The sequence below is a fragment of the Janthinobacterium sp. TND4EL3 genome (assembly GCF_900156175.1).
Classification (GTDB): Bacteria; Pseudomonadota; Gammaproteobacteria; order Burkholderiales; family Burkholderiaceae_D; genus Janthinobacterium.
This window is the reverse complement of sequence record NZ_FTMV01000017.1, coordinates 56,270-111,922: the sequence shown is the minus strand read 5'-3', so window position 1 is coordinate 111,922 and position 55,653 is coordinate 56,270. Positions and strand designations below refer to the sequence as shown.

The 55,653-nt window shown below is 65.6% G+C and carries 55 protein-coding genes and 2 pseudogenes (2 of these 57 only partly in view); 35 read left to right on the top strand and 22 right to left on the bottom strand.

Going from position 1 to position 55,653, the window contains the following annotated elements:
* On the top strand, positions 1–1,181 hold the 3' portion of the coding sequence (locus BXA07_RS23475; RefSeq protein WP_139335717.1) for a hypothetical protein. 445 nt of this gene lie to the left of the window's left edge; only the last 1,181 of its 1,626 coding nucleotides appear in the window; its start codon lies beyond the left edge, outside the window; the stop codon is at positions 1,179–1,181.
* Between the two features lie 91 nt (positions 1,182–1,272).
* On the opposite strand, the gene BXA07_RS23470 is transcribed toward BXA07_RS23475, so the two are convergent.
* Positions 1,273–2,637 (bottom strand): amino acid permease, encoded by a 1,365-nt coding sequence (locus BXA07_RS23470; protein WP_076571371.1) that lies wholly within the window; start codon positions 2,635–2,637, stop codon positions 1,273–1,275.
* 189 nt (positions 2,638–2,826) lie between these two features.
* On the opposite strand from BXA07_RS23470, the gene BXA07_RS23465 reads away from it, so the two are divergent.
* Positions 2,827–3,510, top strand: coding sequence for a YoaK family protein (locus BXA07_RS23465; RefSeq protein WP_076571369.1), 684 nt, complete (start codon positions 2,827–2,829; stop codon positions 3,508–3,510).
* A gap of 3 nt (positions 3,511–3,513) precedes the next feature.
* Here the strand turns inward: BXA07_RS23465 and BXA07_RS23460 are convergent, their stop codons facing one another.
* The gene (locus tag BXA07_RS23460; protein WP_212592356.1) at positions 3,514–3,957 is read right to left on the bottom strand and encodes an acyl-CoA thioesterase; all 444 of its coding nucleotides are present in this window, start codon (positions 3,955–3,957) and stop codon (positions 3,514–3,516) included.
* Positions 3,958–4,092: 135 nt separating this feature from the next.
* On the opposite strand from BXA07_RS23460, the gene BXA07_RS23455 reads away from it, so the two are divergent.
* Genes BXA07_RS23455 through BXA07_RS23445 form a run of 3 tightly spaced genes read left to right on the top strand, consistent with a single transcriptional unit; the run spans position 4,093 to position 6,290 of the window.
* A complete protein-coding gene (locus BXA07_RS23455) occupies positions 4,093–4,821 on the top strand; it encodes a GntR family transcriptional regulator (RefSeq protein WP_076571367.1) in 729 nt (242 codons plus the stop codon).
* A gap of 7 nt (positions 4,822–4,828) precedes the next feature.
* Positions 4,829–5,563, top strand: coding sequence for an SDR family NAD(P)-dependent oxidoreductase (locus tag BXA07_RS23450; protein ID WP_139335716.1), 735 nt, complete (start codon positions 4,829–4,831; stop codon positions 5,561–5,563).
* Positions 5,564–5,597: 34 nt separating this feature from the next.
* Complete coding sequence (locus tag BXA07_RS23445) at positions 5,598–6,290, top strand: aspartate/glutamate racemase family protein (RefSeq protein WP_076571363.1); 693 nt, start codon at positions 5,598–5,600, stop codon at positions 6,288–6,290.
* On the opposite strand, the gene BXA07_RS23440 is transcribed toward BXA07_RS23445, so the two are convergent.
* Positions 6,287–6,757, bottom strand: a complete 471-nt coding sequence (locus BXA07_RS23440) for a heme-degrading domain-containing protein (RefSeq protein ID WP_076571361.1) — start codon at positions 6,755–6,757, stop codon at positions 6,287–6,289. The two genes, BXA07_RS23445 and BXA07_RS23440, sit on opposite strands and share 4 nt — an antisense overlap.
* Before the next feature lie 92 nt (positions 6,758–6,849).
* Between BXA07_RS23440 and alkB the strand changes: the two genes are divergently transcribed.
* From alkB to BXA07_RS23420, 5 genes are all read left to right on the top strand, one after another.
* Positions 6,850–7,512, top strand: a complete 663-nt coding sequence (alkB, locus tag BXA07_RS23435) for a DNA oxidative demethylase AlkB (RefSeq protein ID WP_076571359.1) — start codon at positions 6,850–6,852, stop codon at positions 7,510–7,512.
* An 85-nt stretch (positions 7,513–7,597) separates the two neighbouring features.
* Positions 7,598–8,515: a GTP cyclohydrolase FolE2 gene (folE2, locus tag BXA07_RS23430; RefSeq protein WP_139335715.1), complete on the top strand. Its 918-nt coding sequence runs from the start codon at positions 7,598–7,600 to the stop codon at positions 8,513–8,515.
* A gap of 36 nt (positions 8,516–8,551) precedes the next feature.
* Positions 8,552–8,728: a hypothetical protein gene (locus tag BXA07_RS30900; protein WP_170909725.1), complete on the top strand. Its 177-nt coding sequence runs from the start codon at positions 8,552–8,554 to the stop codon at positions 8,726–8,728.
* Between the two features lie 90 nt (positions 8,729–8,818).
* The gene (blaOXA, locus tag BXA07_RS23425; protein WP_076571357.1) at positions 8,819–9,640 is read left to right on the top strand and encodes a class D beta-lactamase; all 822 of its coding nucleotides are present in this window, start codon (positions 8,819–8,821) and stop codon (positions 9,638–9,640) included.
* Positions 9,637–10,032, top strand: a complete 396-nt coding sequence (locus tag BXA07_RS23420) for a hypothetical protein (RefSeq protein WP_083708486.1) — start codon at positions 9,637–9,639, stop codon at positions 10,030–10,032. The genes blaOXA and BXA07_RS23420 overlap by 4 nt, the downstream gene beginning before the upstream one ends.
* Here BXA07_RS23420 and BXA07_RS31695 read toward each other — a convergent pair.
* Positions 10,029–10,154 (bottom strand): hypothetical protein, encoded by a 126-nt coding sequence (locus BXA07_RS31695; protein ID WP_280175074.1) that lies wholly within the window; start codon positions 10,152–10,154, stop codon positions 10,029–10,031. The genes BXA07_RS23420 and BXA07_RS31695 overlap by 4 nt on opposite strands.
* Before the next feature lie 175 nt (positions 10,155–10,329).
* Here BXA07_RS31695 and BXA07_RS23415 point away from each other — a divergent pair, with 175 nt between their 5' ends.
* From BXA07_RS23415 to BXA07_RS23405, 3 genes are read left to right on the top strand one after another with little or no spacing between them, the layout of a single operon-like run.
* A complete protein-coding gene (locus tag BXA07_RS23415) occupies positions 10,330–12,780 on the top strand; it encodes a penicillin-binding protein 1A (protein ID WP_076571354.1) in 2,451 nt (816 codons plus the stop codon).
* Positions 12,781–12,808: 28 nt separating this feature from the next.
* Positions 12,809–14,350, top strand: a complete 1,542-nt coding sequence (locus BXA07_RS23410) for a cryptochrome/photolyase family protein (protein WP_076571352.1) — start codon at positions 12,809–12,811, stop codon at positions 14,348–14,350.
* Positions 14,351–14,361: 11 nt separating this feature from the next.
* Entirely contained in the window at positions 14,362–15,171 is an 810-nt protein-coding gene (locus tag BXA07_RS23405) for a hypothetical protein (RefSeq protein ID WP_076571350.1), read from the top strand.
* A 30-nt stretch (positions 15,172–15,201) separates the two neighbouring features.
* Here the strand turns inward: BXA07_RS23405 and BXA07_RS23400 are convergent, their stop codons facing one another.
* The 4 genes from BXA07_RS23400 to BXA07_RS23385 all read right to left on the bottom strand — a co-directional run bounded on the left by BXA07_RS23400 (position 15,202) and on the right by BXA07_RS23385 (position 17,944).
* Positions 15,202–15,942, bottom strand: coding sequence for a hypothetical protein (locus tag BXA07_RS23400; RefSeq protein ID WP_076571348.1), 741 nt, complete (start codon positions 15,940–15,942; stop codon positions 15,202–15,204).
* Positions 15,943–15,955: 13 nt separating this feature from the next.
* Positions 15,956–16,522 (bottom strand): hypothetical protein, encoded by a 567-nt coding sequence (locus BXA07_RS23395; protein ID WP_076571447.1) that lies wholly within the window; start codon positions 16,520–16,522, stop codon positions 15,956–15,958.
* A gap of 79 nt (positions 16,523–16,601) precedes the next feature.
* Positions 16,602–16,889, bottom strand: a complete 288-nt coding sequence (locus tag BXA07_RS23390; RefSeq protein WP_076571346.1) for a putative quinol monooxygenase — start codon at positions 16,887–16,889, stop codon at positions 16,602–16,604.
* A gap of 134 nt (positions 16,890–17,023) precedes the next feature.
* Entirely contained in the window at positions 17,024–17,944 is a 921-nt protein-coding gene (locus BXA07_RS23385) for a LysR family transcriptional regulator (protein WP_076571344.1), read from the bottom strand.
* A gap of 147 nt (positions 17,945–18,091) precedes the next feature.
* Here BXA07_RS23385 and BXA07_RS23380 point away from each other — a divergent pair, with 147 nt between their 5' ends.
* The 6 genes from BXA07_RS23380 (at position 18,092) to BXA07_RS23355 (ending at position 24,272) form a co-directional block, all read left to right on the top strand.
* Positions 18,092–19,306: a 3-hydroxybenzoate 6-monooxygenase gene (locus BXA07_RS23380; protein WP_076571342.1), complete on the top strand. Its 1,215-nt coding sequence runs from the start codon at positions 18,092–18,094 to the stop codon at positions 19,304–19,306.
* The gene (gene gtdA / locus BXA07_RS23375; RefSeq protein ID WP_076571339.1) at positions 19,303–20,355 is read left to right on the top strand and encodes a gentisate 1,2-dioxygenase; all 1,053 of its coding nucleotides are present in this window, start codon (positions 19,303–19,305) and stop codon (positions 20,353–20,355) included. The genes BXA07_RS23380 and gtdA overlap by 4 nt, the downstream gene beginning before the upstream one ends.
* Positions 20,356–20,375: 20 nt before the next feature.
* A complete protein-coding gene (locus BXA07_RS23370; RefSeq protein WP_076571445.1) occupies positions 20,376–21,083 on the top strand; it encodes a fumarylacetoacetate hydrolase family protein in 708 nt (235 codons plus the stop codon).
* A 66-nt stretch (positions 21,084–21,149) separates the two neighbouring features.
* Positions 21,150–22,505 (top strand): MFS transporter, encoded by a 1,356-nt coding sequence (locus BXA07_RS23365; protein WP_076571336.1) that lies wholly within the window; start codon positions 21,150–21,152, stop codon positions 22,503–22,505.
* Positions 22,502–23,146, top strand: coding sequence for a maleylacetoacetate isomerase (gene maiA / locus BXA07_RS23360; RefSeq protein ID WP_076571334.1), 645 nt, complete (start codon positions 22,502–22,504; stop codon positions 23,144–23,146). Before BXA07_RS23365 ends, maiA begins: the two co-directional genes overlap by 4 nt.
* Positions 23,147–23,171: 25 nt before the next feature.
* Positions 23,172–24,272 (top strand): porin, encoded by a 1,101-nt coding sequence (locus tag BXA07_RS23355; protein ID WP_076571331.1) that lies wholly within the window; start codon positions 23,172–23,174, stop codon positions 24,270–24,272.
* Here the strand turns inward: BXA07_RS23355 and BXA07_RS23350 are convergent.
* Positions 24,269–25,306, bottom strand: coding sequence for a helix-turn-helix transcriptional regulator (locus tag BXA07_RS23350; RefSeq protein WP_139335714.1), 1,038 nt, complete (start codon positions 25,304–25,306; stop codon positions 24,269–24,271). The genes BXA07_RS23355 and BXA07_RS23350 overlap by 4 nt on opposite strands.
* A gap of 208 nt (positions 25,307–25,514) precedes the next feature.
* Here BXA07_RS23350 and BXA07_RS23345 point away from each other — a divergent pair, with 208 nt between their 5' ends.
* Positions 25,515–27,524: a glycoside hydrolase family 3 protein gene (locus BXA07_RS23345; protein ID WP_139335713.1), complete on the top strand. Its 2,010-nt coding sequence runs from the start codon at positions 25,515–25,517 to the stop codon at positions 27,522–27,524.
* A 133-nt stretch (positions 27,525–27,657) separates the two neighbouring features.
* Here the strand turns inward: BXA07_RS23345 and BXA07_RS23340 are convergent, their stop codons facing one another.
* Positions 27,658–28,776, bottom strand: a complete 1,119-nt coding sequence (locus BXA07_RS23340; protein ID WP_076571324.1) for a Gfo/Idh/MocA family protein — start codon at positions 28,774–28,776, stop codon at positions 27,658–27,660.
* Positions 28,777–28,809: 33 nt separating this feature from the next.
* Positions 28,810–30,003, bottom strand: a complete 1,194-nt coding sequence (locus BXA07_RS23335; RefSeq protein WP_076571322.1) for a phytanoyl-CoA dioxygenase family protein — start codon at positions 30,001–30,003, stop codon at positions 28,810–28,812.
* A 107-nt stretch (positions 30,004–30,110) separates the two neighbouring features.
* On the opposite strand from BXA07_RS23335, the gene BXA07_RS23330 reads away from it, so the two are divergent.
* The 7 genes from BXA07_RS23330 to BXA07_RS23300 all read left to right on the top strand — a co-directional run bounded on the left by BXA07_RS23330 (position 30,111) and on the right by BXA07_RS23300 (position 37,847).
* Positions 30,111–31,142, top strand: coding sequence for a LacI family DNA-binding transcriptional regulator (locus BXA07_RS23330; RefSeq protein WP_076571319.1), 1,032 nt, complete (start codon positions 30,111–30,113; stop codon positions 31,140–31,142).
* Between the two features lie 86 nt (positions 31,143–31,228).
* Positions 31,229–32,173 (top strand): DMT family transporter, encoded by a 945-nt coding sequence (locus tag BXA07_RS23325; protein ID WP_076571317.1) that lies wholly within the window; start codon positions 31,229–31,231, stop codon positions 32,171–32,173.
* A 113-nt stretch (positions 32,174–32,286) separates the two neighbouring features.
* A complete protein-coding gene (gene hpaR, locus BXA07_RS23320) occupies positions 32,287–32,742 on the top strand; it encodes a homoprotocatechuate degradation operon regulator HpaR (RefSeq protein WP_244556381.1) in 456 nt (151 codons plus the stop codon).
* A 356-nt stretch (positions 32,743–33,098) separates the two neighbouring features.
* Complete coding sequence (locus tag BXA07_RS23315; protein WP_076571312.1) at positions 33,099–34,265, top strand: porin; 1,167 nt, start codon at positions 33,099–33,101, stop codon at positions 34,263–34,265.
* A gap of 28 nt (positions 34,266–34,293) precedes the next feature.
* Positions 34,294–34,818, top strand: a complete 525-nt coding sequence (locus tag BXA07_RS23310; RefSeq protein WP_244556380.1) for a sorbitol dehydrogenase family protein — start codon at positions 34,294–34,296, stop codon at positions 34,816–34,818.
* 9 nt (positions 34,819–34,827) lie between these two features.
* Positions 34,828–36,438, top strand: a complete 1,611-nt coding sequence (locus BXA07_RS23305) for a GMC family oxidoreductase (protein ID WP_076571308.1) — start codon at positions 34,828–34,830, stop codon at positions 36,436–36,438.
* Positions 36,435–37,847 carry a c-type cytochrome gene (locus tag BXA07_RS23300; protein WP_076571305.1) on the top strand — a complete coding sequence of 471 codons (1,413 nt, stop codon included), beginning with the start codon at positions 36,435–36,437 and terminating at the stop codon, positions 37,845–37,847. The genes BXA07_RS23305 and BXA07_RS23300 overlap by 4 nt, the downstream gene beginning before the upstream one ends.
* A 52-nt stretch (positions 37,848–37,899) precedes the next feature.
* Here the strand turns inward: BXA07_RS23300 and BXA07_RS23295 are convergent, their stop codons facing one another.
* A complete protein-coding gene (locus BXA07_RS23295) occupies positions 37,900–38,664 on the bottom strand; it encodes an SDR family oxidoreductase (RefSeq protein ID WP_076571303.1) in 765 nt (254 codons plus the stop codon).
* Between the two features lie 124 nt (positions 38,665–38,788).
* Between BXA07_RS23295 and BXA07_RS23290 the strand changes: the two genes are divergently transcribed.
* Positions 38,789–39,712, top strand: coding sequence for a LysR family transcriptional regulator (locus BXA07_RS23290; RefSeq protein ID WP_076571300.1), 924 nt, complete (start codon positions 38,789–38,791; stop codon positions 39,710–39,712).
* 16 nt (positions 39,713–39,728) lie between these two features.
* Positions 39,729–40,481, top strand: a complete 753-nt coding sequence (locus BXA07_RS23285) for a DUF4303 domain-containing protein (protein WP_083708485.1) — start codon at positions 39,729–39,731, stop codon at positions 40,479–40,481.
* A gap of 3 nt (positions 40,482–40,484) precedes the next feature.
* On the opposite strand, the gene BXA07_RS23280 is transcribed toward BXA07_RS23285, so the two are convergent.
* The 9 genes and pseudogenes from BXA07_RS23280 to BXA07_RS23245 all read right to left on the bottom strand — a co-directional run bounded on the left by BXA07_RS23280 (position 40,485) and on the right by BXA07_RS23245 (position 47,858).
* On the bottom strand, positions 40,485–41,606 hold the full coding sequence (locus BXA07_RS23280; RefSeq protein ID WP_076571298.1) for a metallophosphoesterase: 1,122 nt from the start codon (positions 41,604–41,606) through the stop codon (positions 40,485–40,487).
* 144 nt (positions 41,607–41,750) lie between these two features.
* Complete coding sequence (locus BXA07_RS23275; RefSeq protein WP_076571441.1) at positions 41,751–43,265, bottom strand: ATP-binding response regulator; 1,515 nt, start codon at positions 43,263–43,265, stop codon at positions 41,751–41,753.
* The gene (locus BXA07_RS31435) at positions 43,252–43,758 is read right to left on the bottom strand and encodes a response regulator transcription factor (protein ID WP_244556384.1); all 507 of its coding nucleotides are present in this window, start codon (positions 43,756–43,758) and stop codon (positions 43,252–43,254) included. Before BXA07_RS31435 ends, BXA07_RS23275 begins: the two co-directional genes overlap by 14 nt.
* 45 nt (positions 43,759–43,803) lie before the next feature.
* A pseudogene (locus BXA07_RS31430) lies at positions 43,804–43,917 on the bottom strand (hypothetical protein); the annotation flags it as partial.
* A 358-nt stretch (positions 43,918–44,275) separates the two neighbouring features.
* Positions 44,276–45,082 (bottom strand): annotated as a pseudogene (locus tag BXA07_RS31425) (ATP-binding protein); the annotation flags it as partial.
* A complete protein-coding gene (locus BXA07_RS23260) occupies positions 45,079–46,164 on the bottom strand; it encodes an ATP-binding SpoIIE family protein phosphatase (protein WP_244556379.1) in 1,086 nt (361 codons plus the stop codon). The pseudogene BXA07_RS31425 and the gene BXA07_RS23260, both read right to left, overlap by 4 nt.
* On the bottom strand, positions 46,161–46,601 hold the full coding sequence (locus BXA07_RS23255) for an anti-sigma regulatory factor (RefSeq protein WP_076571438.1): 441 nt from the start codon (positions 46,599–46,601) through the stop codon (positions 46,161–46,163). The genes BXA07_RS23260 and BXA07_RS23255 overlap by 4 nt, the downstream gene beginning before the upstream one ends.
* Positions 46,598–46,960, bottom strand: coding sequence for an STAS domain-containing protein (locus BXA07_RS23250; RefSeq protein ID WP_076571290.1), 363 nt, complete (start codon positions 46,958–46,960; stop codon positions 46,598–46,600). The genes BXA07_RS23255 and BXA07_RS23250 overlap by 4 nt, the downstream gene beginning before the upstream one ends.
* A 7-nt stretch (positions 46,961–46,967) precedes the next feature.
* The gene (locus BXA07_RS23245) at positions 46,968–47,858 is read right to left on the bottom strand and encodes an STAS domain-containing protein (RefSeq protein WP_076571435.1); all 891 of its coding nucleotides are present in this window, start codon (positions 47,856–47,858) and stop codon (positions 46,968–46,970) included.
* A 246-nt stretch (positions 47,859–48,104) separates the two neighbouring features.
* On the opposite strand from BXA07_RS23245, the gene BXA07_RS23240 reads away from it, so the two are divergent.
* The 4 genes from BXA07_RS23240 to BXA07_RS23225 all read left to right on the top strand — a co-directional run bounded on the left by BXA07_RS23240 (position 48,105) and on the right by BXA07_RS23225 (position 51,870).
* On the top strand, positions 48,105–48,518 hold the full coding sequence (locus BXA07_RS23240) for a hemerythrin domain-containing protein (protein WP_076571288.1): 414 nt from the start codon (positions 48,105–48,107) through the stop codon (positions 48,516–48,518).
* Positions 48,519–48,552: 34 nt separating this feature from the next.
* The gene (gene hmpA, locus BXA07_RS23235; protein ID WP_076571286.1) at positions 48,553–49,749 is read left to right on the top strand and encodes an NO-inducible flavohemoprotein; all 1,197 of its coding nucleotides are present in this window, start codon (positions 48,553–48,555) and stop codon (positions 49,747–49,749) included.
* A 130-nt stretch (positions 49,750–49,879) separates the two neighbouring features.
* Positions 49,880–50,188, top strand: a complete 309-nt coding sequence (locus tag BXA07_RS23230; RefSeq protein WP_070291452.1) for a DUF485 domain-containing protein — start codon at positions 49,880–49,882, stop codon at positions 50,186–50,188.
* Positions 50,185–51,870, top strand: coding sequence for a cation acetate symporter (locus BXA07_RS23225; RefSeq protein ID WP_076571284.1), 1,686 nt, complete (start codon positions 50,185–50,187; stop codon positions 51,868–51,870). The genes BXA07_RS23230 and BXA07_RS23225 overlap by 4 nt, the downstream gene beginning before the upstream one ends.
* 64 nt (positions 51,871–51,934) lie before the next feature.
* Here the strand turns inward: BXA07_RS23225 and BXA07_RS23220 are convergent, their stop codons facing one another.
* Positions 51,935–52,390: an RrF2 family transcriptional regulator gene (locus BXA07_RS23220; protein ID WP_076571282.1), complete on the bottom strand. Its 456-nt coding sequence runs from the start codon at positions 52,388–52,390 to the stop codon at positions 51,935–51,937.
* 340 nt (positions 52,391–52,730) lie between these two features.
* On the opposite strand from BXA07_RS23220, the gene ppc reads away from it, so the two are divergent.
* A complete protein-coding gene (gene ppc / locus BXA07_RS23215; RefSeq protein ID WP_212592355.1) occupies positions 52,731–55,484 on the top strand; it encodes a phosphoenolpyruvate carboxylase in 2,754 nt (917 codons plus the stop codon).
* Positions 55,485–55,516: 32 nt separating this feature from the next.
* A protein-coding gene (gene gap / locus BXA07_RS23210; protein ID WP_076571280.1) for a type I glyceraldehyde-3-phosphate dehydrogenase crosses the window boundary here: on the top strand, positions 55,517–55,653 show its 5' portion. Its footprint extends 874 nt past the window's final position; the window shows 137 of its 1,011 coding nt (coding positions 1–137); its start codon is at positions 55,517–55,519; the stop codon falls past the right edge of the window.

Here is a 55,653-nt window from a genome sequence, read left to right as displayed (position 1 = left end):
GCGTCGAGGTCAAGCTGTCGCTCGACAGCCAGGATGACGGCCTGGCCGTGCGCATGACCACCAGCGGCGAACTCAGCGATGCAGAGGTGAAGGCCCTGGGCGACCTGTCCGTAGCGTTCCAGGAGGCCATCGACGGCATGGCGCAGGGCACGCCGAAGGTCAAACTGGCCGGCCTGATGCAGTTCGACCAGGAAGTGCTGACGTCGGTGAACCTGCACGCGGAAGTGCTGGTGCGTGGCGAGCAGAAAAGCACGCAAACCCTGGATTTCCAGGCCGACAGCACGCAACGCAAGGTCAGCTTCACGGGCGTGGCCGGCTCGCTGGACGTGAAAGTCGACGCCAGCCAGCTGCACGCGCTGGGCAGCAAGGAGCGGCAGGCGAAAGCCCTGGCCAACTATACGAAGCAGATCGACCAGGCAGCCTCGCGCGGCCATGGCGACGCCGGGCTGATGGCCATGTTCAAGGATACGTTGACGGCCTTGCACAGCAATGTGCCCGTGCCGCCAGCCAATACCGGCTTGCCGGAAGACAGCAAGTGGCGGCTGGTCGCCGAAGACCGGGCCATGCTGACGGGCTTGTCCGACTTCAGTGCGTCCGTGTCGCAAACGGTGAAGTTCAGCAATCCCATGCGTGCATCGGAAAGGGATGGCTTCCATTACGAGCTGTCGCAAAAGACCAGCGTGAGCGGCACCAGCCACGATGACCGCTCGCTGCGCCAGCAGCAGCAATCGAAGCTGAGCGCCAGTTTCCACCAGTCGCTGGTGCCCGGCGTGCCCCTGCGGCTGACCGACATGGTGGAGTCGCAAAACTACACGTATCACCAGATCGAGGATACGGCCAGCAGCGATGCGCAAATGGCTTACAAGGATGGCAAACTGGTCAAGGCCAGCCTGCGGCAGGAAGCGAGCCAGTCGACGCACATCATGAAGTATGTGCTGGCCAAGGTGGAATCGGACGTCACCACGCCGACCAGCCATACGCTGATGCGCGACCTCGTCGCCGAGCTGGGGCCGTACAAGACGGGCGAGCTGGGCATGACGCCCGAGAAAAAGGCGGAGCAGCGCCAGCAGTTGCTGCAGACGCTGGGCGACGAGGTGCTGCTGCAATCGTATCCGGGCCAGACCATCAGCCTGTGGCAAGCCGACGTGCTGCCCGAGGAGGGCGGGGCCGCCGCCGCGTAGACACGGCCGCGCCGCATGCAAAAAGCCCGTCTGCGAAGACGGGCTTTTTGTTTGTTTTTACTTGTTTATTGCTTATTTCGGCGCAAGCAGCCTATGCTCCGGCCTTGCTTTGCTTGATCCAGTAGCCGATGCCCAGCGCACACAGCCACACGGGAATCAGGTAGACGGAGATGCGCAGGCCAGGCGTCAGGTACATGATCACGAGGATGCCGGCCAGGAAGACCAGGCACAGGTAGTTGGTGAGCGGGTAGCCCAGGCTCTGGAACAGCGTGGTCTTGCCCTCGGCCTTCTTCTGCGCGCGGAAGCGCAAATGGATCCAGCTGATCATGGCCCAGTTGATGATCAGCGCCGAGACGACGAGGCCCATCAGCACCTCGAACGCTTCGCCCGGCATGAAGTAATTGACCACCACGCAGGCGCCCGTGGCCAGTGCGGACACGCCCAGGGCCACGAGCGGCACGCCGCGGCGGTTCAGCTGCAGCAGCGCGCGCGGCGCATTGCCCTGCTTGGCCAGGCCAAACAGCATGCGCGTGTTGCAGTACACGCCGCTGTTGTAGACGGACAGTGCGGCCGTCAGCACCACCACGTTCAGGGCCGTGGCCACCAGGTTGCTGTCGAGCGCATGGAAGATCAGGACGAACGGGCTGCCGCCGGTGACGACGTTTTGCCACGGGTACAGCGACAGCAGAATGCCCAGCGCGCCGATGTAAAAGATCAGGATGCGGTAGATGGCCTGGTTGGTGGCGCGCGGAATCGTCGTGCTCGGGTCATCCGCCTCGGCTGCCGTGATGCCCACCAGTTCCAGGCCGCCGAACGAGAACATGATGACGGCCATGGCCATCACCAGGCCCTGCCAGCCGTTCGGGAAGAAGCCGCCGTGCTGCCACAGGTTGGCGATGGACGCCTGCGGCCCCGCGTCGCCGGAAGCGAGCAGGTAGGCGCCGAAGACGATCATGCCGATGATGGCGACCACCTTGATGATGGCGAACCAGAACTCCATTTCGCCGAACGCCTTGACATTGAGCAAGCTGATGGCGTTAATCACGCAAAAGAAGATCAGCGCCGAGACCCAGGTGGGCACGCCGGGCCACCAGTACTGCACGTAGATGCCGACGGCCGTCAGTTCGGCCATGCTGACGAGCACGTACAGCACCCAGTAGTTCCAGCCCGACAAAAAGCCGGGCAGGTGGCCGCAGTATTTGTCGGCAAAGTAGCTGAAGGAACCGGCCACCGGTTCGTCGACCACCATCTCGCCCAGTTGGCGCATGATCAGGAAGGCGATGACGCCGGCGATGCCATAGCCGAGCAGCACGGAAGGGCCGGCCATCTTGATGGTTTGCGCGATGCCCAGAAACAGGCCGGTGCCGATGGCGCCGCCCAGGGCGATGAGCTGGATGTGGCGGCTTTTCAGGCCGCGCTTGAGCTCTTGTGGTTCGGTATTCCCGACTGCCGTCATATGTTTTATCCTGTTTTTACGGGGCTGAGGTCGCTGATTCTAAAGCATGAATGGGCAAATCAGGAGCGAAATGCATGTTGCACTGCGCAGGCGCAGGAAAAGCCCCGCAACTTCGCCGAACGGCGCGCAAAACCGCCGCCGTGCGCGATGGCGGCACGGTATCATGATGGCCCATTTCAAGGAGTGTGTATGAATCTTGCGCAGCGCAGCCGTTTGCAGGGCATCAGCCTGGGCTTTTTGGCCGGCTATGTCGATACCCTGGGTTTTGTCGCCCTGTTTGGCCTGTTCACGGCCCACGTGACGGGCAACTTCGTGCTGATCGGCGCGGCGCTGGCCAACGCCACGCATGCCTCGATCGCCCTCAAGCTGCTGGCGTTCCCCGCGTTCATCCTGGGCGTGGCGGCGGCGCGGCTGCTGACGGTGGCGGCCGAACGGCGCGGCGGCCCGGCGCTGCGCCTGGCCTTGCTGCTGGAACTGGCGCTGCTGCTCGGCTTCATGGTCCTGGGCGTGCTGTCCGAACCGCTGGGGCCGGAGCCGGGCGCGCTGGCCATGACGGCCGGCCTGTTCGGCGCGGCGGCCATGGGTGCGCACAGCGCCACCAGCCGGCTGCTGCTGGCCCATTTGGCGCCCACGTCGATGATGACGGGCAACGTCACGCAAATCGTCATCGACACGGTCGACGTGCTGCGCGGCGCGGCCGACGGCGCCACGCGCGAACGCTGCGTCAAGTTCTTCTGGCCCCTGCTGGGCTTTGCCGTGGGCGCCATCCTGGCCGCCTTTGCCTACCTGGCCGTGGGGTTCGCCGCGCTGGCCGTGCCACTGGGCATTTTGCTGGTGCTGATCGCGCTGGAACCGGCGCGCCTTGCGCCCTGAGTCCTAGGCCTGGCGCGCCGCCACGACGGCCGGTTCGTACACGGCCAGGAATTCGGGCGGCAAACGGCGCGCGCGGCCGCTGCCCAATTCGATGCAGATCAAGTCCCAGCGTCCGCGCACGACGGTGGCGCCGTCGCTGTCGCGCACCAGCTGGAAGCGCCGCTCCATGCTGGACCGGCCATCGCTGGCGCACAGCCAGGTGGCCAGGGTCAGCGCTTCGCCTGCCCGCGTCGGCAGCAGGTAGTCGTACTCGCCGCGGCGGATCGCCATGGCACGGTCCAGGCGCCGGTAATCGTCGAGGTCCAGCCCCAGGGTAGCCGAGTGGTGCCAGGCGATGTGCTCGCACCAGCGCACGTAGACGGCGTTGTTCGTATGCTGCAAGCCGTCGATGTCGCCGGGTTCCGGCGTGACGGGCAGGGTGTGGGCGTGCGGATAATCCCAGTTCAAGTGCGCTCCTTTCGATGCGATGGCGGCTGATTGTACGTGCTCGCGGCGTTTGCTGTCTGCGGCGCACGTCTGGAAAAACACTGTTTTTCTGCTTGATGTATGATGCATCATATTTTCACGAGATCAAGAACACGCATGCATCAGCAATTGGACACTCTGCAGCACGTCAACCTGGGCAAGTCCGTGTATGCGATGCTGCGCGACGCGCTGGCGGCCGGGCGCTTCCAGCCGAACGACCGCCTGCGCATCCGCGAGCTGGCGCTGCAGCTCGGTACCAGCGTCACGCCCGTGCGCGACGCCATGCTGCAGTTGGTGCAGGAAGAGGCGCTGGTGCTGCGCTCGCCGCGCGACTTCCGCGTGCCCGTGCTGAGCGTGGCGCGCTACCTGGAAATCCGCGCGCTGCGCCTGGAACTGGAAGGCCTGGGCGCGTTCGAGGCGGCGCAGCGCATCGACGACGCCACGCTGGCCGACCTGGAACGCCTGCTGCAGGCGAACGAAGAGGCCATTGCGCGGCACGACCTGCCGGCGGCCCTGCAATGCAACCAGGCGTTCCACCTGGGACTGGCGCAGGCGGCCGGCATGCCGACGTTAAAGCGCTTCGTCGACCACCTGTGGATGCAGACGGCGCCCCTGATCGCCGCCGGCTACGCCAGCTTTTCGCCCGACATGCGGGTCGGCCACCACCACGCCATCATCAGCGCGCTGCGCCAGCGCGACGGGGCGGCCGCGCGGCGCGCCATCGAACAGGACATCCTCGACGGCGGCACGCAGATGCTCGCGTATGTGATGCGCCAGGAGCGCATCCACGCCGGCGCAACCGAACAAGACAAGGAAGCACATGACGCACATCCAGCACAAGACTGAACGGAACATGGAACAGAAAACCGCCATCGTCACGGGCGCCAGCCGTGGCATCGGCCACGCCGTGGCCGAGCGCTTCCGCAGCCTGGGCTGGCGCGTGATCACCGTCTCGCGCAGCCCGATACCGGGCGGCTGCCCGCGCAGCCAGGAGCACAACACGCACTTTTGCATGGATCTGTCGGACCTGAGCCAGATCGGGCAGATGGTCGACACCCTGCGCCCCATGCTGGGCGACGCCAAACTGCATGCGCTGGTCAACAATGCGGGCGTGTCGCCGAAGGGGCCGGGCGGTTCGCGCGTCAATTCGCTGACGACCGACATGCAGACGTGGCAGGAAATGTACAACACGAATTTCTTTGCGCCGCTGGCGCTCACGCGCGGGTTTGCGCAGGAATTGTCGAATGCGCACGGCTCGGTGGTGAACCTGTGCTCGATCGCCGGCTACCGCGTGCACCCGTTTGCCGGTTCCGCCTACGCCAGTTCGAAGGCGGCGCTGGCGTCCTTGACGCGCGAAATGGCCAACGACATGGCGCCGCTGAACGTGCGCGTCAATGCGATTGCGCCGGGCGAGATCGACACGGCGATCCTGTCGCCGGGCACTTCGCACATCGTCGACACGCAAATCCCCCTGCGCCGCCTGGGCACGACGGCCGAAGTGGCGGATCTGGTGGAATTTTTATGCAGCGAGCGCGCCTCGTACATCACGGGCGCCGAGATTCCCATCGACGGCGGCCAGCGCATCTGATCAACTTCAATACACGACACTGGGAGACATCAACATGACCCTGCATATCGGCATCGTCGGCTGTTCCGCCGAAGGCGCGGCCCTGTGCTACCGCACGATCTGCGAAGAGGGCGCGCATGCGCTGGGAGCGTATGCACATCCGGAAGTGACGCTGCACACGCCGTCGCTGGCGCGCTATGTGGAATGCCTGAACGGGGGCGACCTGGCCGGCGTGGCCGAGCTGATGCTGGCGTCGGCGCACAAGCTGGCCGGGGCCGGCGCCGACTTCCTGATCTGTCCCGACAACACCATCCACCAGGCGTTCGGGCTGGTGGCGCCCCGTTCGCCGCTGCCCTGGCTGCATATCGCGGACGTGGTGGCCAGCGAGGCGGCCGCGCGCGGCTACCGGCGCGTGGGCTTGACGGGCACGCGCTGGCTGGTCGACAGCGCCGTGTATCCGGACAGGCTGGCCGCGCGCGGCATCGATTGCGTGCGGCCCGGCGAGGACGAACGCAGCGAAATCAACCGCATCATCATGGAAGAACTGGTGCCGGGGGTGGTCAAGGCGGACAGCGTGGCGCGCTTCCAGGCCGTCATCGCCGGCTTGCGCGAGCAAGGCTGCGACGCCGTCATCCTCGGCTGCACGGAAATCCCCTTGATCATCGGCGACGCCAATTCGCCGCTGCCGACGTTGGACTCCACGCGCCTGCTGGCGCGCGCCGCCCTGCGCCGGGCGGTGGAAACCTAGCGTTCCAGCTGCGCCTGCAGCGCGGCCACCACGAGCGCGTGGTCGTCCGCCTGCGCCAGGCCGGACACGGTGACGGTGCCGACCAGCCCCACGCCGCGTACCAGCAGGGGGAAGGCGCCGCCGTGGCCCGCGTATTCGACGTCATCGAGGTATTTCACGTCTTCGAAGGTGCTGCCGCGGCTCTTGTGCGAGATGCCCATGTAATACGAGCTGCGGCAGAAGCGCTGCACCGTGTTGTTCTTGCGGCGTATCCAGTCCGCCTGGTCCGCCGTGGCGCCCGTCATGGCGTGATGGAACAGGACCTGGCCGTTGCGCGTGATATTGACGGTGACGGCCTTGCCCCGCTTGCGCACCTCTTCCACGATCCACAGGCCCACGGCCAGCGCGGCGTCGTTGTCGAAGCGCTCGAATTGCAGGGTTTCTTCCTGCTGCGCCAGGGTATGCAGCAAATCCGCGTAATGATCCATCGTCGATGAGTGTAAGTGGCTGGAAGCGCTACTGTAGCGCACCAGGGACCAGCCGCGCGCGCTTTTTCCGCGCCGGGCCTACAATAGGCGCCATGAACCTGTCCCTGTTTGCCGATGAAGACCAGGCCCCGGCCGGGCCCGCGCCGCTGGTGCCGGGGTCGTCCGCGTCGGTCCTGCTGCGCGCTTTTGCGCTGCCGTATCTGCCCGAGCTGCTGCCGGCGCTCGACGCCATCGTGCTGGCAGCGCCCCTGCGCCACATGGCCACGCCGGGCGGCTTGCGCATGTCGGTCGCCATGAGCAATTGCGGCGCCCTCGGCTGGGTCACGGATGGACGCGGCTACCGCTATGCGCGGCGCGATCCGGCCAGCGGCCTTCCCTGGCCGCCGATGCCGCCCGTGTTCCTGCATCTGGCGCGGGAGGCGGCGCTGGCGGCAGGCTACGCGGACTTTAACCCCGACGCCTGCCTCGTCAACCGCTATGCGCCCGGCGCGCGCATGGCCCTGCACCAGGACCGCGACGAGTGCGATTTCACGGCGCCCATCGTCTCCGTGTCGCTCGGTTTGCCGGCCACCTTTTTGTTCGGCGGCGCCGAGCGGGCCGACAAGGCCGTCCGCATCCCCCTGCTGCATGGCGACGTGGTGGTGTGGGGCGGCGCCGACCGCCTGCGCTTTCACGGCGTGGCGCCCCTGAAGGAGGGCGAACACGCGCTGCTGGGGGCGCAGCGCATCAATCTGACGTTCCGCAAGGCCAGCTGACCTGTCGGGAATGCCTGTTAATGCAATACACTTGCAAATAAGGCCGTTTTTCTCCATGATATGCAACTTGTTTGCATATGGAGCCATGACCATGAAGCGCGATTCCCATTCTTCGCCCCTGCCCGACGTGGCGGCCGGTCCCCACCTGGGCCACCCCTTGCCATTGGAATGGGTGGGCATGCAGGGCATCGCCTTGCCCTTGTGGCTGGAGGAGGGCGGGCAGTCGCAGCAAGTCCACGCCTGGGCCGACGTGCAAGTCGATCTGCCCGATCCGGCAGTCAAGGGCATCCACATGTCGCGCCTGTACCTGCTGCTCGACGCGTTTGCGGCCGCCCAGCCGCTCGAAGCGGGCGCCCTGGCCGCCGTGTTGCGGCGCATGGTGGACAGCCACGCCGATTGCGCCAGCACGCAGGCGCGCATGGCGCTGGCGTTTCCCGTGCTGCGGCGCCAGGCGGCGCTGCTGACGGCGGGGCTGTCGGGCTGGAAATCGTATCCCGTGCGCTTGCAGGCCAGTGTTGCTCCGCAGGGCTTTGCCCTGTCCCTGACGGTGGAGGTCGGCTATTCCTCGACTTGCCCGTGTTCGGCGGCGCTGGCCCGGCAACTGCTGGCCGACGCCTTTGGGGCCCAGTTCGGCGCCGGCGGCATCGACGGCGCCGCCGCTGGCGCCTGGCTGCAGGAACACGCGAGCCTGGCCACGCCGCACAGCCAGCGCAGCACGGCCACGGTGACCGTGCAGCTGGCGCAGGATGCCGAACTGGACCTGTTTCCCCTGATCGAACTGGTGGAGGCGGCGCTGGCGACGCCCCTGCAGACGGCCGTGAAACGGGCCGACGAACAGGCGTTCGCGCGCTTGAATGGTGCTAACCTGATGTACGTGGAGGATGCGGCCCGCCGCGTGCAGGCGGCGCTGGCGCCACATTATGCGCAGTCGAATGTTACTGTACGGCATATGGAAAGCCTGCATCCGCACGACGCCGTGGCGCAGGCGGGCCAGCTTGCCTGAGCTTTTCACTCAACCACCACAACAGAGGAGGACAGCATGCCTGGGAAAACCACGCGGGAGCCTGGCGAAGACCGCCTGGACGAGGAGCTGGCGCGCGAGCGGCGCGAACATGCGCTGATCGACGAGGAAAAGCTGGGCATGGACGAGCTGGAGGAGGAGCGGCTGCGGCGAGAACTGGAAGCGGGCGACGAGACAGCGGCACCCAAAAAATAATATTTCCATATGGAAACATTGCTGGCATCGGGCGGCGCTCGCCGGTACAATTTCGCTTTGTCCTGCCATCGTCCCAGTATCAGGAGGCCCATGAAGTATAGCGTTGCTTTATTACAATTTGCGTTCGGCATGTCAGGCATGGCCCTGGCCGCCTCGCCCGTCCATGCCGCCACCATCTGCACCGCCATGGCCGACGCCAAAGCGGGCACGGTCCTGCTGCAGGAAGGCAATTGCATCGACCGCGTCACCCCCGCCTCGACCTTCAAGATTGCCCTCAGCCTGATGGGCTACGATGCCGGCTTCCTCAAGGACGAGCACAAGCCCAGGCTGCCGTACCGCCAGGGTTTTGTGGACTGGGGTGGCGAAGCGTGGCGCCAGGATACGGACCCGGCGCGCTGGATGCAGTACTCCGTCGTCTGGTATTCGCAGCAGATCGCGCAGGCGCTGGGCGCCGAGCGTTTTCAAAAATACACCAAGGCTTTGCGCTACGGCAATGCGGATGTGTCGGGCGACCCCGGCAAGGACAATAGCCTGGAGCGCTCGTGGATCAGTTCTTCGCTGAAGATTTCGCCGCTGGAGCAGCTGGGTTTCCTGCGCAAGCTGGTCAACGATCAATTGCCTGTGAGCAAGCAGGCGATGGAGCAGACGCGGCGCCTGACGCGCCTGGCGGACGTGGACGGCTGGCAAGTGCACGGCAAGACGGGCGCCGCCTTCCCGCGCAAGGCCGATGGCAGCTGGGATGAAGCGCGCGGTTATGGCTGGTTTGTCGGCTGGGCCAGCAAGGGCGAGCGCACGATCGTCTTTGCGCGCCTGGTGCAGGACGAGCAAAAGGGCGCTCAATCGGCCGGCTTGCGCACGCGCGAGGCCATGCTGAAGGAATTGCCGTCTCTGCTGGAGCAGGCGCAGAAGTGACGCAGCGTGCCGTCACGGCCACCTTCATCGCCAGCGACGGCGCGTATCTGGAAGCCGTCATCGAGGTGGATGGCCAGCGCCTGCACGTGATGGATGAGTTCGGTGGTGCCCAGATGGCCGCCGGCACGCGTTTCCAGGCCGAACTGTGGCCCGTGGCCAGCGAGAGCGATGACTGGGACGCCATCTTCCGCGCCAATCCCGGCCGCGAAAAGCGCTTGCTGCGCCTCGATGGCTGGCGCTACCTGGCGCTGGGGCAGGTGATCAGCGTCGATCCCGTCGTCTGCGACTGCGGCCTGCTGCAGGTGGAAGACGCTTTTCATACGCGCGACGAGCGCTGCGTGGGCGCCCATGTCGGCGTCACGCTGGCGCGGCTCGACGCCTGCAGCGCCTAGCCTTGCAGCAGGAGGCCGTGCACGAATTGATAACCTAGCCTGACGCCGACGCACAATATGGCAAAGGCGACTGCGGCGAGCAGGATGGCGTGGTATTGCTGGCGTTCTGACAAGGGCGGCATGGCATTTCACACTGTGATGGCGGGACTGCATGCGTGACAGCATACGCGATTGTTTCTTTGGAGACAATAATATGGGTTTCCCCGAGGAACTACGTTACTAATTTCCAGCCAGCCACATTGCCCGCCCTATATACTTGCTGAAACGGATCATCCGGCATCAGACAAGGTTAGAAGCATGGCATCAGGCATGGAGCAGTTTCAGGAAAAGGCAAGGCAGGCATTCATACGGGGGCGCGCGCAGGCGGTGCGCGTGGCGGGCGTGGCGTGGACCAGGGCCGTGGCGCTGTACCGGCGCGGTCACGCGCATCTGATGACCTTGCCGCCCGTGCGGCGCGCGCTGGTGCTGGGCCTGTGGTCGTTGCTGGCCTTGCTGGCGCTGATAACAGCCTACATGCTGCTGCTGATTCCCCTGACGCCCAGCATCCACGACCTGCGCCAGGCGCGCGCGGCCGCTCCGAGCACCATGGTCAGCGCCGACGGCAAGGAGCTGGCCCGTTTCGACCAGGGCTTGCAGGAGCGCGTTACCTTGCAGCAAATCTCGCCGAACGTGATCAGCGCCTTGATCTCGACGGAAGACCATCGCTTCTACGAGCACCACGGTGTCGATTTCACCCGCACGGCCGGCGCCATTTTGCATACGGCAGGGGGCAACCCGCAAGGCGGTTCCACCATCACGCAGCAACTGGCGCGCAATATGTTCCCCGAGGAAATCGGCCGTTCGCGCAACCTGAACCGCAAGCTCAAGGAACTCATCACCGCCCTGAAAATCGAGGCCACCTACAGCAAGACGGAAATCCTCGAAGCGTATTTAAACACGGTGCCTTTCCTGTACAACACCTACGGCATCGAAATGGCGGCCCGCACGTATTTCGACAAGCCCGCTTCGCGCCTCGATATCCTCGAAAGCGCCACCCTGGTCGGCATGCTCAAGGGCACGAATTACTACAATCCCGTCGGCAATCCCGAACGTTCCTTGCAGCGGCGCAATGTGGTGCTGGGCCAGATGCGCAAGCATGACGTCATCGACGAGGCGCGCTACAAGCAGTTGATCAAGCGGCCGCTGCGCCTGCATTTCGAGCGCCAGAGCGAACGGGCGCAGTCGGACAGCCATTTCACGGCCTATGTGCGCAAGTGGCTGATCGACTGGGCCGACGAAAACGATTACAACCTGGAACTGGACGGCCTGGTGGTGCACACCACGCTGGACCATGACTTGCAGCAGGCGGCCGAGCGCGCCGTCGAGCGCCAGGCCAACGCCTTGCAGGCGATTGCCGACGTGGAGTGGAGCCGCGCCGGCGTGCCGTCGTCCACCTCGACGGGCATGTATGCGGGCATGCAGGCTGGCAGCGTGGCCTTCGATTATTTCTGGAAATCGCATCCGGCCCTGCTCGACGCCTTCGTGCGCGAGTCGGGCGACTACCGCAAGCTGACGGCGGCCGGCGGCACGCCGGACGAGGCGCTGGCGCAGCTGAAGGGCGACCGCGCCTTCATCGCGGCCCTGCGCAAGTCGAAGACGCGGCTGGAAGCGGGCTTTGCAGCCATGGACCCGGCCACGGGCGCCGTGCGCGCCTGGGTGGGCAGCCGCGACTTTGCGCGCGAACAGTTCGATCACGTTTCGCAGGCGGCGCGCCAGCCCGGTTCCACCTTCAAGCCCATCGTGTATGGCGCGGCGCTGGAAAAGGGCCTCAGTCCCGACCACGTCTACCGCGATGCCGTGATGGATATCAAGGCGGCCGACGGCACCAAATGGCGGCCGACGGACATGAGCGGCACGACGGGGCGCGACATGACCATGCGCGACGGCCTCGTGTACTCGAAAAACACGATCACGGCGCAGGTGATGCAGGACGTGGGCTTGCCGCCGATCATCAAACTGGCGCGCGCGCTCGGCATCCGCGACAGCAAGCTGGAAAAAGTGCCGTCCCTGGCGCTGGGCACCAGCCCCGTCACCTTGCTGGAAATGGTCAACGCCTACGCCAGCATCGCGGCCCAGGGCGAAGCGCGCCTGCCCTTCGTCGTCACGCACATCACTGACCGCGAAGGCAAGACCATCGCCCGTTTCGGCGAAGACAAGCCCAAGCGCGCCATGCAGGCGGTATCGGCGGCCACCCTGACGGACATGATGCGCGGCGTCATCGACCGCGGCACGGGCACGGCCATCCGCAGCCGCTTCGGCATCCGCTCCGACGTGGCCGGCAAGAGCGGCACGACGCAAAACAATGCGGACGGCTGGTTTATTCTGATGCACCCGGAACTGGTCGGCGGCGCCTGGGTCGGTTTCAACGACGCGCGCGTCACCATGCGCAGCAATTACTGGGGCCAGGGCGGCCACAACGCCGTGCTGCTGGTGGGCGACTTCTTCAAGACGGCGCTCGACACGGGCAAGATCGCGCGCGACGCCATCTTCCCCGGTGGCAAGCCACCGCCGCCGCTGCGCCACGTGGAACCCGTCGAAGCGCCGCAGGACGAACCGGTGGAAGAGCCGGGCGACTTGCTGCAGGAAGGCGCGCCGCCCGCGCCGCTGGCCGTGCCGGCGGAAGAGGGCGGACAGGACGCACATGGCAAGGCCGTGCCGGAACCGGCTCCCGCGCCTGTCCCGGCGCCGCAGCCAATGCCGCAAGGCTAGCGGCCACGTGGTTATTTGATACAGGACAATGATGTCACCCAAGCCCACCTTGCGCCTGATACTGGGCGACCAGCTCAATGCCCGCCACCGCTGGTTTCGCCAAGTCGATGACGCGACCATCTACGTCTTGATGGAAGTGCGCCAGGAAACGGATTACGTGCTGCATCACGCGCAGAAAATCCTGGCCATCTTCGCGGCCATGCGCGACTTTGCGCGCCAGTTGCGCGCGGATGGCCACACCGTGCATTACATCGCCATCGGCGACGCGGCCAGCACGCGCTCGATACCGGACAATATCGAAGCGCTGCTGCTCCAGTATGACGCCGGCGCCGTCGAGTACCAGGCGCCCGACGAATGGCGCCTCGACCAGCAGCTGTACGAGGCCGGGCGGCGCTCGCGCATCGCCTGGCTGATGGTCGACAGCGAGCATTTCTATACGGCCCGCCACGAGGCGGCCGATATTTTTTCCGGGCGCAAGCAATGGCTGATGGAGTTTTTCTACCGCCAGATGCGCAGCACGCACCAGGTGCTGATGGAAGACGCGAAAAACCCCGTCGGCGGCCAGTGGAACTTCGACCACGATAACCGCAAGCCCTGGCGCGGCACGCCCGCCGAGCCGCAAGACCCGCGCACCGTGCATGACCATACCCGTCTATGGGAAAGCATCGTCGCCGCCGGCGTGAAGAGCTTCGGCGCGCCCCGTGCGGACCGGCTGGCCTGGGCGCTGAACCGGGCTGAGGCGCTGCAGCAGCTCGATGCCTTCATCGTGCATGCCTTGCCGCATTTTGGCGATTTCCAGGATGCCATGAGCAGCAAGGCCTGGCGCCTGTTCCATTCGCTGCTGTCGTTCGCGCTGAACGTGAAAATGCTCGACCCGCGCGAAGTTGTCGGCAGGGCGCAGGCCGCCTACCACGCCGGCCATGCGCCGCTGGCGGCGGTGGAAGGCTTCATCCGCCAGATACTGGGCTGGCGCGAATATGTGCGCGGCGTGTACTGGGCGCAGATGCCCGGCTATGCCGAGAAGAACTTCTTTGGCCATGCGCGTGCGCTGCCCTCCTGGTTCTGGGACGGCAAGACGAAGATGCGTTGTTTGTCGCAGGCGATCACGCAGTCGCTGGAGCAGGCCCATGCGCACCACATCCAGCGCCTGATGCTGATCGGCAACTTCGCCTTATTGGCCGGCCTCGACCCGGCCGAAGTGCATGGCTGGTACCTGGGCGTGTATATCGATGCCTTCGAATGGGTGGAACTGCCCAATACCGTCGGCATGAGCCAGTTCGCCGACGGCGGCCTGCTGGCCACCAAGCCCTACGTTTCCAGCGCCGCGTATATCGACCGCATGGGCGATTATTGCAAGGGATGTCATTACGACAAGAATGCGCGCATCGGCGAGAACGCCTGTCCGTTCAATGCGCTGTACTGGGATTTCTTTCACCGCAATGCGGCCACGCTGGAGCGCAATCCCCGCATCGGCATGGCGTATCGCCAGCTGGAAAAGATGGACGAGGAAACAATCGCCGCTTTCCGGCAACAGGCGGTCACGATGCTGGCCAGGCTCGATGCATTGTAGCGCAGCGCGGCATGGCCCCCGCCGTCCGCAAGGTGGCACCGTATCTGGAAGCACACGGCGCGCAATGTTTCGTGCTGCGCAAAAAAGACCTATGTCCGGGAGGGAGCATGTATCTGAGCTGTATCAAGCACGTTCTCTGGGTTTCTCTCCTTGCTTGCTGCTGTGCTACTCATGCGCAAGAACTGATCGCGGTCGGCTCGCCAACGGGCTATATTGCGCTAGGTCAAGTCGTCAAGAGCTCTTCCCTGGTGGCGCGGGTGACGGTCGTGTCCGCGACGGTGGTGCCGCACGAGGATGCTGCGGATGGGAAACCCTGTGGCATTGTCTACCAGGCAAAAGTCGTGCAGGCATTGAAGGGCAGCCAGGACGGTGATGTGCGGTTTTTCCTGCCTGTGGAGACTTCTCCTCTCCAAGCGGGGTTCAAGTACCTGGTATTCCTGGAGCATCGAAGCGAGCGCCAGGCCAGAGACTTCCTTGCGTCCCTGAACGTGGTCTTGCCTTATGCGGAAAGCAAGCGCTTGACCTGTAAATTTCCAGCGGGATATTACGTTTCCCTGCAGGCGGACCCCCTGGCATTTGATGCAGATGCCGGGAGACAATTTGGTGGTGAGTGGCTGAGCCTGGGAAGAGGCGGGGTGCCATCGGGCCTCTTGCTTTGCGAAGTACCTGTAACCAATAGCGCTAACGTGGAAAGCCGGCACCATCGACGAAAGAAATCCGGCGGCGCGGTGGTCAGCTGGATTGAAATGGCCCGCCTGATCAAAAGGGCCAATAGCGTGTTGAGCTTCTTGCACAGGGGACTCGATGCGTGCAGCCAGTAAGCCGTGCCGCCGCCCGTTCCCGTCTCGGATTTAGGGCGTATTGCGCATCAGCCCCGCCTGCCGCACGAACACTTGCAGCGCGGGCATGGTCTGCTGGTGCAGCCCTTCCAGTTCCGTGCGCAATGTGGGTGTGATGGTCAGGCTGCCGTCGGCCTGGCGGTGCAGGGGCAGGCCCAGCGCCTGTGCCATTTCCACGGTGTAATTCGTAAAATTGCCATACGGCCGTTTGCCATCTACGGCCGGCGTGGGCCAACAGCCTTCGGCCAGATAATCCTCGGCGCTGCCCATGCCCAGCATCTCCAGCGACAGCCATGACTGCTGGCGCAGCAGTTGCAGGTGGCGGGTGGTAAATGTGAACGGCACCTTGCCGTTGGCATAGCTGCCTGGTTTCAGATTTGCCATCTGCACGAAATGGGGCAGCAGCAACGCCGCTTCCATCAGGCGCTGCGCGGCCAGGGGCGCATCCTTGCTGGCAATGGCCTGCATGGCCAGCGCCAGGGTGTCGCCCGGGCCCAGCGGCTGGGCCGGGTTGAGCATCGGCGCGCCGCTTTCCACGGGCGACCAGCCGATCCGGAACTGCCGTAGCAGGGCCAGGTGGTGCACGTTCAGCACCTCGGGTGGCGGCGCGTCGAGGGTGGCCAGGATGCGCCGGCGCACGGCGGCGGGCAGGGTGCCGCCGGCGGCGCGGGCCAAGGTGGGCGGGCACAGCAGGGCACCGGCAAGGCGCAGCAGCCGGCGCCGGAACGGCAGGGCAGCGATCAGCGATGGCATGGCAGCGGGCGCGTCAAGGTTTGGCCGTGTCCTGGCGCTGGAATTCGATGCGGTTTTCCTGGTAGGTCCACTTGGTGTAGGGGCCGAACACGCGCCGGTTTTCCTTGCTGTCGGCATTCGACTGTTCGCGCTTCATGCGCCGCACGAGGGCGGTATCGACGAGCGGCTCGGTCGTGGCGTCGAACACTTCGTGCCGCACGCTCTGCCTGGCGTCGGCGCCGCGCGAAATGATGGTGAGCTTGCGCGAGGCGGGATCGAAGTACAGGCGCATGGCGAAGGTGTTCATATCCTGCAGGTACAGGCCGTCGTCGCGCCACTGGGCATAGAAATAGTCGCCGCAGACGGCCTTCGGTTCGCGTTTCCATTCGCAGGCTAGCAGGATCAGCAAATGATGGTCGTCGAGTTGCTTGATTGAAACACGTGCCTTGGAATAGCCCCAGTTGCTGGGTGGTACGGTCTTCGACGAGAGCAGCTTGTACTCGCCCACGAGCTTGGGCATGGGCGCTTGCGCGAAAGCGCCGGCGCACAGGGTCAAGGCGGCGGCCGCTGCGGCGCCGCGTATCGAGAAAAATGGTGTCATGATGGCCATAAAGAAAAGTTGCCACATTATAGATGGCAACTTGCCAAGATGGCCGCGCGCTTGCGCAGTGCGCCGCCCGTTACTTGAGCTTGCTCAGTTCCGCGATGTCGATCTTTGTTACCTTCTCGCCCACGGCGGCCACCAGCGTCTTGAAGTGGGGCGTCGCTTCATGCGCCGTATGGCCTGCCTTGTCCGTCCACTCTTCCAGCATGATGAAGCGCGTGGGAATCTTGTTGTCGAGGTGCAATTCGTAGCGCAGGCAGGCGCTTTCCGCGCGGCTGGGCGGCACGACGGCTTCCAGGGCGGCGCGCACGGCGTCAATATGTTGCGCTTGTGCATCAATGGTGGCGACGATGATCAGGGTCATGGTGTTCCTTGTAAAGTGGTGGGGCCGGATGCCGCCTGGCGCATCCTGGACGCTCATGGCCGCCATGTCCAGCCTGGCTGCGCCGAAACAGTTTCCGGCGCAGCCGGAAAATCAAGCCGAACAGGCCGGGGAAATTACCCGATTGGCAACGCCGTCGCGTCGCCCGCCCCGAACAGCTGCGCCATCGTCTGGCGCAGCCAGCGGTTTGACGCATCCTGGTGGTAGCGCTCGTGCCAGTGCTGCTTGACTGAAAAGCTGGGCAGGGCCACGGGCAGGGGCAGGATGCGGAACGCTTCGTGGTCCTGCATCTGCAGCGCGTAGCGGTACGGCACTGTGACGATGTACTCCGTTTCGGCGACGATGCGCGACACGCCCAGGAAGCTGGGCAGTTTCAGCACGATGCGCCGCTGCACGCCCGCCGCCGCCAGCACCTTTTCCACGATGGAATGGCCCGTGCCCGAGCTTTTCACTTCGATATGCCCCTCCGCCAGGAATGCTTCCACCGTGATCGTGTCGCGGATGCGCGGGTGGCCGCTGGCCACCAGGCAGACGAAATGCTGGTCGAACAGCTTCTGCTGGTAAAACCCCGATTCCAGGTGCGGCATGAAGCCCACGGCCAGGTCCACTTCGCCGCCCTCCAGCCGTGCCGGCGTGTCGGTGGCGATCTTCGACACGTCCAGCGTGATGCGGGGGCCCGTCTGCTGCAAATGGTTGAGCAGCGTGGGCAGCAGCACGATTTCGCTGATGTCCGTCATGCAGATGGCAAATTCGCGCGTGCTGGCGGCCGGGTCGAACACGGGCTGGTCGGCCAGTGCGTGCTGCCAAGCGGCAATGGCGGCGCGCACGTCCTGCACGGCATTCTGCGCGCGCGGCGTCGGCTCCATGCCTTTCGACGTGCGTGAAAACAGGCGGTCGCCGAAATGCGTGCGCAGCTTGCCCAGGCCGATGCTCACCGTCGATTGCGGCAAGCCCAGGTTTTCCGCCGCGCGCGTCACGTTGCGGCTTTTATAGATCTCGTCAAAGATGAATAGCAATTCGATATCGAAGCGCGACATGAGGATTCCACCATTATTTAAAAACGTGATTGTTGCTATTGTATTCCATCGCTTTACCAAATATTGACCTGTCGGCACACTGCTTGCCATACCAAGAGCACAGCAAACGTGCTGCGCGCAAGCACACAGATCAATTGGAGGAGAGAAATGGAAACTAACCACAAGCCGTCCGTGCTGGTCGTCGGCGGCGGCATCGGCGGCATGGCCGCCGCCCTGTCCCTGTCGCGTCTCGGCATGGCCGTCACCGTGCTGGAACAGGCCTCGACCCTGGGCGAGATCGGCGCCGGCATCCAGCTGGCGCCCAACGCCTTTGCCGCGCTCGACGCACTGGGCGTGGGCGAACGCACGAGGGCCAAGGCCGTGTTCACGGAGCGCCTGGTGATGATGGACGCCGTCGACGCCACCGAAGTGGGTACCTTCGTCGTCGACGCGGCCTTCCGCGAGCGCTTCAGCAATCCCTACGCCGTCATCCACCGGGCCGATATCCACGGCGCCATCCTCGACGCGGTGCGCACCTCGCCATTGATCACGTTTGTGACGTCGTCGCAGGTGACGGACGTGGCGGAAGACGCCGACGGCGTCACCGTCACGGACGCGGCGGGGCGCAGCTTCCGCGCCGATGTGCTGATCGGCTGCGACGGCGTCAAGTCCGTCATCCGCGAGCGCATCGTCGGCGACACGGTGCGCGTCTCCGGCCACGTGGTGTACCGCGCCGTGGTACCGGCCGCCGACATGCCGGCCGACCTGCGCTGGAACGCGCCCGTCGTCTGGGCCGGGCCGAACTGCCACCTCGTGCACTACCCGCTGCGCAGCGGCGAGCAATACAACCTGGTCGTGACCTTCCACAGCCGCGAGCAGGAAGCGTGGAGCGTCACGGACGGCAGCAAGGAAGAAGTGCTGTCCTATTTCGACGGCGTCCACGCGCAGCCGCGCCAGCTGCTGCACAAGCCGACCAGTTGGAAACGCTGGAGCACGGCCGACCGCGACCCCGTCGCCAACTGGAGCACCAAGCGCATGACCTTGCTGGGCGACTCGGCCCACCCGATGCTGCAATACCTGGCGCAGGGCGCCTGCATGGCGCTGGAAGACGCCGTGACCCTGGGCGAAGCCGTGCGCGCCTGCGGCTTCGACATGGCCGCCGCCTTTGCGCTGTATCAACGCTCGCGCATCGCCCGCACGGCGCGTGTCGTGCTGTCGGCGCGCGAAATGGGCCGGCTGTACCACGCCAAGGGCGTCGAACGCCTGGTGCGCAACGATCTGTGGCGCGGCCGCACGCCCGCGCAATTCTATGAGGCGCTGGCCTGGCTGTATGGCTGGACGGCGCAGACCTGCCTGGCCACCACCGAGAAGGACGCAGCATGACCTCCCATCAAACGCCCGAACGCGAGGCTTTATATGCAGCCTTGAGCGGCATGCACCTGTCGCCGCTGTGGCAATCGCTGCACACGCTGGTGCCGCCGCAGCCGACGGCACCGTATGCGGCGGCCCTGTGGCGCTATGCGGACATCGCGCCGCAGCTGGCGCGGGCCGGCGAAGTGATCACGGCCCACGAAGCCGTGCGCCGCGTCCTCGTGCTGGAAAACCCGGCCCTGCCGGGCCGCTCGTCGATCACGCAGTCGCTGTACGCGGGCCTGCAGCTGATCCTGCCCGGCGAAGTGGCGCCATCGCACCGCCACAGCCAGTCCGCGCTGCGATTCGTGATCGAAGGGCAGGGCGCCTACACGACGGTGGCGGGCGAGCGCACCACCATGCATCCCGGCGACTTCATCATCACGCCGTCGTGGACCTGGCATGACCACGGCAACCTGGGCGTGGACGGCGTCAGCGAGCCTGTCGTGTGGCTCGATGGCCTCGATATTCCCATGCTGCGCTATTTCGATTCCGGTTTCGCGGAAAACGACGCGCAGGACAGCCAGGCCGTCACGCGCCCGGAAGGCCAGAGCTTCGCCCGCTACGGCCACAACATGGCGCCCGTAAAACCCCTGCACGCGGGCGCCACCTCGCCCATCTTCAACTATCCGTATGCCCGCTCGCGCGAAGCGCTGGCGCTGCTGTCGCGCACGGACGCCCTCGACGAGTGGCACGGCTACAAGCTGCGCTACACGAATCCGCTGACGGGCGGCTCGCCCATGCCCACCATGGCCACCTTCATGCAGCTGCTGCCCAAAGGTTTCAAGGGCAAGCGCGCGCGCAGCACGGACGGCACCGTCTACAGCGTCGTCGAGGGGCAAGGCACGGTGCGCATCGGCGCGGAAAGCTTCGCGTTCGCCCCGCGCGACACCTTTGTCGTGCCGTCGTGGGCTCTTGTTTCCTTCGACTGCCCGCACGACGACGTCGTGCTGTTCAGTTTTTCCGACCGCCCCGTGCAGCAAGCGATGGGCGTGCTGCGCGAGCAGTTCTTGACCGATTGATCTTTTCACAGGATTTCACCATGACCAACTTCATCTTCGCCCCCCAGGCCATCGCCGGCCTGCCCATCGTCGGCACGGATAGCCGGTTTCCCGTGCGCCGCATCTACTGCGTGGGCCGCAATTACGCCGCCCATGCGCGCGAAATGGGTTTCGACCCGGACCGCGAACCGCCTTTCTTCTTTTGCAAGCCGAATGACGACAAGTCCGTCGTGCCCGTGCCGCCCGGCGTGACGGCCACGGTGCCGTATCCGGCGCAGACGTCGAATTACCACCACGAAATCGAGCTGGTGGTCGCCATCGGCAAGGGCGGCAGCAATATCGCCCTGGAAGACGCGGCCTCGCACATCTTCGGCTATGGCGTGGGCCTGGACATGACGCGGCGCGACCTGCAGATGCGCATGCGCGAGCAGGGCCGCCCCTGGGAAATCGGCAAGGCCTTCGATTATTCGGCGCCCATCGGCGCGCTCACGCCGATTGCGGCGTCCGGCGAGATCACCACGGGCGCCATCGTGCTGGAAGTCGACGGCAAGGTCGTGCAGACGAGCGACCTGGCGCACTTGATCTGGTCCGTCAATGAAGTCATCGCCAATCTGTCGACCCTGTTCGAGCTGCAGCCGGGCGACATCATCATGACGGGCACGCCCGAAGGCGTGGGCGCCGTCACCAGCGGACAGACCATGGCCGCGCGCATAGACGGTTTGACGCCGATCAAGGTCGCCGTGCAGTAAACCCCATCGGGCCAGCGCGGCACAGACCGCGCAGCCCAAACGAACAATAACAACGGAGACAAGATCATGACTACCCATGCCGGCACCGACGTCCAGCACTTCCTCGACAGCCACCCGTTTTCCCGCTACCAGAAGCTGATCCTCTGGCTGTGCTTTCTCATCGTCGCCATCGACGGCTTCGACACGGCCTCGATCGGCTTCATCGCGCCCGCCATCCGCGCCGAATGGGGCTTGACGCCTGCCGCGCTGGCGCCCCTGTTCGGCGCCGGGCTGTTTGGCCTGATGGCCGGCTCCTTCCTGTTCGGCCCCCTGGCGGACCGCTACGGCCGCCGCCCCGTGCTGATCGTCTCCGTCGCGTTTTTCGGCGCGGCCAGCTTGCTGTCGGCCTGGTCGACGGACCTGACGATGCTGCTGGTGCTGCGCTTCTTGACGGGCCTGGGCCTGGGCGGCGCCATGCCGACATCGGTGACCATGACGTCCGAATACTGCCCGCAGCAGCGCCGTTCCGGCCTCGTGACCATGATGTTCTGCGGCTTTACCATCGGTTCCGCGCTGGGCGGCCTGGCGTCGGCGCAGCTGCTGCACCTGATCGGCTGGCGCGGCGTGCTGATGCTGGGCGGTGCCTTGCCGCTGCTGCTGGTGCCCGTGCTGCTGTTGGCGCTGCCGGAATCCCTGCGCTGGCTGGTGCTCAAGGGCCGCGACGGCAGTCAGATCATCATGCGCCGCATCGCGCCGACCCTGGCCAGCCTGCCGCATCTGGTGGTCAGCGACAAGAAGCTGGCCGGCTCGCCCATGGCGGAACTGTTCCGCCCCGGCGTCATCGGCGGCACCTTGCTGCTGTGGTCCACGTTCTTCATGAGTTTATTGATCATTTATCTGCTGTCGAGCTGGATGCCGACTTTGCTGAACGGCAATGGCCTGTCCCTGTCGAACGCGTCGCTGGTGACGATGATGTTCCAGGTGGGCGGCACGGTGGGCGCCATCCTGCTCGGCCGCTGGATGGACCGCTACAGCCCCCATAAAGTGCTGAGCATCGCCTACCTGGCCGCCGCCGGCTGCATCGTCGTCGTGGCCCTGTCGGGCAGCAGCCTGGCCTTGCTGGTGCTGGCCGTCTTCGGCGTGGGCTTTGGCGTGAGCGGCTCGCAAGTGGGCGCCAATGCGCTGGCCGCCGCCTTTTACCCCACGTCGAGCCGCGCCACGGGTGTCAGCTGGGCGGCCGCCGTGGGCCGCAGCGGCTCCGTGCTCGGTTCCATGGCCGGCGGCCTGATGCTGACCCTGAAACTCGATAACGAAACCATTTTCTTTTTGCTGGCCATTCCCGCCGTGCTGGCGTCCCTGGCCTTGCTGGCCATGGGCCGCCTGATGCGCGCCCGGACTGCCGCCGGCGCCATTCCCGCCACCCTGAAAGAGAGCACCGTATGAAATTGCATGGCTATTACCGCAGTTCCGCGTCCTACCGCGTGCGCATCGCGCTGAACCTGAAACAGCTGCGCGCCGACACGGCCTATGTGCACCTGAGCCGCCATGGCGGCGAGCAGTTCACTGACGCGTTTTCCCGCCTGAACCCGCAGCAGCTGCTGCCCGTGCTGGAAACGGGCGGCGCCGTGCTGACGCAGTCGCTGGCCATCATCGAGTACCTGGACGAGACGCGCCCCGGCATGGCGCTGCTGCCGCAAGACGCGCTGGGGCGCGCCCGCGTGCGCCAGCTGGCCATGGTGTGCGCCTGCGACATCCATCCGCTCAACAACCTGCGCGTCCTCAATTACCTGACGGGACCCCTGGCCCTGTCGCAGGAGCAGAAGAATGCGTGGTACAAGCACTGGACCCATCTGGGCCTGGCCGCGCTGGAAGCGGAACTGGCGCACAGCCCGCAGACGGGCCGCTTCTGCCATGGCGACACGCCGACCCTGGCCGACTGCTGCCTGGTGCCGCAGGTGTACAACGCGCGGCGCTTCCAGTGCGACCTGGCCTTGTATCCGACGATACGCCGCATCGTCGCGCAGTGCGAGGCGCTGCCCGCGTTCCAGGATGCGCACCCGGACGTGCAGCCAGACGCTGAGTAAAAAAACACAAAAAACGGAGACTAGCATGAGAAAAATCAAGGCCATCACCATGGCGCTGCTGGGCGCGTGCGCCTGCGGCACCTGCATCAGCGCCTACGCGCAAGGCGGCGTCACCCTGTACGGAGTGCTCGACAGCTCCGTGGCTTACACAAGCAATGTCAATGCGGCCGGCGACAGCATGGTCAAGGTGCCGACACTGACGGGTTCGTTGCCGTCGCGCTTCGGCTTGAAGGGCGTGGAAGACCTGGGCGGCGGCCTGCAGGCGATCTTTGCGCTGGAGTCGGGCTTCGGCGTCGACACGGGCATCGCGGGGCAGGGCGGACGATTGTTCGGCCGCCAGTCGTGGGTGGGCCTGAAGGGCCGCTATGGCAGCGTGATGGTGGGGCGGCAAATGAATATGTCGTTCTGGGCCACGCAAAAGTCCGACATCATGGGCCCGGCCCTGTTTTCCATCAGCAGCCTCGATCTGTACCTGCCCAACGCCCGCAGCGACAACGCCATCGGCTACCTGGGCACGTTCTCGAACGTGACGGTGGGCGCCACCTACAGCCTGGGGCGCGATGGTTCGGCGGCGGGCGGGCCTGCCGCCACGGGCTGCGCGGGCGAAGTGGCAGGCAATGCGAAAGCGTGCCGCCAGATCACGGCCTTGCTCGGCTACGACACGGGCCGCTACGGCGCCACGGCCTCGTACGACATCCTGTACGGCAATGCGGGCGCGGCCAACGGCCTCACGTCGAGCCGCCACTTCGACCGCCGGGTGATTGCCAGCGCCTACGCCATGCTTGATCAACTGAAAATCGGCGGCGGCGTCATCGACCGCACGATCCGCGCCGCCACGGGACCCGTCCACTCGCAGCTGCTGTACTTCGGCGCCGCCTATCCTCTGGCCCCCGCGCTGGTGCTCGATGGGCAGCTCGCCAGGCTGGCCATCAAGGACAGTGCGAACGATGCCACCCTGGCCACCGCGCGCCTGACGTATCATTTATCCAAGCGCACGGCCGTCTACGCCGCCATCGGCCGCATGGCCAATGATGGCGCGGCCGCCGTGGCGCTGGACGCGGGCGGCAGCGTGGGCGCGGGGCGCACGCAACATGGCGTGATGGCGGGGATGCGCCACTTCTTTTAATTGCCTTGCATGTCTTGCCGGTAGCGCGCGGGCGGCAGTTCGAACTGGTTCTTGAAGAAGCGGGTGAATGCGCTTTGCGAGGAAAAGCCCAGGCGCTCGCCGATTTCCACCACGCTCAGGCGCGTTTCGCGCAGCAAGCGGCGTGATTCGCGGCTCTTGGCGCGCAGTTCCAGCGCGCGGAACGAGGTCTGCTCCTGCTGCAGCTGGCGCTGCAAGGTCCAGCGGTTCATCGCCAGGCCGTCGCACAGGGCCGGCAGCAGCGCGGCGCCGTCGGCGTCCCCGGCGCCTTGCCGGCGCAGCAAATCGATGATGGCCTGTTCCACGCGGGCCGAAAACAGCTGCGCCCCCTGCAACTGCTGCAATTGTCCCTGCGCGTGGCGCAGCGCGTGCGGCGCCAGCATGGCGTTGAACTGGGCGAAGGGCCGGTCCAGTGCCGGCGCGTCGAACGTCAATGTATTGCGCGCCTGGCCGAAGGTGGCGGCGGCGCCGAAGCACTCCGAAATGGCCGGCGCGAACCACGGCGCCTTGCCCTGGAAGCCGGCATGGAAGGCGGTGGCCGCGCCATCGTCGTAGGCGCGCGCGACCAGCGACAGCATGCGGAAATTGGCCAGCGCCTGCATGGCGCCGCCCCTGGCGCAGAACTCGGACAGGTATTCGATCTCGATGCGCGTGCCATTCTCGCTCATCAGCATGAAGTCGAATTCGCCGATCAGGCCCCGCAAGTGCAGCAGCTCGTGCAGCGCGCTGCGCAGGGTGGGGCGGTTGAAGCAGACGTGGGCGATGCCCGGGTAATGCGCGAACCAGTGCGTCACGTCGAGGTCGAGCAGGCCGCGGTGCTGCGGCAACTGCTGGGCATACGCCGTCATGCGCCGGTGCCGCTCGGCGTTGATGCGCCCGCCCGGCTCGTCCAGCTGCGCCGGCGTGATGCCCGTGTGGCGGAAAAAGTCGGCGGGGTCGTGGCCATCGGCCTGCATGGCGCGCGCGCATTGCTGCGCGATGCGGTTCGAAACCGTGCGCGTGTCGGGTTTGTGCAAGGCTGTCTCCTGCGTGTTGTAGTAATTTTTCACAAATATTAGCACTTTGTAAGAGATTGTTGGTTGTCATGGTGCTTAACCAAAAATTGTTCTCGCGGGTATAAAACGCGTGCTGCGCGGTCAAGAAACTCACGCATTCTCACGCTATATTGTTTTCGGCCGGCCTTGCTGCCGCGCCTAGATACCTACAAAAACAGTCTTGGAGATAATGATGAATTGCACTTTGAAACCGATGGCCCGCGTGGTCGCCGGCTGCGTCGCCACGCTTGCCCTGGCCGCCTGCGGCAACGACACGGGCAGCGAGGGATACACGCAGCCCGTGTTCGGCGCCACCACCTACACCCAGCTCAAGGTTGACGGCTATACCTTCAAGGACATGAACCGCAACGGCAAGATCGACCCCTACGAAGACTGGCGCCTGCCGGCCGAGGAGCGCGCGGACGACCTGCTGTCGCGCATGAGCCTGGACGAAAAGGCGGGCCTGATGATGCACGGCACGGCGCCCACCGTGTCCGACCCTTCCGGCATCGGCCTGGGCGGCGCGTATGACCTGGCGGCCCTGCAGGATCTGGTGGTCAGGCAGTACGTCAACACCTTCATCACGCGCATGGCGGGCGACACGGCCAATATGGCGGCCCAGTACAACAAGCTGCAGGCGCTGAGCGAAACCTCGCGCCACGGCATTCCCGTGTCGATCAGCACGGACCCGCGCCACCATTTCCAGTACACGGTGGGCGCCAGCGCCGGGACCCAGGGTTTCTCGCAGTGGCCTGAAACCCTGGGCTTGGCCGCCATCGGCGACGACGCGCTGGTGCGCCGCTTCGGCGACATCGCGCGCCAGGAATACCTGGCCGTCGGCATCACGCAGGCGCTGTCGCCGCAGGCGGACCTGGCGACGGAACCGCGCTGGGCGCGCATCAACGGTACCTTTGGCGAAGACGCGGACCTGGCCAGGCGCATGGTGCAGCACTATATCGAGGGTTTTCAGGATGGCAACACTGGCCTGCATGACGGCAGCGTGGTGGCCGTCGTCAAGCACTGGGTCGGCTATGGCGCCACGAAAGAGGGCTACGATGGCCATAATTACTATGGCCGCTACATGACCTATCCGGGCAACAATTTTGCGTATCACGTCAAGCCGTTCGAAGGGGCGTTCACGGCCAAGGCGGCTTCCGTCATGCCCACGTATGCCATGCCAGACGGTAATATCACCGTCGACGGCATCACCCTGGAGCAGGTGGGAGCCGGTTTCAGCAAGACCTTGCTGACGGACTTGTTGCGCGGTAAATACGGCTTCGAGGGCGTGATCCTGTCCGACTGGGGCATCACCTCCGACTGCGACGCCAACTGCCGCAACGGCACGGCGCCGGGCGTGGCGCCTTCCTTCATCGGCTTCGGCACCCCGTGGGGCATGGAAGACGCCACCAAGGCCGAGCGCTACGTGAAAGCCGTGACGGCGGGGATGGACCAGTTTGGCGGCGTGACGGAAGCGCCATATCTGACGCAAGCCGTGCAGCGGGGCCAGCTGACGGAAGCGCGCATCAGCGCCTCGGCCCGGCGCATCCTGATCCAGAAATTCAAGCAGGGCCTGTTCGAGCATCCGTTCGTCGATGCGGCCAGGGCGGCGGCCACCGTGGGCAAGGCGGACTTCATCGAGGCGGGCCTGGATGCCCAGCGCCGCTCGCTGGTCTTGCTGGAAAACAAGGACAAGGTCTTGCCGCTGGCCGCTGCCGTCAAGAAGGTCTACCTGTACGGCATCGATGCGGCCGTGGCCAAGCAGTACGGCTACACGGTGGTCGCCACGCCGCAGGAAGCGGACGTGGCCCTGCTGCGCGTGGCCGCGCCGTATGAAACCCTGCACCCGAACTACATCTTCGGCAGCATGCAGCACGAGGGCCGCCTCGATTACGTCGACGGCAACGCCGACTACGAGGCGATCAAGAACGCGGCGAAATACGCGCCGAAGACGGTGGTCACCGTGTACCTGGACCGTCCCGCCATCCTCGGCAACGTGCAGGACAAGGCCAGCGCCATCGTCGCCAACTTCGGCGTGAGCGACGGTGCGCTGTTCGATGTCCTGACGGGCAAGGCCAAGCCGCAGGGCAAGCTGCCGTTCGAGCTGCCGTCGTCGATGGCCGAAGTGCAGGTGCAGAAATCGGACGTGCCGTATGACACGGCCCATCCGCTGTACAAGTTCGGCTACGGCCTGGCCTACTAACAACGCCTAACAAAACCGTAGCGAGCGGAAGGGAGGCTCGGCGCCCCCGTTGGTTCGAGAAGCGCAACTGTACGAAGGTACAGTGAGCATCGGAGGCCGTAAATCACGACGCGCAGTAGGTTTTGATAGGTGTTCAGCGCACGGTAATCCAGCTGCGCTCCTGCACGGAGCGCAGCGCGGCGGCTATCAGGCGGTCCACCTCGTAGCCGTCGCGGAAGGTGGGCCAGACCGGCTTGCCGCTGGCAATGGCCTGCAGAAAATCGCGCGCTTCGATGACGATCTGCTCGTTGTACCCGGTGCCGTGCCCCGCGCCCTGGCTGAACGCCAGGTAGTCGGGGTGGGCAGGGCCCATCAGCAGGCGCTGGAAACCCTGGCGCTGCGCGGGGCGGCCGGCGTCATACAGCCACAGCGCATTCTGGTCTTCCTGGTCGAAGGCGATCGCGCCTTTGGTGCCCGTGATGCGGTAGGTGTAGCCCATCTTGCGCCCGGCCGCCACGCGGCTGAAGGTCAGGGCGCCGAGCGCGCCGCTGGCAAAGCGCAGCATCACGTTGCCCTGGTCGTCGTTTTCCACCGCTTCCATGCCGTGCGGACCTTGCCGCTGCGCGTGCACGGTATTCATGTCCGCCACCAGCGCGTCGACGGGGCCGCCCAGGCGCAGGGCCAGGTTGAGCAGGTGCGAACCCACGTCGGCCAGCGCACCGGCGCGCGTCGCCGTCGCCTCGCGCGTGCGCCAGGATGCCGGTGCGCGCGGGTCATGCAGATAGTCTTCCACGTGTTCGGCGGCGACATGGATGATTTCGCCGATTTCACCCGACTCGATGATCTGCCGCGCCAGCTGGCTGGCCGGCGTGCGGATGTAGTTATAGCCGACCATATTGGCCACGCCCGCGCTTTCCGCTGCCTGCGCCAGCAGCAGGGATTCGGCGGCCGTCATGCCCAGCGGCTTTTCGCAGAATACGGGTTTGCCCAGGGCCAGCGCGGCCAGCACGATGTCCTTGTGCGTGGCCGGCGGCGTGGCGACGATGACGGCGTCGATGGCGGGATCGTTGACCAGCGCGCGCCAGTCGCCCGTGGAGCGGTTCCAGCCCAGTTCCTGCGCGCTGCGGGCGGCGCCTTCTGCGCTGCTGGTGCCGATGCATTCGCACATGGGATTCAGGGCCGTATGAAAAATGCTGCGCACGGCCTTGTAGGCGATGGTGTGGGCCTTGCCCATGTAGCCGGCGCCGATCAGGCCGATGTGGATGTCTTGCATATGCGGATACTCCGATGGTGACGTGGTGAGGGATCAGGCTTGCCGGCGCCAGGCGTGGCTGTCCAGGGCGTCGACAAAGCGCGCCAGCGGCCAGTCCTGCGCCAGCGCTTCGTGCATGAGCTGCTGCTGCGTGGGCGGCGCCATGCCGGCGATGGGTTGATCGCGGTCAAGGTTGCTGGGGAAGGCATAGCCTTCGGCGCAGGCGGCCACCGCGTGGCGCACGCCAGCATCGTCGAGGGCGCCCCGGGCGCGCAGCACCTGCAGGGCCGGATACAGGGCGGCGCTCATGGCGCGGCGGTTCAGCGCTTCCATGGCGCGGCCGAACGGCGACGACACTTGCAGCAGGTTGGCCATGCGGCGGATGTCGGGCGAGCGGTTATGGCCGGCCGCGTGGAACAGGGCGGGGTTGAAGAACACGGCGTCGCCTTTGGACAGGGGCAGCTGCACGCAATGCTGCGCAAAATAGTCGCGGAAAGGCCGCTGCTGCCAGGCGAGAAAGCCGGCCCGGTAGCGCTGCGACCCGGGCAGGTACAGGGTGGGACCCGATGCCAGCGGCATGTCGCAGTGGGCGACGGCGCCCTGCAGGGTGAGCAGGGCCGACATCTGGTGCACGGGCGCGGGGTAGGCGGCGCAGGCGGTGGCGCTCTGGAAGCCCAGGTGATAGTCGCGGTGCGGCGCCTGGGCCGCTCCGCCCGGGTTGACGACATTGACTTGCGCCGTCATCTGGTAGGCGGGGCCCAGCCAGGATTCGGCGATCCACGCGAAGACGGGGTTGGCGTAATAGCGGGCGAACGCCTCGGGGGCGCGCAGGCACAGTTTCTGCTGGGCGTTCCAGATGCGGTCATTTGCTCCCGGCTTGGCGAAATGGTCGCCGCCCGCCTGGCCGCTGGCATGCTGTTCGGCGATCAGGTCGCGAAACACGCGACTCACCTGTTCCAGCGTGTCCATGTCGGCGACGGCGCGCTGGAGCACGATGACGCCCGGGCCATCCATCAATGCCTTGCCCCATTCGGCCTGCAGCGCGCGCAGTGAATCCGGAGCGCCAGCCAGGACGCGCACGGCGTCGCAGTCGTAGACGAGGATGTTTTCTTCCACTGAAGCGGCGTGGGGATAGTCGGCCTGCGCCGTGGACTGGCTGACGGTGGCGATGAAGTCTTGCAGATCGCAGTTTTCTGATGCTAGCCAGAAGGGGCTGGCCGGCGCTGCGCCGGCGTCTGTGGTGGGCATGCGGTGTCTCCGTTGTTTAAGTTGTAGAATCAGTATAGGGATGAAAATCCGCATTTATCATCAAGAAATCCATCAAAAAACCATCAATTCTTGAACATGGACATGGCATGACGCATCCGTTTCCCGTCAAGGTCGTGGCGCTGCAGGCCGGCGTCAGCGTGGCCACCGTCGACCGCGTCATCAAGGAGCGCGGCGGCGTGCATGCCAATACCGTGCGCCGCGTGAGGCAGGCGCTCGACGAACTGGCGCGGCAAAGCACGCAGGTGGGCCTGGCTGGCCGAAAATTCATGCTCGACGTGCTGATGGTGGCGCCGCGCCGCTTTACGGACGCCGTGCGCGCCGCGCTGGAGGCCGAATTGCCGTCGCTGCACCCGGCCGTGCTGCGCTCGCGCTTTCACCTGCATGAAACCCTGGAGGCGGACGGCATCGTCGGCCTGATCGAGCGCATCCGCAAGAACGGCAGCCATGGCGTGCTGCTCAAGGCGCCGGACTTGCCGGCGGTGGCGGAAGCGGTGAACCGGCTGGCGGCGTCTGGCATTCCCGTCGTGACCCTGGTGACGGATTTGCCGTCCTCCGCGCGCCGCAGCTATGTGGGCATGGACAACCGCGCCGCGGGCGAGACGGCCGCCTATCTGGTCGGCCAGTGGCTGGGCAGCCGGAAAAGACAGCTGGTGCTGGTGACCCTGAGCAGCAACCGTTTTCATGGCGAGGAAGAGCGCGAGATCGGCTTTCGCCGCGCGCTGCGCGAACGGCACCGCCATTTGTCCATCCTCGAAGTGAGCGAGGGCCACGGCATCGACGGCGCCACAGGAGCGCTGGTGCGCGAAGCGCTGGCCGCGCATCCGGGCATCGCCGCCGTGTATTCTATCGGCGGCGGCAATGCCGCCATCGTGCAGGCGTTCGCGCAGGCTGGCCGGCCTTGCCAGGTCTTCATTGGCCACGACCTCGACGCGGACAATGTGGCGCTGCTCAAGTCGGGCGCCATCCAGGCCGTGCTGCACCACGACCTGGGCCAGGACATGCGGCGCGCCTGCCAGGAGGTGCTGCGGGCGCAGGGGGCGCTGCCGGCCTTGCCCCAGCCGGCGCCCTTGTCCGCCATCCAGGTCGTCACGCCGTGGAACCTGCCCGCCCTGACTTGAGGGCGCCTGTCTGCCGGACAGGGCTGACGGCGGTGCGTGCCGCATGCCATACTGGCATCCTTCAATGATGACGAGGGTGTGGCGGCATGGGGCGTGGGATCATATTTGGCTTGCTGGCCGGCGCCTTCTGGGGCGCCGTGTTCATCGTGCCCGTCTTGCTGCCGGACTTTTCGCCGCTCGAATTGATGGTGGGGCGCTACGTCTGCTACGGCGCGCTGGCGGCCGGCCTGATGCTGCCGCGCCTCTTGCCCCTGCTGCGGCGCTTGCGGCGCGATGACTGGCTGGCCCTGCTGCGCCAGGCGCTGGCCGGCAATGTCGTGTATTACCTGCTGCTGGCGTATGGCGTCAAGCTGGCCGGCGTGGCGCCCACCTCGCTGATCATCGGCCTACTGCCCCTGAGCGTGACGCTGTCCGGTCACAAGGACCACGGCGCGCCGCCCTTGCACCGCCTGGCCTTGCCGCTGCTGGTGGTGGCCGCGGGCATCGCCTGCATCAATGTCGATATCTTCAGCCATGCAGGCGGCGCGGACGGCGCCAGCCCGGCGCACAGGTTGGCGGGCGTGCTGTGCGCCATCGGCGCGCTCGCCTGCTGGACCTGGTATGCGCTCGACAACGCCCGCTTCCTCAAGCGCCACGCGCATGTCCGCGCCGTGGAGTGGGCCATGCTGTATGGCCTGGCCAGCGGCGTCATCGCCCTGGCCGCGGGCGCCGTGATGCTGGCGCTGCAACCGGCAAGTGGCGCCGATGGCGGGCTGGCGCGCGACTGGCCCAGGTTCTGGCTCGTGTGCCTGCTGCTGGCGCTGGGCGCTTCCGTGATCGGCAACTACCTGTGGAACCTGGCGTCGCGCCTGGTGCCGGTGACCCTGTCGGGCCAGCTGATCCTGTCGGAGACCCTGTTCGCGCTGCTGTACGGCTTCGTCTATGCGCAGCGCATGCCGCGCCCGCTGGAGTGGGCGGCCATGCTGCTGCTGACGGCGGGCGTGCTGTGGTCCGTGCAGCGGCATGCGCACGAGGAGGGAGAAGGGCGGTGAGAAGGGCGTGGGGCAGGGCGGACGTAGCGAAAAATACATCGTTGCCTGTCCGCCGTTTGCCCAGGGGCGGCCGTATAATGACGCTCATTTGCCGGCCACCGAGGGAGTCCCGCTTGCAGTTACCGATCCGTTATCCGAACATGCCGCAACTGCTGCTGAAGGCGCGCGACAGCCTGCTCCAGCATTTCCGCCCCATCCTCAATCACTTCGGCGTGACGGAGCAGCAGTGGCGCATCATGCGCGCGCTGAACGAAAGCCCCACGCTGGAACCGCGCGAACTGTGCGAGATCTGCCAGATCTCCAGTCCCAGCATGAGCGGCATCCTGGCCCGCATGGAAGAAACGGGCCTGATCGGGCGCAGCAAGTTCGAAGGCGACCAGCGCCGCCGCAAGGTGCACCTGTCGGAAGCGGGCGCCAGTTTGCTGCTGCAGATGGGTAAACTGATCGACCTGCAATACGCCCACCTGGAAGAGGCGTATGGCAAGCAGGTGTTCGAAGACATGCGCCACGCGCTGGAAGCCTTTATTGCCCTCGAAACCCTGCCGGTGGCGCCCGCCATCCTGCGCTGAACCCCCAAACTTCCCCTTGCCTGCGCATCCATCGAGCGCGTGTTTTTCGACACGCGCCGCCGCTGCTTTTGCCATGCCCGTTCCACGCATTGCCGCATCCTGCCGGGCTTGTGTCCGGACCTCTGTCAGTTTTGCTAGAAGACTAATCAATGTTTTGCTATAAGACTACGCCTTACAGTCAATCACTTACATGTGAGTAAATAAGCGTATAATTTGCCACACTTGATCCAGATCAAGGAGAACAGCGGGTGCCCCCATCACGGATAGGGCGGCGACGCGGCGCTACAGCCGGTATTGCCTGATCACGGCGGAAATACTTGGCGGGCGTACAATAAAACAGGAAAGTCAGGAAAAAAATGAACACTACTAGCATGCGCGCTGCGGCGCTGGCCGTCTCCACGCTCATCGGCGCAAACGTTTGCGCCCAAGGCAATGTCACCATCTACGGCGTGGTCGATGCGGCCACCGCCTACGCGAGCAACCAGGGCGGCAAGTCGAACACCTACATGCGCAGCGGTAACTTGTCTGCCAGCAAGATCGGTTTCCAGGGCGTGGAAGACCTGGGCGGCGACCTGAAGGCGCTGTTCCTGCTGGAAAACGGCTTTGAAAGCGACACGGGCGCGCAAAGTTCCGCCAGCTCCCTGTTCAACCGCCAGGCTTACGTGGGCCTGCAATCGACAGCCTACGGCACCCTGACGGCCGGCCGCCAGTACACGCCGTATTACCTGCTGGTCGGTTCCCTGGCGTCAAGCAATGTCTTGACGGGCGCCACGGGCGCGCATCCCGGCGATATCGACGGCCTCGACACCACCGTGCGCATCAGCAATTCCGTCACCTACAGCATGCCAGCGTGGCGCGGCTTGCAGGCCAGCGCGCAGTACGGCTTTGGCGAAGCGGCCGACGGCAATGCCGCGGGCAGCAGCGTCAGCGCCGCCGTCAAGTACAGCACCTCGCCGGCCGAATTCGCGCTCGGCTACCTGAAACTGAAAAATGGCGAAAATGCCATGGGCTGGAGCAACAATGCCTCTGCCAGCTTCGGCATTTCCGCCATCAACCAGGGCTATGCCTCGGCCGACAGCATCGAATTCATCGCCGCCAGCGCGCGCTACACGATGGGCAAGTGGATGGTGGGCGCCAACGCCAGCAACGTGCAATACCAGCCGGGCAGCCATTCCACCTTCCGCGACACGGCCATCTTCAACACGGCCGGCCTGATTGCCAGCTACCAGTGGACGCCGCAGTGGTTCCTGAGCGCCGGCTACAGCGACACCTACGCCAGCCGCGCCAACGGCATCGCCGACCGCGCGCGCTACCGCCAGCTGTCGTTCGAGCAGAATTATGCGCTGTCCAAGCGCACGGCCGTCTACCTGATCGAAGCGCGCCAGCTGGCGCGCGGCCAGACCCTGGGCCTGGATGGCGCCGTCGTCGGCGCCGTCGCCTCGGTGGGCGATTCGCAAAACGGCACGCCGTCGTCGAACGGCGGCCAGACGGTGCTGATGGTCGGTCTCAAGCATTCTTTCTGAACGGTTGCTGAACTCACGGGAGCTTCAATTGGACGCTACACATAACAAGGAGGGCCGCGGCCCCCTGAATCCCGGCCGCCGCATGGTGCTGGCCGGCTTGCTGTCGGCTTCGGCCGCGGCGCTGATTCCCTGGGCGCTGGCCGAACCGGTCGCCAATGCGGAGCAGGGCGCCTTCCTGGGCGTGTCGGCCATGCTGGTCGGACGCCAGGTGCTCGACCCCGTGCTGGCCAAACGGCTGTATGAGGCGCTGGTGGCGCAGGACGCCGCCTTCCCGGCGAACGTACGGGCACTGCTGGCCCTGATCAATGCGCAGGGCTTGCAGGCGGCCGGCCTGCAGGAAGCGCTCGATGCGCTCGCTCCCGCCCAGTCGCCGCTGGCGGCCCTGCCGCGCCAGATCGCCAGCGCCTGGTACCTGGGCATCGTCGGCACGGGCGAGGCGGCCGTCTGCGTCGCCTACGAGCAGGCGCTGAACGCGGCCGTCGTGGCCGACGTGCTGAAACCCCCCACGTATTCCTACGGCGCCTACGGCAGCTGGGCCAGAAAACCAATTTAAGGAGCCATCATGGCTGAAGAACTCTCCGCCGATTACCTCGTGATCGGCTCCGGCATCATCGGCTCGCTGGCCGCGCGCAAGCTGGCGCTGGCGGGCGCCTCGGTGCTGATCCTGGAAGCGGGCCCGCGCGTGTCGCGCGGCGAAATCGTCGCCCGTTTCCGCAACACGACGCGCCGCAGCGACTGGATGTCGCCGTATCCGTCCGTCGCCACGGCGCCGCACCCGATCTACCAGCCCAAGGACAACGGCTACCTGGTGCAGGCCGGCCCGTATCCGTATCCGGCCGAATACATCCGCCAGTTCGGCGGCACCTCGTGGCACTGGGCCGCGCAGGCCTGGCGCAACGTGCCGAACGACTTCCGCATCCACACCTTGTACGGCGTGGGCGTCGACTGGCCCATCAGCTATGAAGACCTGGAGCCGTTCTACCAGGAAGCGGAAGAGATCATGGGCGTCTCCGGCGCCGACAACACGGGTTCGCCGCGCAAGCAGGCCTTCCCGATGGATTCCGTGACGGAGCCGTACGCCATGCGCCGCATCCGCGAACGCCTCGACCCCTCGTTCAAGGTGGTCGGCAACACGGTGGCGCGCAACAGCGTCAGCTACGACGGCCGCCCGGCCTGCTGCGGCAACAACAGCTGCCAACCGATCTGCCCCATCGATGCGCAATACCACGGCGGCATCGCCGCGCAGCAGGCGGAAGCGGCCGGCGTGAAGATCGTCTGCAATGCCAACGTCTACAAGCTGGAACACGACGCGCAGGGCCGCATCACGGCCGCCCTGTACTACGACGTGGACAAGAACAGCCACCGGGTCACGGCCAAGACCTTCATCCTGGCCGCCAACGGCATCGAAAGCCCCCGTTTGCTGCTCGTTTCCGCCTCGGACAAATACCCGAACGGCCTGGCCAACAGCAGCGACATGGTGGGCCGCAACCTGATGGACCACCCGAGCACCTCGATCACCTTCGACGCCGATGAAGACCTGTGGCTGGGCCGGGGCCCGCAAAGCCCCAATTCCATCAATACCATGCGCGATGGCGACTTCCGCAGCCAGCATTCGCCGTACCGCCTGGACTTCACGAACATCTCGCGCGTCGATGGCGCGACCAAGGAGCTGATCGGCAAGGGCGTCTTCGGCGAGGAATTCGAACAGCAGCTGCGTTTCCGCTCGGCGCGCGAAATGAGCCTGAAAAACGTGCTGGAAGTGCTGCCGAACCCGGAAAACCGCATCGCGCTCAGCAGCGAAAAAGATGCCATGGGCATCCCCAAACCGCAGGCGCACTATGCGATCGACGACTACACCAAGCGGGGCCACGAGCGCTCGAAGCAGGATTTCGAGCAGATCGCCAGGTTGATGGGCGGCACCAACTTGCGCCACAGCAAGGAAGGCGTGTTTGCCAACAACCAGCACATCTGCGGCACCCTGTCGATGGGTTCCGATCCCACCAAGGCCGTGTGCGACCAGTGGGGCCGCACCTTCGACCATGCCAACCTGTTCCTGTGCAGCACGGGCGTGCTGCCCACGTCCGGCACCTGCAACTCGACGGAAAACGGCCTGGCCGTGGCCTTGCGCACCGTCAAGCACATCCTCGACGAACAACAGGGAGGAGCGGCATGATGGCGACCTTCAGAATGGCGGCCGGCGTCGCCTTGCTGTCCCTGGCCTTGCCCGTGCTGGCGGCGCAAGCTCCTGGCGCCGATGCGCAGTCCATCGAGCGTGGCCGCTACCTGGCCACGGCCGGTGACTGCATCGCCTGCCATAGCGTGCCGGGCGGCAAACCGATGGCGGGCGGCCTGGCCCTGGCCACGCCGCTGGGCGCCATCGTTGCCACCAACATCACGCCATCGGCCACGCACGGCATCGGCAAGTACACGCTCAAGCAGTTTTCCGACGCCGTGCGCCATGGCGTGCGCGCCGACGGCGCCAACCTGTATCCGGCCATGCCCTATACGGCCTACGCCAGGGTGACGGACGCGGACACGGCGGCCCTGTACGACTACTTCATGCATGGCGTGGAGGCCGTGGACACGGCGCCGGCGCAAAAGACGGACTTGCCGTTCCCGTTCAACATCCGCCTGTCGATGGCGGGCTGGAACTGGCTGTTCCTCGACACAAAGCCGTTCGTCGCCGATACGGCCAAGAGCATGGAGTGGAACCGCGGCGCCTACCTGGCGCAGGGCCTGGCCCACTGCAGCACCTGCCACACGCCGCGCAATGCGCTGATGGCCGAGCAGCTGTCGAAACAGCTGGGCGGCGCGGACCTGGGTACCTGGTTTGCGCCGAACATCAGCTCGGACGTCAACAGCGGCGTGGGCGGCTGGAGCCAGCAGGAGCTGGTCGACTACCTGCGCACGGGCCGCGCGGCCGGCAAGGCGCAGGCGGCGGGACCGATGGCCGAAGCCATCGACCATAGCTTGCGGCACCTGAGCGACGCGGACCTGAACGCCATCGCGCACTACGTCAAGAGCGTGCCGGCCATCCGCGACAAGGCCGACACCAAGCCCGTGACGCAATGGGGTCAGGCGGGCGATGACCTCGCTGCCATCCGCGGCGTGGCGCTGCCGCAAAACCTGAACAAGATGTCGGGCGCGCAGCTGTACGATGCACAGTGCGCCAGCTGCCACCAGGCCCGGGGCGAGGGCAGTTTCGACGGCAGCCTGCCGCCGCTGTTCCACAACTCGGTAACGGGCCGCAGCAACAGCAACAACCTGGTGATGGCGATACTCGATGGGGTGGAGCGGCCGGACGGCAAGGGGCGTCATGCCGCGGGCCAGGCTGCAAGCCACGTCATGCCCGCCTTCCGCCAGACCTTGTCGGACGAGCAGATCGTCACCCTGGGCAATTACGTGCAGAAGATGTACGGCAATCCTGACGTCAAGGTGACGGCGGAACAGGTGACGACCCTGCGCAACGGCGGGGCACCGTCGAACCTGATCGGCCTGGCCCGCGCCGCCATCATCGTCGGCGTGCTGGTGCTGCTGGCCTTGCTGCTGTGGTGGCGCGGACGCCGGCGCAAGGGCGCATAACTGCAAGCGATGGCAAAGGCCGGGGCCAGACTGGAGAGTCTGGCCCCTTTTCTTATGCCGCGAAGCCGCCGTCGATCTTCAGCCCCGCGCCCGTGACGAAGGCCGCTTCCGCGCTGGCCAGGTAAGCCACCATGCCGGCGATTTCCTCGGCCGTGCCGTGGCGGGGCAAGGCCATCAGGCCGTGCATCAGGTCCGCGAAGTCGCCCGTGGGCGGATTCATGTCGGTGGCGACAGGGCCCGGTTCGACGTTGTTGATGGTGATGCCGCGCGGTCCCAGGTCGCGCGACAGGCCCTGCGTCAGGCCGATCAGCGCCGATTTGCTCATCGCGTAGGCGGCCGCGCCGCCGAACGGCATGCGGTGCGCATTCGTGCTGCCGATGTTGATGATGCGCCCGCCCGCCTGCATGTGCGGCACGGCCGCCTTGATGGCGACGAAGACGGCCCGCACGTTGACGGCGATCGTCTTGTCGAAGTCCGCCAGCGAAAAATCGTCAATGGCGCCGGGCAGGAACACGCCCGCATTGTTGACGAGGATATCGAGGCGGCCGAACTGCGCCGCCACCTTGGCGATGGCGGCCGTCAGGGCCGCGGCGTCGGCCGCATCGGCTTGCACGCCCTGCGCCTTGCCGCCGGCCGCCTCCACCGTGGCCGCCAGCGCCTGCGCTTCGGCGGTCGAGCTTTGATAGGTGAAGACGACAGTGGCGCCCTGGCTGGCCAGGCGGCGCACGATGGCGGCGCCGATGCCGCGCGAGCCGCCCGTCACAAAGGCGATCTTGTCGTGCAGCGGACGGGAGGCGATGATGGCTTGGGTTTGCATGATGGGCTTTCTGTGTGGTAGAGAAGATGCAGCCAGTATCGGCCATGCATTGCCTGTGCGGTAGCCATGAATCGCTACAATCAATTTCAACTATAAGTATCAAATGAGCGGGTAGAATAGGCGCATGGACGCCCTCAATCATTTGCAATCGTTTGTGCTGTCTGCCGAACTGGGCAGCTTTTCGGCGGCCGCGCGCCGCCTGGGACTGACGCCGGCGGCCGTCAGCAAGAACGTGGCGCGGCTGGAAGCGAGCCTGGGCCTGCGCCTGTTCCAGCGCAGCACGCGCCGCCTGACCCTGACGGAAGGGGGCGAGCGCTTTCTGCAGCAGATAGGCGGCGCCCTGACGACCCTGCGCGAGGCGATTGCCGGCGTGGCGGAAGAGGGCGGCCAGCCGGCCGGCGTCCTGAAAATCAGCATGGCGCCGTCGTTCGGGCGCAGTTACGTGGTGCCGCTGCTGGGCGAGTTCATCGCGCGCTACCCGGGCGTCGTTCCCGACTGCCATTTCGACAACCGACAAGTGGATTTGATCGGCGAGGGGTTCGATGTCGCCATCGGCGGCGGCATTGAGCTCACGCCCGGCGTGGTGGCGCGCGAGCTGGGCCACGCCCACGTCGTCGCCACGGCGTCGCCCGCCTTCATGCAGGGGAAACGCATGCCCGCGCATCCGCTGGATCTGGCGCAATTGGACGGCGTGGCGCGCCGCTCGGCCGGCAGCGGACGCCTGCGCAGCTGGATACTGCGCGACGGGCAGGGCGGCGAAGGCGTGGCCGAATGCCGGCCGCGCGCCATCTTCGACGACCCGGACGCGATGGCGCAGGCCGCCGTCATGGGCGTCGGCGTGGCGCTGCTGCCCATGCCGCACGCGCTGGCCCATTTGCGCAGCGGCGCCCTGATCCGCCTGCTGCCCGGCTGGCACGCCGATTCCGGCCCCCTGTCCGTTTACTATCCCAGCAAGAAGCTGCTGCCCGCGAAGACGCGCGTGTTTGTCGATTTTTTGCTGGAGCAGTTCCGCCAGCGCGATTTCGCCGCGCAGATGCGGGCCGATTAAACGATGAGACCTTCCCATGCATAGTAATTACAGCCTGTTTTACACCTTTGACGGCGGTCAAGCGGCCCGTTTCCGGGAAGCGCGCGTGTTCGGCGCGACCGTCTGGACGGCCAGCGGTGCGGCCATGACGTGGGGCGAGGCGACGCGCAAGGACTACGCCAGCGAAGCCGAGGCGCAGGCCGCCTACGCCACCCGTTGCCAGGCGGCGCTGGCCGATGGCTACAGCTTGGCGCGCGCCAGCGTCATCGACCCGGCCACATTCGATTTCGCGCTGCTGCAAGCCCTGGTGGCGCACGCCGCGCGCCAGGCTCTCGACTGCGTGCGCAGCGCGCATCCCGGCCAGCACATCGACGCTTTCGCGCTGGTGAGCGACGATAGCGCCATGACGATAGCATGCATGGCGAACAGCCGCGAAGCGCTGGCCGCCTCGGAATACGGTGACGAGATGCTGTGGAACCCGGCCGAATGGGCGTTCGACGACGGCGGCGCCTGTTTCGACAGCGCCTACCGCCTGCTGCTGCAGGCGCACCGCGAACTGCCGTTCGATGTCGATTTTGACACCTTCCGCGCCGGCGTGTTCGACGCCTGCATCGCGGCGCTGGCGCAGCTCGACGCCGAAGGGGTATTCGGCACGGGCGCCGAGCGCGATGCAAATCTGCTGCTGTTCGAGGTCAGCGACAGCGAGCCGCTGGAAGGCGCGCTGGCGCGTTTGAATCCGCCGGCCGTGGTGGCGCGTTTCGAGGACTGGATGGCCAGCTGGGCCGACTAGGTTCTACGCCGCCACCAGCCGCAACAGCGTAATCTCCGCCGGCGCGCCGATGCGTTTCGGCGGCCCCCAGTACCCGGTGCCGCGGCTGACATAAATCCACAAACGGCCTTGCCGGTGCAGGCCCGCCACGTAGGGCTGCTGCAGCGGCACGAACAGATTCCACGGCCAGAACTGGCCGCCGTGCGTGTGGCCCGACAGTTGCAGGTCGTAGCCGGCCGCTTCGGCCTCGGGCGCGCTGCGCGGCTGGTGCGCCAGCAGGATGCGGGGGATCTCGGCCGGCGCGCCGGCGATGGCCGCTTGCGGGTCGCTTTTCTGGGCCGGATCGAAGGCGCCCGCATTGAAGTCGGTGACGCCGGCGACGGCCAGGCGCGCGCCGCCGTGTTCGAGCACCGCATGTTCGTTCATCAGTACGCGCAGGCCCAGGCGGCGGAACTCCGCCACCCACGGCGCGGCGCCCGAATAGTATTCATGGTTGCCTGTCACCAGAAACACGCCATGGCGCGCGCGCAGCTCGCCCAGCGGCGCCGTGTGCGCGCCCAGCTGCGCCACCGTGCCGTCGACGACGTCGCCCGTGATGGCGATAAGGTCCGCCTGCAGGCCGTTGGCGCGCGCGACGATGGCTGCCACGTAGGCACGCTTGATGGTGGCCCCCACGTGGATGTCGCTCAGCTGCACGATGGTGAAATTGTGCAGGGCGGCCGGCAGGCCGGTAATCGGCACGTCGACCTGGCGCAGGCGCGCCACCTTGCGGGCGTTGATGAAGCCGACGACGGTGGCCAGCAGCGCCAGGCCCAGCGCCGCCACGGCGGAGGCCTGGGCATGCGGGCGCACGGCGGGAATCAGCAGCAGCAGGGCGTGCAGCACCGTGAGCACGAACAGCGAGGAAAAAAAGCCCATGCACAGCGAGCCGGCCCAGCTCAGGCGGTCGGCCAGGCGCGCATCGTTGGTGACGGCGCGGGCGAAGATGGTCATCGGCATCAGCATGGTCGAGGCCAGCAGGACGACGCCGCCGGCCAGCCAGCCGGCCAGGCCGACGGGCAGCGCAGGCAGCAGCAGCCAGCCCAGCAGGGCGTGCAGGGCGCCCAGTATCATGGTGATGCGCAGCAGGGGCGTGCGGGTTTTCATGTCGTCGTTACAGTGGAGGGCGGGCAGGGGGCCGGGCAGCGCAGCGGCGCTGCACGTCGCAGCCGTCCGGGAAGCCCGGAGCGGCCGCGCTGTGTCTGCGCCGATTATAGCCGACCGCCGATTTGCCGGCGGCGGCCGCCCGCATCACGCTCCGATATGCAGCCCCAGGCTGGCCAGCTTGCCGAAATCGACGGGCTTGGCGAAATGTTCATCGAAACCGGCCTGCATGGCTGCCTGGCGGTCGTGTTCCTGGCCATAGCCGGTCAGCGCCACCAGCCGGAACTGCTGCGGGATCGGCAGCTGGCGCAGCTTGACGGCCACTTCGTAGCCACTCATGTCGGGCAGGCCGATGTCGAGGAAGACGATGTCGGGCCGGAATTCCAGCGTGCGCTGCGTGGCCTGGCCGCCCGTGTAGGCCGTGCACACGGTGTGGCCGTAGATTTCCAGCAGCTCGGCCAGGGTGTCGGCCGCATCGCAGTTGTCGTCGACGACGAGGATGCGCTGGCTGCCGCCGGCGTCTGGCGGCGCGGGGGCGGCTACCGGCAGGGGCACGTTGGCGTCGAGCGGCAGACTGACCTCGAAAGTGCTGCCCAGGCCTACGCCGGGGCTGCGCACGCTGACCTGGCCGCCGTGCAGCTGCACCAGGTTGCGCACCAGCGACAGGCCGATGCCCAGGCCGTCCTGCACCCGGTCGGGAGAGTGCCCGCTCTGCGCGAACAGGCCGAAGATGCTGTCGATGCTGGCGGCGTCGATGCCGATGCCGTTGTCGCTGAGGCGGATGCGCACGGTGTCGCCATCGCGTTCGGCGCGAATGACGATGCGCCCGCCAGGCGCCGTGAACTTGGCCGCGTTGAGCAGCAGATTGGCAACGATCTGCGACAGGCGCACGGCGTCGCCGCAGACCCACAATTCTTCGCCGGGCAAGTTCACGTCGAGCGCATGGCCGCGCGCCACGATGCTGTGCGAACTGGTTTCGACGGCGCTGCGGATGACGCTGGCCAGGCTGACGCTTTCCCACTGCAGCGAGATCTTGCCCTGCGAAATGCGCGACACGTCGAGCAGGTCGTCCACGAGGCGCACCAGGTGGTCCGTGTGGCGGGCGATGGTGCGCCGCGCATTGTCCTGCATGGCCGGCACGACGGGATCGAGCTTGCACAGCAGGGCCAGCGCCGTGCGGATGGGGCCCAGCGGATTGCGCAATTCGTGCGCCAGCGTGGCCAGGAATTCATCCTTGCGGCGGTCGACATCGCGCAGCGCGCGCTCGACCTTGCCCAGGCGTAGCAGTGCCTTGACGTTGGCGATCAGTTCATCGGCCTCGATCGGTTCGACCAGGTAGTTGTCGGCGCCGCCGTCGAGGGCGCGGATCTTGTCGGCCGTGCCGATGCACGAGGCCGACGTCTGCAGCACCAGGATGGTGTTCGTGTCGGTCCCGCCCTTCAATTGGCGGCACACTTCCAGGCCGTTGATGTCGGGCAGCTTGACGTCGAGCAGGATCAGGTTCGGGCGTTCCTGGCGCGCGCGCAGCAGGGCGTCGCCGCCATTCGACGCTTCGATCACCTTGAAGCCGGCGCGCGTGAGGATGCGCGACTTGGCGTAGCGTGCGCCGTCGCTGTCATCGACGTTGAGGATCAGAGCATCGCTGTTGTTATCCGGTAGCATGCGCATTATCCCAGTTGGTTGTGCCTTGCGGCGTGTCCGGCGCTTGCCGGTTGCTTGTGTGGCCCAGCAGGGCGCGCAGGGTGGCCAGCAGCTGCTGGCGCAGCAGGGGCTTGACGTAGTACGCGTCCGCCCCCAGCGCCAGGCCCTTGCGCTTGTCGTCGATTTCGGTGGCGATGATGACGGGCACCTGGCGCCGTTGCGGGTCGTTTTTCAGCTCGGCCAGCCAGTGCCAGGCGTTTTCGCCGTGCAGCAGGATGTCGAGGATGACGGCGGCGGGCCGCTGCTGCTCCCAGCGCTCCTGCGCCTCGCGCACGCTGCGCGCTGCCACCACGCGAAACTCGCTGCCGGCCAGGAATTTTTCATACAGCAGGCGCACGGGCGGGTTGTCTTCGACCACCAGCACGGGGATGCGCTGGTCGTTGCCGTTGTCGTTGGCCGGCGCGCTGGTCGGCAGGCTGCCCTCGGGCGGCAGGTAGTGCGTGGGCAGGACCACGGAAAACAGCGAGCCCTTGCCCGGCGTGCTTTCCACGGTCACCGTGCCGTTGAGCAGGGCCGCCAGGTTGCGGCACAGGGGCAGGCCCAGGCCCGTGCCCTTGACCTTGCGCTGCATGTGGTTTTCCACCTGGCTGAATTCCTCGAAGATCAGCTGCACGTCCTCGGCGCCGATGCCCAGGCCCGTGTCGGAGACGGCAAAGCGGATCGCGTCCTGCTCCGGCAGGGGGGGTGGCGCTGACGATGATGGCGCCCGCTTCCGTGAACTTGAGGGCGTTGGAGATGAAGTTGCGCAGGATTTGCGACAGCTTGCCTTCGTCCGTATGGATCTGCAGGGCCGGATCGGGGGCGATGAAGGTGAGGGTAAGCGACTCGGACACCAGCAGCGGGCGCAGCATGCCGCGCAGGGCGCTGAACAGGTCGGCCACCTGGAAGCTGTTGGCGTGCACGTCGACCTTGCCCGCCTCGATCTTGGCCAGGTCCAGCAGGTCGTTGACCAGGTCGCTCAGGCTGACGGCGCCCTGCAGGATGAACAGTACCTGCTTTTCCTGTTCCCCGGACAGTTCGCCGTCGACCCGGTCGAGCAGCAGCTTGGACAGGGCGCGGATGGAGCTGAGCGGCGTGCGGAATTCATGGCTCATGTTCGACAGGAAGCGCGACTTCATCTGGTCGGCGCGGCGCAGGTGGTCGGCCTTTTCGTCCAGTTCCGCGTACAGCGCCACCACGCCCCGGTTGGTGTCCTCCAGCTCGCGCGTCAGTTGCAGCAAATCGTCCTGGCGCGTCTTCAGTTCGGCCAGGGTGGCCAGCAGCTCGCGGTTCTGCTGCTGCACTTCGGCCAGGGTGATGTCCGGCGGCAGCGCCTGCAGGCTGCCGCCCAGCGCGCCGATGCTCTGGCCGTCGAGCAGGGGCGCCTCGCGCGGGAACAGCTTTTGCAGGGTGATCTGCGTGCCCGCGCCCGGCGCGCTGTCGATGTGGAAGCGGTCCATCAGGCGCTGCGCGCCGAGGATGCCCAGGCCCATGCCCGTGGGCGAGCGGTAGCTGCCGGCCAGGATGTGCTGCAGCTGCGGCCCGGCGATGCCCGGCCCCTGGTCCTCGATGCGGATGGTGAACACCTGCGGCGCCGTCTGTCCGTCGATGGCGAAGTGGATCTTGCCGCTGCCCGCGTAGTTGTAGACGTTGCGCGCCAGTTCCGATACGGCCGTGGCGATGCGCACCTGGTCCTGCACGCCGAAGCCGCACAGGCCGGCGATCTGCCGCGCGCGCTGGCGCGCCCCCACCACATCGAGTTCGCTGGCGATATTGGCGGTTAATATGCGTTGCGTCATGCCGCACCTGTCCCTTCTGCCGTTACAGCTTGATGTTCTTCATGTTCGCGCAGCACCACCACCGTGACGTCGTCGCGCCCGCGCGCAAAATCGCGGTACAGCACGGCGGCGACCAGGCTGGGGTGGCATTGCGCCAGGCCCGGATACTGTTCCAGGTCCCAGCGCGTGTGCAGGCCGTCCGAATGCATGATCAGGGTCGTGCCCAGCTGCCACGGGTGGCGGAATTCCTGCAGCTTGCGCAGATTGCTGCCGACGATGCCGTTATGCGACAGCAGATGCCGGCGCTGGTGGGCGTCGAAGGCGCAGGCGGCGATGTTGCCCACGCCGCAGTAGCGCAGTTCGCGGCGCGCGCTGTCGATGTGCGCCACGGCCAGGGCCGCGCCGCGCGTGGCCCGCAGGGCGCCGTGCGCCAGTTCGATGAAGGGCGCCGGCAGGGGCGGCAGGCCGGGCGTGCTGTTTTCGAGCAGGGCGCTGGCCGTTTCCGACGCCCTGGCCGCCAGCGGGCCGTGGCCCAGGCCGTCGGCCACCATCAGGCTCAGTTCATGGCCTTCGCAGACGACGTTCCAGGCGTCGCCGCACACCTGTTCCGACGCCAGCGGCAGGCAGACGGCGCCGATCTGCCAGTTCGGGCTGGGGGGGATGGCGCTGCTGGCGTGCGGCCCCCACACCACCATCATCAGCACGGTGCCCTTGCCGGGCGCCGTATACAGGTCGAATTCCTGGCTCAGGCGGCGCATCGCGCCCAGTCCCACGCCATACGTGCCCGTGGTGGAGTGGCCATCCTGCATGTGCTGGCGCACGTTGCCGATGCCGGGACCGCTGTCGATCGCCAGCACTTCGATGCCGCTGGTGCCGCCGCGCAGCACCTTGCGCAGCAGGATTTCGCCACGCTGCGCATGCTTGACGATGTTGGTGGCCGCCTCGCTGATGACGATGGCCAGCTGGCCTGCGCGCACGTCGTCGAAACCGATGCGCCGCGCCAGCTCGGTGCCGGCGCGGCGCGCCGCGGCGATCTCGCTCGGTTCGCCGATGGGGAAGCTTCGTTGCCTGAGGATGTCAGGCGGTGGTTCCAGGTGGTTCAAAACAGCTTCCATTTCGCGATGGTGACAGTGGTGCCCGATCCGGGCGCCGTGTCGATGTGAAAGGCGTCGGCCAGGCGCTTGGCGCCGCCCAGCCCCAGTCCCAGCCCGCCGCCGCTGGTGTAGCCATCGGACAGGGCCAGGGAAATATCGTCGATGCCGGGTCCCGCATCGACAAAACTCAGCTCCAGCCCCTGGCGCAGGCCTTCGCGCACGTGCACGATGCGCGCCTCGCCCCCGCCGCCGTAGCGCAGGGTGTTGCGCGCCAGTTCACTGGCCGCCGTGATGATCTTGGTCTGCTCGATCAGGCCAAAGCCCATGGCGACCATGCTGTCGCGCACCTGGCGGCGCAGCCGCACGACATCTTCATCGCTGAGCAGGGGCAGCACCTGCGCCCCTTCCCGTGCCGTGGCGCGCGACGGCTGCCAGGCGGGACTCAAGCCCACAGGCTGCCCCGTTCCAGCAGCTTGATGCCCTGTTCCACGTTGAGCGCCGTGCTCACGCCGTCCAGCGTCAGCCCCAGTTCCACCAGGGTGATGGCGACGGCGGGCTGCATGCCGACCACCACCGTGTGCGCGTCGAGGATCTTCGCCATCGCCGCCGTGTTGCTGATCATGCGGCCGATAAAGGAATCGACGATGTCGAGTGCGGAAATGTCGATCAGCACGCCCGTGGCGCGGTCCTTGACGATGCGCGTGGTCAGGTCATCCTGCAGGGTCATCGCCAGGCGGTCATGCATGTCCACCTGTATCGTCACCAGCAGCAGCCGGCCCATGCGTAAAATGGGGATTCTTTCCATAGGCGCCTCAGTGTTGTTGCTGCTGGTAGGTGATGGTGGAACCCGTGCGTTTCAGGGCCACGACGAAGGCGTCGGCCAGGGTGGCCTTGGTGATCACGTCTTCCAGGTTCACGCCCAGGTGCACGATGGTTTGCGCGATCTGCGGGCGGATGCCGCTGATGATGCAGTCTGCGCCCATCAGGCGTGCCGCGGCGATGGTTTTCAGCAGGTGCTGCGCCACCAGGGTGTCGACGGTGGGCACGCCCGTGATGTCGATGATGGCGATCAGCGCGCCCGTGTCGACGATCTTTTGCAGCAGGCTTTCCATCACCACCTGCGTGCGGGCGCTGTCGAGGGTGCCGATCAGGGGCAGGGCCAGCACGTTTTGCCATAGCTGCACCACGGGCGTGGACAGTTCCAGCAACTCCTGCTGCTGGCGCAGGATCACCTGTTCGCGCGCCTTCTGGTAGATGGCAATGGTGAGCAGGCCCAGTTCGTCGAACAATTTGCTGGTGGCGACGATGGCGTCGCCCAGCTGCTCGGGCTGGGCCGTGATTTCCTTGCGCAGGTAGGCGAACAGCGGTTCCTTCAGCGCAAAGACGAAGCTGGCCGTGTCGATCGGCGAATAGCCCTGGCGCACGCGCGACTGCGACATTTCGCTGAGCAGCTGGCGCGTATCGTCCCAGGCGTTGCCTTCGATATCGAAGGCGTCGCCGCTTTCGAGCGCGCGCGCCAGCAGGGGCAGGAATTGCCCGGCTTGCTGGCGCAGCTCGTTTTCCGCGATCTTGTCGCGCCGCACCAGGCGGGCAATCAGATCCGCCATCCAGCCTTCCAGCAATTGCTCGTGGTGCTGGCCGATGATGGCGGCCAGCAGTTGCGTCTGGCCCATGCCGTTCTTGTCGTTCTTGTTGTTCTTCATGTTCATCCTTGACGGGAGTGGAGGCGCCGGGCGGTCTGCCTTGCGCCGCATGCGCAGGTGGCCAGGTCCGGTCTGTCGATAGGAAATTATAGGCAGGCATCGCCATTTCTTTATGTTCTCTCACGCACATAATGGCCTGGCTCAATCAACATTCTTATGGGAAACTTTTCAGTTTAAAGATGTATGTGATTTGCATGTTTAAAGAGATTCCGCTACACTGCAGCCACTCCATCAGAGAAGAACGCCATGAATATCGACAAATTCAAACAGCAGCACCTGGCCATCCTGGCCGCCATCGATGACTTGCGCCGGCTGGTGCGCGGCGGTGTTGCCGCCCAGGCCCAGGCCATTGCCGGGCAGATCATCGCCATGAGCGGCTTGATCAAGCTGCACCTGGCCGTCGAGCAGCGCTACCTGTATCCGGCCGCGCAAGCGTCCGGCGTGGCCAGCGTGGCCCAGCTGGGGCGCGCGTATGAAAACGAGATGCACGGCATCGCCGGCGCCTATCTGGACTTTGCCGGCCGCTGGAACACCCCCGTGCGCCTGGCTGCCGAACCGGAAGCTTTCCGCAGCGAAGCCAATACCGTGCTGCACGCGCTGTTCCAGCGCATGCGGCGCGAGGACCACGATCTTTATCCCGCCATTGAATCACTGGCCTGAAAACCGCCTGCCCATATATCTAAAGGAATTCCACATGCTGACCCAAGAACAACGCGCCATCATCACGGCCACCGTCCCCATCCTCGAGCAGGGCGGCGAAGCGCTGACGCGCCATTTCTACAAGAACCTGTTCCGCGACCATCCCGAAGTGCTGCCGTACTTTAACCAGGCGCACCAGCACAGCGGCGACCAGCAGCGGGCGCTGGCCAATGGCGTGTTGATGTACGCCAAGCATATCGACCGGCTCGACGCGCTGGGCGAGCTGGTGTCGACCATCGTCAACAAGCACGTGGCCCTGCAGATCCGCGCCGAACACTATCCGCTGGTGGGCGCCAGCCTGCTGCAGGCGATCCGCGAAGTGCTGGGAGAAGAGGTCGCCAGCGACGCCGTCATCGACGCCTGGGGCGCGGCCTACGGCCAGCTGGCCGACATCCTGGCCGGCGAGGAAGGGCGCATCTACAAGGCGCAAGCGGCCGCGCCGGGCGGCTGGAGCGGCGCACGCGACTTTGTAGTGCGCAGCAAGACGGTGGAAAGCGAGGAGATCACATCCTTCCTGCTGGCGCCGGCCGATGGCCAGCCCGTGCTCGACTTTGCGCCAGGTCAATATATCGGCGTGGTGGCGACGGTCGACGGCGTGCCCATGCGCCGCCAGTACTCCTTGTCCGCCGCCAGCAATGGCCAGACTTACCGCATCAGCATCAAGCGCGAGCAGGGCGGCAAGGTGTCGACTTATTTCCACGATGCCGTGCAGGCGGGTGACACCGTGCAGCTGACGCCGCCATCGGGCGACTTCGTGCTGCGGGACGGCGACAAGCCGCTGGTGCTGATCAGCGGCGGCGTGGGCATCACGCCGACGCTGGCCATGCTGACGGCGGCCTTGCGCGGCCAGCGTCCCGTGCATTTCATCCACGCGGCGCGCCATCAGGGCGTGCATGCCTTCCGTGCGCAGATCGATGAACTGGCCGCGCAGCATCCCCAGCTCAAGCGTTACTACTGTTATGCGGAACACGCCGGCGAGCAGGCCGCGCCGGGCGCCGCCGCGCCGGACGCCGTCGGCCTGCTCGACAAGGACAGCCTGGGCAGCTGGCTGCCCGCATCGCGCGACGTCGATGCGTATTTCCTCGGACCGCAGCCGTTCATGCGCGCCATGAAAGGCTATCTGCGCGAACTGGGCGTGCCGGAAGCGCAGACCCATTACGAGTTCTTCGGCCCCGCTTCCGCACTGAACTGACCTTGCTGCAAGTGATGTGTTGCCCGTGCGAGAAAAAAACCGCGCCGTAAGGGGCGGGTAAGCCTCGCGCCGTATTGTGAAGCCAAGCTCGACAAGAAAAGAGCAGCTTTTACATAACGGAGGCAACACCATGCATGACGATCTTGTGCAACAAATCAAGCGCGACCCCAATTATCATCAGCTGGTCAAGGTGCGCTCGCGCTTCGGCTGGGCCCTGACGGGCCTGATGATGCTGGTGTACTACGGCTACATCCTGCTGATCGCGTTCGACAAGGAATTTCTTGCCGCCAAAACCGGCGCCGGCGTGATGACCTGGGGCATGCCGATCGGCCTGTTCGTCATCGTGTTTACCGTGGTGATTACCGGCATCTATGTGCGTCGTGCCAACAAGCAATTCGACGACCTGACCAGCGCCATCCAGGCACGGGTGCAAGCATGAACGGCGCCGCATTGACACAACGCAAGCTTTCCTGCCTCGCGGCGCTGGCCCTGCTGGCAGGCGCCAGCGGCAGCGTGCTGGCGGCCGGCGCCGACCTGGGCCAGGCAGTCAAGCAGCCCACCAACTGGACGGCCATCATCATGTTCGCCGTCTTCGTCATCTTCACCCTGTTCGTCACCAAGTGGGCGGCCAAGAAGACCAAGTCGGCGTCCGATTTCTACACGGCCGGCGGCGGCATCACGGGCTTCCAGAACGGCCTGGCCATCGCGGGCGACTATATGTCGGCCGCATCGTTCCTTGGCATTTCCGCCGCCGTGTTTCTCAACGGCTATGATGGTCTGATCTACGCCATCGGCTTTCTCGTCGGCTGGCCCGTCATCACCTTCCTGATGGCCGAGCGCCTGCGCAACCTGGGCCGCTACACCTTTGCCGACGTGGCCGCCTACCGCTTCAAGCAGGCGCCTATCCGCATTTTCTCGGCCTCCGGCACCCTCGTCGTCGTGGCCTTCTACCTGATCGCGCAGATGGTGGGCGCGGGCCAGCTGATCAAGCTGCTGTTCGGCCTCGAATACTGGATCGCCGTCGTGCTGGTCGGTACATTGATGATGATCTACGTGCTGTTCGGCGGCATGACGGCCACCACCTGGGTGCAGATCATCAAGGCCGTGATGCTGCTGGGCGGCGCCACCTTCATGGCCGTGGCCGTGCTGGCGCAGTTCAACTTCAGCCCGGAAGCGCTGTTCGCCAAGTCCGTGGACGTGCATGCCACCAAGGAAGCCATCATGGGCCCCGGTTCCTTCATCAAGGACCCGATCTCGGCCATCTCGTTCGGCATGGCGCTGATGTTCGGTACGGCCGGCTTGCCGCACATCCTGATGCGTTTCTTCACGGTGCCAAGCGCCAAGGAAGCGCGCAAGTCCGTGTTCTGGGCCACCACCTGGATCGCCTACTTCTACATTTTGACCTTCATCATCGGCTTTGGCGCCATCGTGCTGGTGAGCACCAATCCCGAGTTCAAGGATGCGGCCGGTAAATTGCTGGGTGGCAACAACATGGCGGCCGTGCACCTGGCCAAGGCCGTGGGCGGCAACGTCTTCCTCGGCTTCATGTCGGCCGTCGCCTTCGCCACCATCCTGGCCGTCGTGGCCGGCCTGACCCTGTCGGGCGCGTCGGCCGTGTCGCACGACCTGTACGCCACCGTCATCAAGAAGGGCAAGGCCACGGGCGCCAGCGAACTGAAAGTGTCGCGCGTGACCACCATTGTGCTGGGCATCATCGCCGTGGTGCTGGGCATCGCCTTTGAAAAGCAGAATATCGCCTTCATGGTGTCGCTGGCCTTCGCCATTGCCGCCTCGGCCAACTTCCCCGTGCTGTTCATGTCGGTGCTGTGGAAGGACTGCACCACGCGGGGCGCCACCATCGGCGGCTTCCTGGGCTTGACCACGGCCGTCGTGCTGACGGTGGTGTCGAAATCCGTATGGGTCGACGTGCTCGGCCATGGTGAAGCGCTGTTCCCGTACGCTTCGCCGGCGCTGTTCTCGATGACGGCAGGCTTCGTCGGCATCTGGCTGTTCTCCGTGCTCGACAAGAGCCCGCGCGCGCGCATCGACCGCGCCGGCTACGAAGCGCAGCAAATGCGTTCGGAGACGGGCATCGGCGCGGCAGGCGCCAGCGCGCATTGATGTCGTAGGTAATTACTGCAGGAAACAATGCCCGGTTCGCCGGGCATTGTTGTTTTTGGCGCGCTTAGCTGGCCACGCGCAGGGGAATCACGCCTGGCGCCAGCGCCGTCGCGCCCGGTGTCGCTTCGAGTATCGAGGCCAGGGTCACCGTGTCGAGCACGGCCAGGAAGGCGGCCGTGGCCTGGCCCAGCTTGGCCTTCAGCAGGCAATCGGGCGTCAGGGGGCAGGTATTGTTTTCCTTGTTAAAACATTCCGCCATGAAAAAATCATTTTCCGTCTCGCGCACGATCGTGCCGATATTGATCTCGGCCGGGTCGCGCGCCAGGCGCAGGCCGCCGTTGCGTCCACGCACCGTTTCCACGATGCCTGACAGGCCCAGCTGGTGCACCACCTTCATCAAATGATTCTTCGAAATCGCGTGCAGGTCGGCGATGTCCTGGATGGTCACGAGGCGGTCGCGGTGCACGCCCAAATACATCAGGGTGCGCAGGGTGTAGTCAGTGTAGGCAGTCAGTCGCATGGGGTTCGTTCATAAGATGTGGATGACATCCTTGTTTCATCCGCAGCATACAGGAGAGCGCGGGCCATGTGTATTGCGTCGTCACTTTTCAGCCTGAAAAGACAAAAGTTGATTGCCTTTCGATTAAATGCGTAGTAAATTTTCATATTGTTGCCCTGGTAAACAGCTTGCATAACCTGTAAAGCCCTTTGAGCATGGATTTGATTGATTAAAATCAAGAGGATGGTGAGACAATAAGGTAAATTTACTACAAATCGGATGATGGGCGTTTCCCGGGACGGGAAGCGCGTACTACGCAATCTGTGCGGTGCCGCCGTGGCCGCCCCAGGAAATGAATACCATGCAAATGAATGAAGTGAAAGACGAGCTGCTGAGCAGCGATATCCGCCAGCTGGGCCGTCTGCTGGGCGACGCCATCCGCAACCACCTGGGCGATCCCGCCTTCGAGCGCATCGAACATGTGCGCCAGCTGGCCATCCGTTTCCGCCGCGACCATGACGAAGCGGCGCGCGCGCAGCTGTCGGACGCGCTGCAAGCGCTGTCGCAGGAAGAAACCACGCAATTGACGCGTGCCTTCAGCTATTTCTCGCTGCTGGCCAACATTGCGGAAGATCAACACCACATCCGCCGCACGCGCGCCCATCTGATCGCCGGTTCGCCGCCGCGCCAGGGTAGTCTCAGCCATGCCGTCGGCAATGTGTTCGACGCGGGCAAGGCCGATGCGCTGGAAACGTTCTTTGAAGACGCGTTCGTCAGCCCCGTGTTCACGGCGCATCCGACGGAAGTGCAGCGCAAGAGCATCCAGAATTGCCAGATGGCCATCGCGCGCCTGTTGAGCGAGCGCGACCGCGTGCAAATGACGCCCGAGGAAGCCGAGCAGAACGAAGAAGCGCTGGGCCGCGGCATCGTGACCCTGTGGCAAACGCGTTTGTTGCGCACAAGCAAACTGTCCGTCATGGATGAAGTGGCCAACGGCCTGTCGTTCTATGACCACACGATCCTGCGCGAATTGCCGAAACTGTATTCCTCGCTGGAAACTATGCTGGCCCAGCGCGATGCCCGCTGGGAAGATGCGGAATTGCCCAATTTTATGAAAGTCGGCAGCTGGATAGGCGGCGACCGCGATGGCAACCCGTTTGTGACGGCCGACATCCTGCGCAGCACCCTGCAGACGCAGGCGGACAAGGTGCTCGATTTTTACCTCGGCGAATTGCGCAAGCTCGCTTCGCAACTGTCGCTGGCGCAAATCCTGAACGCCTGCAGCGAGCCGCTGCGCGCGCTGGCAGAGCGCTCGGCCGATGCCTCGCCGCACCGGGTCGACGAGCCGTACCGCCGCGCCCTGCATGGCATCCATGCGCGCCTGGAAAGCACGCGCGTGGTGCTGTCTGGCAAGGGCAAGCAAGCCGAAGGCGTGCAGCCTTACGCGGCCGCCGCCGAGCTGCTGGCCGACCTGGACGTGGTCCAGCATTCGCTCGTCAGCAATGGCTTGCGCGCGCTGGCGCGGGGCCGCCTGCGCCAGCTGCGCCGGGCCGTCAAGGTGTTCGGCTTTTCGCTGGCGCCGCTCGATTTGCGCCAGAATTCCGACGTGCACGAGCGCGTCGTGGGCGAACTGTTCGCCGGCGCCCAGCCGGGTCTCGTCTACCTGGACCTCGATGAAGAGCAGCGCATCAGCTTGCTGCTGGCCGAGCTGGAGTCGCCGCGCCTGCTGGCGTCGCCGTATGCGCAGTACTCGGAAGAAACGACGTCCGAGCTCGACATTTTCCGCGCCGTGCGCGACGCGCATGTGAAATACGGCAAGGAATCGGTGCCGAACTGCATCATCTCGAAGGCGGCCAGCGTGTCGGACTTGCTGGAAGTGGCCTTGCTGCTCAAGGAAGTGGGCTTGCTGCGCCAGGACAGCCGCGCAGTCGACGTCAACATCATTCCCCTGTTCGAAACCATCGATGACTTGCGCGCCGGCCCCGCCATCATGGCGCGCGCCTTCGGCTTGCCGTTCTACCGGGGCTTGCTGGCTTCGCGCGCGGACCAGCAGGAAGTCATGCTTGGTTATTCCGACAGCAACAAGGATGGCGGCTTCTTGACCTCCGGCTGGGAACTCTACAAGGCCGAGATCGAGCTGGTGACCGTGTTCAAGCAATACCAGATCAAGCTGCGTTTGTTCCACGGCCGGGGCGGCTCCGTCGGCCGTGGCGGCGGACCCAGCTACGAAGCCATCCTGGCCCAGCCGGCCGGCGCCGTGCAGGGCCAGATCCGGCTGACGGAGCAGGGCGAAGTCATCACGGCCAAGTATGCGAACCCGGAAGTGGGGCGCCGCAACCTGGAAGTGCTGGTGGCCGCGACCATCCAGTCGACCCTGCTGCCGCAGGCGCAGTTGCAGCCGAAGGCGTCGGCCGGCGCGGGCCATTTGGCCGCCATGGAAGAGCTGTCAGGCACTGCCCTGAACGCCTACCGCGACCTCGTCTACGGCACGGAAGGCTTCGAACAGTACTTCTGGGAATCGACCGTGATTGCCGAGATTGCCGCGCTGAATATCGGCAGCCGTCCCGCTTCGCGCAAGAAATCGACCTCGATCGAGGATTTGCGCGCCATTCCCTGGGTCCTGAGCTGGGCCCAATGCCGCTTGATGCTGCCGGGCTGGTTCGGTTTCGGTTCCGCCGTGCAAGCCTACCTGGCCTCCCATCCCGCCGACGGCGCGGACGTGCTGCGCGGCATGTACACGGATTGGCCCTTCTTTACGTCCTTGCTGTCGAACATGGATATGGTGCTGGCCAAGAGCGATATCGCCATTGCTGGCAAATATGCGGAACTCGTCAAGGATAAAACCTTGCGCGACGCCATCTTTACGCGCATCCGCAGCGAATACGCGGCCACCCTGGACGCCCTGAAGCTGATCACGGGCCAGGAAGAGTTACAACAGGCCAACCCGCTGATGCAGCGCTCGATACGCAACCGTTTCCCGTATATCGACCCGCTCAATCACGTGCAGGTGGAACTGCTGAAACGTTTCCGCGAGGGCAAGCAGGATGCGGCGGCCCGCACGGGCATTCATTTGTCGATCAACGGCATCGCCGCAGGCCTTCGCAATAGCGGTTAATTGATTCATTCAAACAAGATCAAGGAGACAGCATGACCATCAAAGTTGCCATCAATGGCTATGGCCGCATCGGCCGCAACGTCTTGCGGGCGTTTTATGAAGGCGGCAAGCAGCAGGATATCGAGATCGTCGCCATCAACGACCTGGGCGACGCCAAGTCGAATGCGCA

Coding starts and splice junctions, on each gene's coding strand:
- BXA07_RS23285 (WP_083708485.1), top strand. CDS start 39,729: ATGCATAGTAATTACAGCCTGTTTTACACCTTTGACGGCGGTCAAGCG.
- BXA07_RS23410 (WP_076571352.1), top strand. CDS start 12,809: ATGATGTCACCCAAGCCCACCTTGCGCCTGATACTGGGCGACCAGCTC.
- blaOXA (WP_076571357.1), top strand. CDS start 8,819: ATGAAGTATAGCGTTGCTTTATTACAATTTGCGTTCGGCATGTCAGGC.
- alkB (WP_076571359.1), top strand. CDS start 6,850: ATGAACCTGTCCCTGTTTGCCGATGAAGACCAGGCCCCGGCCGGGCCC.
- folE2 (WP_139335715.1), top strand. CDS start 7,598: ATGACCATGAAGCGCGATTCCCATTCTTCGCCCCTGCCCGACGTGGCG.
- BXA07_RS23385 (WP_076571344.1), bottom strand. CDS start 17,944: ATGTCGCGCTTCGATATCGAATTGCTATTCATCTTTGACGAGATCTAT.
- maiA (WP_076571334.1), top strand. CDS start 22,502: ATGAAATTGCATGGCTATTACCGCAGTTCCGCGTCCTACCGCGTGCGC.
- BXA07_RS23220 (WP_076571282.1), bottom strand. CDS start 52,390: ATGCGACTGACTGCCTACACTGACTACACCCTGCGCACCCTGATGTAT.
- BXA07_RS23300 (WP_076571305.1), top strand. CDS start 36,435: ATGATGGCGACCTTCAGAATGGCGGCCGGCGTCGCCTTGCTGTCCCTG.
- BXA07_RS23295 (WP_076571303.1), bottom strand. CDS start 38,664: ATGCAAACCCAAGCCATCATCGCCTCCCGTCCGCTGCACGACAAGATC.
- BXA07_RS23455 (WP_076571367.1), top strand. CDS start 4,093: ATGCATCAGCAATTGGACACTCTGCAGCACGTCAACCTGGGCAAGTCC.
- BXA07_RS23440 (WP_076571361.1), bottom strand. CDS start 6,757: ATGGATCATTACGCGGATTTGCTGCATACCCTGGCGCAGCAGGAAGAA.
- BXA07_RS23405 (WP_076571350.1), top strand. CDS start 14,362: ATGGCCCCCGCCGTCCGCAAGGTGGCACCGTATCTGGAAGCACACGGC.
- BXA07_RS23470 (WP_076571371.1), bottom strand. CDS start 2,637: ATGACGGCAGTCGGGAATACCGAACCACAAGAGCTCAAGCGCGGCCTG.
- BXA07_RS23445 (WP_076571363.1), top strand. CDS start 5,598: ATGACCCTGCATATCGGCATCGTCGGCTGTTCCGCCGAAGGCGCGGCC.
- BXA07_RS23465 (WP_076571369.1), top strand. CDS start 2,827: ATGAATCTTGCGCAGCGCAGCCGTTTGCAGGGCATCAGCCTGGGCTTT.
- BXA07_RS23340 (WP_076571324.1), bottom strand. CDS start 28,776: ATGCAAGACATCCACATCGGCCTGATCGGCGCCGGCTACATGGGCAAG.
- BXA07_RS23280 (WP_076571298.1), bottom strand. CDS start 41,606: ATGAAAACCCGCACGCCCCTGCTGCGCATCACCATGATACTGGGCGCC.
- BXA07_RS23395 (WP_076571447.1), bottom strand. CDS start 16,522: ATGACACCATTTTTCTCGATACGCGGCGCCGCAGCGGCCGCCGCCTTG.
- BXA07_RS23380 (WP_076571342.1), top strand. CDS start 18,092: ATGGAAACTAACCACAAGCCGTCCGTGCTGGTCGTCGGCGGCGGCATC.
- BXA07_RS23250 (WP_076571290.1), bottom strand. CDS start 46,960: ATGGAAAGAATCCCCATTTTACGCATGGGCCGGCTGCTGCTGGTGACG.
- hmpA (WP_076571286.1), top strand. CDS start 48,553: ATGCTGACCCAAGAACAACGCGCCATCATCACGGCCACCGTCCCCATC.
- BXA07_RS23305 (WP_076571308.1), top strand. CDS start 34,828: ATGGCTGAAGAACTCTCCGCCGATTACCTCGTGATCGGCTCCGGCATC.
- BXA07_RS23275 (WP_076571441.1), bottom strand. CDS start 43,265: ATGCTACCGGATAACAACAGCGATGCTCTGATCCTCAACGTCGATGAC.
- BXA07_RS23315 (WP_076571312.1), top strand. CDS start 33,099: ATGAACACTACTAGCATGCGCGCTGCGGCGCTGGCCGTCTCCACGCTC.
- BXA07_RS23335 (WP_076571322.1), bottom strand. CDS start 30,003: ATGCCCACCACAGACGCCGGCGCAGCGCCGGCCAGCCCCTTCTGGCTA.
- BXA07_RS23240 (WP_076571288.1), top strand. CDS start 48,105: ATGAATATCGACAAATTCAAACAGCAGCACCTGGCCATCCTGGCCGCC.
- BXA07_RS23390 (WP_076571346.1), bottom strand. CDS start 16,889: ATGACCCTGATCATCGTCGCCACCATTGATGCACAAGCGCAACATATT.
- ppc (WP_212592355.1), top strand. CDS start 52,731: ATGCAAATGAATGAAGTGAAAGACGAGCTGCTGAGCAGCGATATCCGC.
- BXA07_RS23345 (WP_139335713.1), top strand. CDS start 25,515: ATGATGAATTGCACTTTGAAACCGATGGCCCGCGTGGTCGCCGGCTGC.
- gtdA (WP_076571339.1), top strand. CDS start 19,303: ATGACCTCCCATCAAACGCCCGAACGCGAGGCTTTATATGCAGCCTTG.
- BXA07_RS23450 (WP_139335716.1), top strand. CDS start 4,829: ATGGAACAGAAAACCGCCATCGTCACGGGCGCCAGCCGTGGCATCGGC.
- BXA07_RS23230 (WP_070291452.1), top strand. CDS start 49,880: ATGCATGACGATCTTGTGCAACAAATCAAGCGCGACCCCAATTATCAT.
- BXA07_RS23370 (WP_076571445.1), top strand. CDS start 20,376: ATGACCAACTTCATCTTCGCCCCCCAGGCCATCGCCGGCCTGCCCATC.
- BXA07_RS23225 (WP_076571284.1), top strand. CDS start 50,185: ATGAACGGCGCCGCATTGACACAACGCAAGCTTTCCTGCCTCGCGGCG.
- BXA07_RS30900 (WP_170909725.1), top strand. CDS start 8,552: ATGCCTGGGAAAACCACGCGGGAGCCTGGCGAAGACCGCCTGGACGAG.
- BXA07_RS23245 (WP_076571435.1), bottom strand. CDS start 47,858: ATGAAGAACAACAAGAACGACAAGAACGGCATGGGCCAGACGCAACTG.
- BXA07_RS23325 (WP_076571317.1), top strand. CDS start 31,229: ATGGGGCGTGGGATCATATTTGGCTTGCTGGCCGGCGCCTTCTGGGGC.
- BXA07_RS23330 (WP_076571319.1), top strand. CDS start 30,111: ATGACGCATCCGTTTCCCGTCAAGGTCGTGGCGCTGCAGGCCGGCGTC.
- BXA07_RS23365 (WP_076571336.1), top strand. CDS start 21,150: ATGACTACCCATGCCGGCACCGACGTCCAGCACTTCCTCGACAGCCAC.
- BXA07_RS31695 (WP_280175074.1), bottom strand. CDS start 10,154: ATGCCGCCCTTGTCAGAACGCCAGCAATACCACGCCATCCTGCTCGCC.
- BXA07_RS23290 (WP_076571300.1), top strand. CDS start 38,789: ATGGACGCCCTCAATCATTTGCAATCGTTTGTGCTGTCTGCCGAACTG.
- BXA07_RS23355 (WP_076571331.1), top strand. CDS start 23,172: ATGAGAAAAATCAAGGCCATCACCATGGCGCTGCTGGGCGCGTGCGCC.
- BXA07_RS23415 (WP_076571354.1), top strand. CDS start 10,330: ATGGCATCAGGCATGGAGCAGTTTCAGGAAAAGGCAAGGCAGGCATTC.
- BXA07_RS23400 (WP_076571348.1), bottom strand. CDS start 15,942: ATGCCATCGCTGATCGCTGCCCTGCCGTTCCGGCGCCGGCTGCTGCGC.